This is a genomic window from Nocardioides endophyticus (assembly GCF_039543845.1).
GTDB classification, from domain to species: Bacteria; Actinomycetota; Actinomycetes; order Propionibacteriales; family Nocardioidaceae; genus Nocardioides; species Nocardioides endophyticus.
Genome location: NZ_BAABKN010000007.1, coordinates 1 through 57,671 on the forward strand (window position 1 = coordinate 1; position 57,671 = coordinate 57,671).

Consider the following 57,671-nt stretch of genomic DNA (forward strand, 5'->3'; position numbering starts at 1 on the left):
CCTTGGGACGTCCCGAGCGAGCCATACCCCCAGCCTACGACTAACGAACCGCATTTTCCATGCAGGACACTAGAGTCCTCAGTCGTGACCGCCCCGCCCGTCTCCCCCGCGACCGTCTCGCCCCGGCGACCCGTCCCGACGGCGATCCCGCGACCGGAGTACGTCGACCGCGAGGCGCCTGAGCGCTTCACCGGGAGCGAGGTCAAGGACGCCGACACGATCGAGCGGATGCGCGCTGCCTGCCGGCTCGCCGCGCAGGCTCGCGAGCTGGTCGGCAGCCACGTCGCGCCTGGCATCACGACCGACGAGCTGGACCGGATCGGCCACGAGTTCCTCTGCGACCACGGCGCCTACCCGTCGACGCTGGGCTACCGCGGCTTCCCCAAGTCCCTGTGCTCCAGCGTCAACGAGGTGGTCTGCCACGGGATCCCCGACAGCCGCCCGATCCTGGACGGCGACATCGTCAACATCGACATCACGGCGTACCTCGACGGCGTCCACGGCGACACCAACGCGACCTTCCTCGCCGGCGACGTCGACGAGGAGACCCGACTCCTGGTCGAGAGGACCCGCGAGGCGCTCGAGCGCGGGATCAAGGCGGTCAAGCCCGGGCGACGCCTCAACGTCATCGGCCGGGTGATCGAGTCGTACGCCGCACGGTTCGGGTACGGCGTCGTACGCGAGTTCACCGGTCACGGCATCGGGAGCGCGTTCCACTCAGGGCTGGTCGTGCCTCACTACGACACGCCCGACTACGACGACCTGATCGAGGTCGGCATGACGTTCACGATCGAGCCGATGCTCAACCTCGGCACGCACCAGTGGGAGATGTGGGACGACGGCTGGACGGTCGTCACGGCGGACCGTCGCCGCAGCGCGCAGTTCGAGCACACCCTCCTGGTCACCCCCACTGGCGCCGAGGTCCTGACCCTGGTCTGAGCCCCTGGTATAGGCGGAGTGGCGACGCAACGTCCCCGTAACAACGCAGTGGGTATCGTCCGCGCATGGATTCGCCCATGAGCACGCTGTTCGAGGGCTACTCGGGGACGCGCGGAGCGGCGTACGACGAGATGTTCGACGACGATGTCCTGCGTGCGCCGTACGAACGTCTGCGCACTTCGCTCAACGACCTGACGATCCCCGACCTGGCTGCCCGGGTCGAGGCGCTCCAGGCGAGCTACCTCGACCAGGGCGTGACCTTCGACATCGGAGGTGAGGAGCGCGCGTTCCCGCTCGACATCCTGCCGCGGGTGATCGAGACGGACACCTGGTCGACGATCGAGCGCGGCGTGCAGCAACGGGTCCGGGTGCTGGAGGCGTTCCTCGCCGACGTGTACGACGCCGGTCAGGTCTTCGCCGACGGCGTCATCCCGCGCCGAGTGATCGTGACCTCGTCGCACTACCACCGCCAGGCCGCGGGGGTCCGGCCGCCGAACGGCGTCCGCGTCCACGTCTCGGGCATCGACCTGGTCCGCGACGACAACGGCGAGTTCCGGGTCCTGGAGGACAACGTCCGGGTGCCGTCCGGGGTCTCCTATGTGATGACCAACCGGCGGGCGATCTCGTCCGCCCTGCCCGAGCCGTTCGCCGACCACCGGATCCGTCCGGTGGCGGGCTACCCGCAGCGCCTGCTGGCCGCGCTGCGCGCGTCGGCCCCGGCTGGTGTGCCCGACCCCACGGTCGTCGTCCTCACGCCGGGCGTCTACAACGGCGCGTACTTCGAGCACGCGCTGCTGGCCCGCACGATGGGCATCGAGCTCGTCGAGGGCCGCGACCTGGAGTGCCGCCGCGGCCGGGTGATGATGCGGACCACCAAGGGCCTCGCCCAGGTGCACGTGATCTACCGCCGCGTCGACGACGAGTTCGTCGACCCGGTGCACTTCCGGGCCGACTCGATGCTGGGGTGCCCCGGCCTGATCGACGCGGCCCGCGCCGGCAACGTGACCATCGCCAACGCGATCGGCAACGGCGTCGCCGACGACAAGCTCGTCTACACCTACATGCCCGACCTGATCCGCTACTACCTGAACGAGGAGCCCGTCCTCAAGAACGTCGACACCTGGCGGGTGGGCGACGCGGAGGCCCGCGAGGAGGTGCTCGACCGGCTGGACGAGCTCGTGCTCAAGCCCGTCGACGGCAGCGGCGGCAAGGGCATCGTGATCGGCCCGCGGGCGACCCCGGCCGAGCTCGTCGAGCTGCGCACCAAGATCCTCGCCGACCCGCGCTCGTGGATCGCGCAGCCGGTCGTGCAGCTGTCGACGGTCCCGACGTACGTCGACGGGATGTTCGGTCCGCGGCACGTCGACCTGCGCCCGTTCGCGGTCAACGACGGCCAGCGGGTGTGGGTGCTCCCGGGTGGCCTGACCCGGGTCGCGCTGGCCGAGGGCGAGCTGATCGTGAACTCGTCGCGCGGCGGTGGCTCCAAGGACACCTGGGTCCTCGCCGGCACGGGCCACGCCACGCGACCACCGGAGCCCGAGCTCGTCGTACCCGCGGCCCCGACACCGACCGCACCGCAGACGACCGGCCCGGCGCTGGCCGACCCAGGATCGGCCCAGGAGCAACAGCAGCAGCAACAGCAGGGAGTGGCCCGATGCTGAGCCGGATCGCCGAGTCGATGTTCTGGATCGGCCGCTACGTCGAGCGAGCCGAGGACACCGCACGCATCCTCGACGTGCAGACCCAGCTGATCCTCGAGGAGAGCGGGATCGACGAGCGCGAGACCTGCCGGATGCTGATGTCGATCATGGGCGCCGACCTCGAGCCCGAGGACGACGTCGACGTGACGACCGTGCTGCGCCAGCTCGCCTACAACCCCGACTCCCCCACCTCGATCGCCACCGCCCTCGGTGCCGCGCGCGAGAGCGCTCGCCGAGCCCGCGAGACGCTGTCGGTCCCGATGTGGGAGGCGCTCAACACGACGTACCGGGCGATCCCGTCGGGTCAGTTCCGGTCGATGCGGCCGCCGATGGTCTTCCAGTGGGTGCGCGAGCGCGCGGCGCTGATCAACGGCACAGCCGACGCCACGATGACCCGTGACGAGGGTTGGCACTTCCTGATGCTCGGTCGCTGCATCGAGCGCGCCGACATGACCTCTCGCCTGGTCGCCACCGCCGCCGTCTCGACCGGCTCGCCGTGGACCAGCACGCTGCGCGCGTGCGGTGCCTACGAGGCGTTCCTGCGGACCTACCGCGGTCTCGAGACCGACCGGGGCGCCGCGGAGTTCCTGCTCCTCGACCGGCTCTTCCCGCGTTCGGTGGTGTTCTCGCTCAACCGTGCCGAGCAGTGCGTCGACAACCTCGAGTCCTCCGGTCAGCGCGCCGGCTTCCAGAACGAGGCGCAGCGGCTGCTCGGCCGCACTCGGGCCGAGCTGGAGTACCGCTCGCTCTCCGACGTGCTCGCCGACCTCCCGCACGAGATGGAGCGCCTGCAGCGCACCTGCGCACTGGCGACCGACGCGATCACCCGCCGCTACTTCGCCGGTGCCGAGTCGCTGACCTGGCAGGGGGTGTTGTCGTGAGCATGCAGTTGCGGGTCGTCCACCGGACGACGTTCGAGTACGACGGCCGCGCGGTGGCGTCGTACAACCAGGCCAGGATGACGCCGCTGACCACTCCCGGCCAGATCGTGTCGCACAGCCGGGTCGAGGTCTCCCCCGCACCCTGGACGTACGACTACCGCGACTACTTCGGCACGGCCGTGACGGCGTTCGAGGTGCTCGACCCCCACGAGACGATGACGGTGACCGCGACGTCGACGGTCTACACCGACCGGGCGCCGGCGGGCATGCCGACGATCGGCTGGGACCAGCTCGCGGACCCCGACGTCGCCGACGAGTACACGGAGTACCTCGCCCTGACGTCGGCCGTGGCGCTGCACCCGGAGCTGAGCGAGCGGGTGAGGCGGATCCGCGCCGAGGCACGGCTTCCCGGTGACGCCGCCCGTGAGGTGTGCGCGCTGGTCCACCGCGAGGTCGAGTACCGCGTCGGGTCGACCGACGTGCACACCCGCGCGGCTGACGCGTGGGAGCAGCGCGCCGGGGTGTGTCAGGACATGGCGCACCTGACGATCGGCGCCCTGCGCACGCTCGGCATCCCGGCCCGCTACGTCTCCGGCTACTTCCACCCGCACGCGCGGCCGAAGGTCGGCGAGTCCGTGCCGGGCGAGTCGCACGCCTGGGTGGAGTGGTGGGACCACGGCTGGCACGCCTTCGACCCCACCAACGACTCCGAACCGGGCGACCGGTACGTCAGCGTCGCCAGCGGCCGCGACTACGGCGACGTACGCCCTCTCAGCGGCATCTTCTCCGGTGCCACGACGTCGGCGATGACGGTGGACGTGATTCTGACCCGCCTGGGATGAGATCGGATACGGTAGCGGCGCTACCGTCACTTCTCGGGGGAGAAACCGCATGTTTCGTCGTGCCGCCATCGCCGTCTGCGGCGCCGTCCTGCTCGTGGGCTCGGCCCTCAGCCTCGCCACCGCCGAGGCGAGCAACTCACACGATCGTGCACCGGCGCCGCTGCTCAAGCTCGGGAAGTTCCGTCACGACTTCTCGCCCAACAAGGACGGCTTCCACGAGAAGCTCAACATCCCGGTGACGCTCGGCCGGAGAGCGTTCCTGACCGTCCGGGTCGTCGACCTCGACACCAAGACGGTCCTCGCCCACCCCGGCCAGGTGATCTGCCTGGGCGGCAAGTGCCGGCTGGCTCGAGGCACTCACACTGTCCGGTGGTCCGACATCGTGCACGTCTTCGACCGTGGCTCGTACGCCGGCGACCCCCGCGGCAGCTACCGCCTGACCTTCCGCGCGTCGACCCCCAGCGGCGACCGGCGGGACACCGCGCGGACCGTCGTCACCTGGCGCGACCCGGTCGACCTGGACAACGACGCCGAGCACACCATCCACTTCATCTCCCCCAACGGCGACGGCCGCCAGGACCGCCTCCGCGTCGGGTACGACGTGGAGCAGGCCTCACGGGTCCGCGCGGTCATCAGCAACACCTCGCTCCAGACGCGCGAGACCACGGTCGTGGACCGACTGCGCGTCGGCCGCCAGGTGGCGGGCCACCACACCTGGACGTGGTCGCCGGAGCAGGGCTCCGCGCGGCCCGCCGACGGCTACTACTCGGTGACCCTGATCGCCGTACCGCTCGCGCAGCGGCCCGGCAAGGGACGCGCCACCGTCCCCGTCAGGGTCGACACGGTCGCGCCCGACGCGACGACGAAGTACACCCGCACCACCGTCTACCCGGCCACAACCCTCTTCACCGACGAGATCCGTCTCAAGTTCGGCAAGGACGTCGTCATACCTCTCTCGATGCATCCGTCCGTCGAGCGGATGGCACTCTCGTCCGTGCCCTGAAGCCACAGTCCATTCCCTGCGTCAACGACTGGGAGGGCGAGAACTGCGCATTGCTGCGATGGGACGGCCGCGACGCGGCCGGTGCGGTGCAACCCGCCGGCTCCTACGTGCTACGCGCCGTAGCCTCGGACGTCGCGGGCAACCAGGCCGTCGCGAGCAACCCGCTGACCGTCTCCGACCAGCCGCTCGTCGAGCACACGAAGACCACGACCCTGCCCGCGGTGCAGTGGGGCCCGGTCGCTACGCCGTGCAGCTACCCCGGGCCGCAGATCTGCATCTACCAGCCCCCGGTCGCCTCCGACCGCTTCCCCGGCGGGTTGTCCTTCCGCTCGGGGTCCGGCCCGGCAGACGGCATCTTCACGGTCCAGGCGGAGACGGGTCACGAGCAGTTCCGGGTGACGGCCACCGGGGGGCCGACGACGCCCGGGGACGCCGACACCGCCTCGCTCAACGGCACGCAGATGCAGGGCGAGGGCAGCTTCACGTCGGACTGGATCCCGATCACGCTGACGTCGAGCCGCCTGATGGCCGAGGGCACCTGGTCCACCTCTACCAGCGGTGGCAACGACTACGACGTCGCGTCGTACACCGTCGAGCAGACCTACTTCGCCCCGGCGTCCTGAGGCTCACTCGCTGCGGTTGAGCTGCTCCTCGACGCGGAGCACGGCCAAGCCGTAGTCCCAGTCACCGCTCATCGCGGCCGCGAGCCGTAGGTGCGGCAGCGCGTCGGCGTACCTGCTCTGACGCTCCAGGCAACGACCGAGCGCGTGCTGCGCCCAGTCGTCGGTGGGGTTGTCGGCCACCAGTCGCTCGAGGTCCGCCTGGGCGTGCTTGAGCTGCACGCGGATGAAGTAGGCCCAGGCCCGCAGGCTGAGCAGTCCGGTGTTGTCGGGGTCCTTCTCGAGCGCGGGCTCGAGGACCTCGAGGGCCTCCTTGGGCGCGCGGCGCGCGAGCAGGTCGTACGCCGTGCGGTAGGCCGACTCGGGTGCCGCCGTCTGACCGGGGAACACGACGGGCGGCGTGGGCAGCATGTCGTCGTTCATGCCCCCACAACGCCCGCTCAGGGGATGGGATTCCCGGGCGGGTCGTCGTGCAGGATGCGCTGGAAGAGCACGTGATCGCGCCACTCGCCGCGGAGGAAGAGGAACCGCTCGGCGATGCCGTACTGCTGGAACCCGCTGGCGCGCAGCACGGCCTGGGACGCGGTGTTGTGCAGCATTGTCCCGGCCTCGAGCCGGTGCAGCCCGATCCTCGCGGCCTGCACGACGACGTGCCCGACACCGGCCTTCGCCAGGCCCCGGCCGAGGTGCTCGTAATCGATCCAGTAGCCGACCGTCCCCGACTGCAGCACGCCCCGGACGATATTGCTGAGCATCACCCGGCCGACCACCCGGTCGTCGTACCAGACCAGGTAGAGGTACGACCGGCCGTCCGCCGTCGCCATCAGGTTGCGCGCGACCTCGGCCTCCTGGCCCTCATCGGTGTAGAAGCTCTCCGGCCGGTCTGGGTCCCACGGCTCCAGGTGCTCCCGGTTGCGCCGGAACGCCGCCGCCAGCGCCGCCCCGTCCCCACTCTGCAGGTCCTTGATCGCGTATCCCTCAGCCACCACTGCGCCAGCGTAGTTGGGCCGCCGCGCCCAGCACCGGTGGTTGAGGTGTGAGGCGCGCCAGCGCCGAGCCTCGAAACCACCCCGCGGAGTCAGATCGGGGTTGTTCATACGTTCGTCCGGACGTCGCTGCCCTATCCTTGACTCGCGGACGGGCTGGCTGGGCGACCGCGTCATCGTGTGACCGAGAGGGAGCACGATGCCGAGGAAGGTCCGGGCTCCACAGGGCGAGGTGGTGGGTAACACCCACCCGGGGCAACCTGCGGGACAGTGCCACAGAAAACAGACCGCCTCCCACCGTTTCGACGGTGGGCGGTAAGGATGAAACGGCGGTGTAAGAGACCACCAGCGGCCGGGGCGACCCGGCCGGCTAGGCAAACCCCACCTGGAGCAAGATCAAGAAGTTCGGAGCCCTCGGGCACCGGATGCGCGCACGTTCGAGGGCTGCCCGCCCGAGTGCGCGGGTAGATCGCTGGAGGCGGCCGGCAACGGTCGTCGTAGATGGATGGTCGCCACGCTTCGGCGTACAGAACCCGGCCTACAGGCCAGCCCGTCCGCAAAACCGGGTCTGACCTGCGGAAATGCGATCACGACACCGCTGTCGTCTGCACATAGTTCGCAAGAAAATTACCCTTGCGAGCGCCAGCGAGCGTCGTCGAGACCCCCGCAGCAAACCGCCGACGCCCGCCATCGCCAGTCGCTACTGTCCGGTCGTGTCCGCCGACGAGAAGCAGATAAGGCTCCGGTACACCGGGACGCGCCGTATCTGCGGAACGTCGCTCGAGGCGCGCACCGAGGCGATCTACGAACGCTCGACGAAGACCGTGCGCTGCCTCGACCACTCCCCCCGCGGACCCGGTGGTTGAGGTGCGAGCGGAGCGAGCCTCGAAACCACCGACAGACCCGATCGACGCCGGCACCCCCGGAGCCTCCGCACGTCGTGAGTACGAGCGCCGTCAGGCCAAGCGAGAGACACGCATCCGCAAGAACCACCCCAAGCTCGGCGGCCTCATCCTCGCCATGACCGACGACCCGCAGTCGACAACCGCCTGGGACACCGGCGCCATCGGCGAGGAGCGACTCGGCCAGCGGCTCAACGAGCTCTCCTCCGACACCATGCGCGTACTCCACGACCGCCGCAACCCCGGCACCCGCGCCAACATCGACCACATCGCCGTCACCCCGACCGGCATCCACGTCATCTAGGGGAGCCCGGCTTCGTACGCGGCGATCACGAGATGGACCCGGTCGCGAGCGCCCATCTTCGCGAGGATGCGGCCCACGTGAGTCTTGGCCGTCAGCGGGCTGACGACCAGCTCGTCCGCGATCTCCTGGTTGCTTCGGCCCGCGGCGATCAGCCGAAGCACCTCGCGTTCGCGTGGCGTCAGGCTGGCCAGCCGCTCAGGCGCAGGCGCGTCCGGGTGACTCAAGGCACGGGTGATGACAGCCCTGGTCGCGCCGGGCGACAACAGCGCCTCCCCCGCCGCGACGGTGCGGATGGCGTCCAGCAGCGCGTCCGGACGGGTGTCCTTGGGCAGGAACCCACACGCCCCCGCGCGAAGGCCGCGCAGTACGTTGGTGTCTGTCTCGAACGTGGTCAGGATCAGCACCTTGCTGCCGCTCGGTCCATCGGCGGCGCAGATCTGCCGAGTCGCCTCGATGCCGTTGGTGCTCGGCATCCTGATGTCCATCAAGACGACGTCGGGGCGCAGGTCCCGGGTAAGCGTCACCGCCTCGTCGCCAGTGCCGGCCTCCCCGACAACCTCCATGTCATCAGCCGAGTTGACCAGCAGCGCGAACGCGCCGCGCACCAGAGTCTGGTCGTCTGCGAGCAGGACCCGGATCACGACGGCACCCGCCAGATCTCTGGCAGCGGCAGGCTGGCCGACACCTCGAATCCTCCGGATCCCCCCGGACCGGCGGACAGTTCGCCGCCGACGGCCTGCGCTCGCCCTGTCATCCCGGCGATCCCGAACCCGGCCGATGTCACGGTTGAGTTCGGTCGCGCAGGCCCGGGATCGTCAACCGCGATCCGCAGCCGGTGGCCGTCCTGGTCGAGGCGGACGGTGGCGTGCTTGGCCGTCGAGTGTCGAATGACATTGGTGAGCGACTCCTGGATGATCCGATAGGCCACGACGGATACCGTCGACGGTAGCTCGTCCGGGAGCCCGCCTACCTCCACGTCGACCCGGACATCAGCAGCCTCTGCCATCTCCACCAGGCGCTGCAGCTCGCCGAGGTCGGGCGCTGGTTCGATTGGCTCGGCCTCGCCACCATGCAGCACGTCCAGAACGGCACGCAGCTCATGCAGTGTGGCACGGCTCGTGTCCGACAGGTCGTGCAGCGTGCTGGACAGCTCCTGTAGCGACGCATCCCCGCGGCCCGGCAGCTGGTCGATCAGGTGCGCGGCGACGGACGCCTGGACGTTCGCGACCGCGAGGCCGTGCGCCAGGACGTCGTGCAGCTCGGCAGCGATCAGGACTCGCTCCTCGGCGACCCGCCGTTCGACCTCGTCGGCACGCTCCTGCTCGAGCCGCGCGGTGACGGCGGCCTTCCAGTCCTGATGGAAGCGGACCGCCAACCCGGCAAAGAAGGCCATGAACACCCAGCCCGCTCCGAGGAGAGCATCGCCAGGTGCCCCCGACGCCTCGGCGGCACCGAGCGGCACGATCACCGCGGACGCCGCCACCAGGGCAGCGACGGCCCGCCGCGGTGCCTCGCTGTAGCGCGCCGCCGTGAACGCCGCCACAAGTGAGGCCGGCATCGTGGCCTCATGGGGATAGTCGAGGAGGTGGTACGGCGTAGAGACGGCGAGGACCGCGAGGAGGGCGAGGATCGGCCAGCGCCGGCGGGCCAGCAACGGCACCGACATCGCGCCCAGGAGGGCGATCGCCCACAGATCCACGCTTCGCTCGTGGTCCATATCGACCGACTCAAGCGTCACCGCGACGACGATGCCGAGCATGAACGACCCCGCCGCCAGCAGCCAATCGGCTACTGGCGGACGGAGCGCCGTCATCGTTCACACACGGTCATCGACACTGCCCTCACTCGCGCGCCAGAGCTTGCTGGGCCACCAGATCCGCGAACCCAGCGACATCGTCAGTGCGGGAACCACGATGGAACGCACCAGCAAGGTGTCGATGAGCACACCGACGGCGACCAGTATCCCAAGCTGGATGAGCATGACGAGCGGCAGCGTGGCGAGCACCGCGAATGTCGCCGCCAGCACGACGCCGGCAGAGGTGATCACGCCACCGGTCACCGCGAGGCCACGCTTCGTGCCCTCGACGGTGCCGTACCGGGCTGCTTCTCCGCGTACCCGGTCCATCAAGAAGATGTTGTAGTCGACACCGAGTGCGACCAGGAAGAGGAACCCGATCAGGGGCACCGACGACTCCCAGCCGGCGAACCCGAGCACATGTTCAAACAACAGGTTGCACAGTCCGAGGGATCCGAAGAACGACACCACGACGGTGGCGATCAACACGAGCGGAGCGACGACCGCCCGCAGCAGTAGCCCGAGGATGACGAGCACCACCAGCAGGATCAGCGGCATCACCCGATTGCGGTCGCTCTTGTTGGTCTCGTCCGTGTCCAGCAGTTCGGCACTCGGCCCGCCGACCAGCACGTCCTCACCGGCGACCTTGTGCAGGTGTGCCCGCAGCCGCTCGATCGTTGCCGTCTCGCCCGCGCTTTCTGGCGAGTCGACCGGGATCGCTGAGATCTCCACCCAGTCGTCGCTGGCCCGGCGAATCTCGGCGTTGGCAACCCCGGGCGTACTTTGGACGGCGGCCAGGACGTCACTGCTTTTGTCCGGCCGGCTCATCACCCTGACCGGCTGACCGCCTTGATCGGGGAAGCGCTCGTCGATCACCTTCGCCCCGGTCACCGAGTCCGGTGTCGAACGGGCGAACTGGTCCAGCTGCGGAAGCGAGCCGTTGGCCCCCACTATTCCCAGCGAAAGAGCGCCCAGGACTAGCAGCGGCACCGCCCAGCTGACGACGCGGCGGCGCGCAATCAGCTCGCCAAGCCGAGCCCACCCCGATCCAGATGAGTGTGCCTCACTCCCGAAGCGCGGCACGAACGGCCAGAAGACCCGGCGCCCGAGCACCACCAGCAAGGCCGGGAAGAACGTCAGCATGACGAGCAGCGCGGAAACGATACCCGCTGCACCCACTGGGCCGAGACCGCTGGTGCTGTTGAGATCCGCGACCAACAGGCACAACAGGCCGGCTGCTACTGTCCCCGCCGAAGCTAGGATCGCGGGGGCGGCCCCACGCAGCGCCGCCAGCATCGCGTCGATCGGCCGCTCGTGGTGGTGCAGTTCCTCGCGGTAGCGAGACACGAGAAGCAAGGCGTAGTCGGTGCCCGCGCCGAAGACCAGGACGATCAGCAGTGCCGAGCTCATGCTCGTGATGGTGAAGTTGAAGACCTGGGTGAGTGCGTACACGGCACCCATCGACATGATCGCCGCGACCCCGACTGCCGTGAGCGGGACCAGCCACAGCAGCGGACTGCGGTACGTCAGGATCAGCAGGAGCGCTACCACGAGAGCAGTAGCGAGCATCAACTTCGCGTCGACGGTATCGAAGACCTCGTCCATGTCGGCCCCTATCGCTGACGGACCGGTGACATATGCGTTCAGACCGTCCGGTCGGTCGGCGAGAAGGTCACGTGCATCGGCTACCGAGATGGCCTCGGCCTCATCGGCGACCCACTCGCGGTCGAGTGGTAGCCCGAACATCAGGGCCGTGCCGTCGTCGGAGTCGACGATCTGCGGAGGCGCATCAGTGTCGTTGCCGAATCGCTCCGCCAGTCCGGTGTAGCCGCGTACGGCCGCCTCCCGATCACCCGGTTGGAGGCCGCCGGCTCGTTCGTACACGACCACGAGCAGGCCATCCTCACCGCCGGGCAGACCGGCCGTGGCCTGGAGCACCTTGGTCGATTGCGCGCTGGCCGGCAGATAGTCGGCCTGATTATCGCGAGTCACCGAGTCGAGCTTGCCGGCCAGTGAGAAGCTGCCCACCACCATCCCGATCCACACAGCCAGCATGAGCCACGGCAGCACGGTCTTGGTCCGTGATTTCTTGGGTCTGGTCTCGGCACCGGAGTGGCCAGGCGCCCGTAGTGCAGAAGTCATGGTGATCACGCTCTCAAGCCAGCAGAGGCTGGTGCGTCTGGCCAAAGGAGACACTTCGCCGTACTCCACGCGGAGTACGGCGGGACGGCTGGGGCGGGCGGCTAGGGCGGACGACAGAAGCCGAGGCGGGCGCAAAGTGGCTGCCCGGAATCGCCCCTGGACCTGCCGCCCTCCAGGAAGGACTTCGGGCTGTTGCCTACCGCCGCGCGGCAGATCGAGACCACCCTGGATGGCGATGAGGTGTACGTCGAGGACGGGGTCTTTTCTCTGATCGGCGCGCTCGGGTTGCGGAACCGCTGACACGCGGTCATACACGCGACCGCAACGGCGCGGGTGCGTCCTAGTGCCGCCAATGCCCGTCGACCGATCGCTGACTGATCTGTTCCCGTTGGGCGATCGGCACGCGGGCGACATCGAGCATGCCGCGCTGAGGAGCGTCGAGGTCGCTGGGCTACGCGGCACAGCGGGTGAGACGTCGTGCCGAGCACGGGACAAGATGGGCGTGTGTGACGAGTGGTCGGTAGCCGAGGATGCCGCGTTGGCAGTTCGTGCTGGACGCCGTCATGGCTGCCGCCTTCGCTGTGGTTCTCGTTGGCCTCATGGCTGCCCGGAATCAGGGGTCCTGGTTGTCAGTGGTGTGCTTGCTTGCCTTGGCGCTAGCGCTACGTCGCCGCCATGTGTGGTTGATGATCGGGCTGGCGGTACTAGCCGGTTTGGTCCAGCTCCTGTTGACCGACGTGGTGTATCTGGCTGATGCGGCGCACGTGCGTACGCCGTCTTGTTCTTCACCCAGGTTCTCCAGAGCGGTGGTGGGGAGCCGATTGAGACCAGGTTGGCCGAGGGGTCCGTCTTCGCGATGGGCACGGCTGTGGTCATGCTGGACGGTTGGACGGCGGGCTACATCCAATGGCTGACCGTCGCGCCATGCAGCCGATGCGGATGCGCGGTTGGACGCGGCCGAACGGCGCCGGCTACAGGATGCGGTCGACCGGGAGCTTCGCGCTGAAGTCCTCCTCTGGCTGCCTGAGTCGGGAACGCATCAGGGTCAGCTCGGGTCAATACCCACCGAGAATCTTGGATCGCTGATCGCAGTCGACCTGCATCCTTCCGCAAGTGCGCCGGCGTCGGCGGTAGCGTCGCCACCTTCTGCGGCCCTGGAGTCTCAGGGCGAATCGCGCCCCTCCACCTCGGGCCCTGCTGAGTCCGGCGTGCCCGACGCAATCGCCTCGAAGTAGCGCAGCATCTCGACGGGGAAGGGCAGCACGAGCGTCGAGTTCTTCTCCGCCGCGACCTCGACCATCGTCTGTAGCAGTCGCAGCTGGAGCGCGGCCGGGGTCCCGGCCATGGTCCTCGCCGCATCGGCCAGCCGCTTGGACGCCTGGAGCTCACCGTCGGCTGTGATGACCCGGGACCGACGTTCGCGCTCGGCCTCGGCCTGTCGCGACATTGACCGCTTCATCGTCTCGGGCAGCGTGACGTCCTTGATCTCGACCCGGTCGATATCGATGCCCCAAGGCGCGGCGGGGCTGTCGAGCATCACCTCGAGGCCCTGGTTAAGGTGCTCCCGATTGGACAACAGCTCGTCGAGCTCACTCTTCCCGATGATCGAGCGCAGCGAGGTCTGCGCCACCTGGGCGATCGCGAACGCGTAGTCCTGGACCTCTACGACGGCGCGGATCGGGTCAACCACCCGGTAGTAGAGGACGGCGTCAACCCGGACCGTCACGTTGTCGCGGGTGATGCCGTCCTGCGCGGGGACCGGCATGGTCACCACCTGCATGTTGACCTTTCGCAGGCGGTCCACCACCGGAATGATCTTGGTGAAACCCGGCCCCCGCGCGTCTGGCTGGACCCGACCCATTCGGAACACGACGCCGCGTTCGAACTGCTGGACCACCCGCGCGCTGGCCGCGCCGAGTCCTCCTGCGAGCACGGCCATCGCAGCCAGCGAGTAGAGCAGGACGTCCATGACGCCTCCGGTCGGCGAGGAGAACCTCCCTTTCAGCGTACGTCGCCACCCCGGGTCATGGCCCGATCGCTCGAAGCCGCTTCAGGCATGAGCGGCGATCGCGTCCGGGCACCGTACGTCGCACACGTGTAGACCGCCGGGCCCGGTCTGCGGCGACCCGCACACATGCGCGATCCGCGCTCACCAGCAGTGTCTTAACGCCGCCAGTCGGCGCCTCCCGATCCGCGTCGGCAGTCGGGCCGATGTCTCCCTTTCCTGCCAGGCCCGGTTCATCGGTGACCGGTTCGTCTCGGGTCAGGCCGAGCGGTTCGTCGCGTGGGGCCGATCGGGTGAGATCCAGGTGGCACCATCGCTGCGCGGGTCCGAGCCTGCCCTGAGGGTCCCGGTTGAGGTGACGGAGCAGACCATGGCGTGTCCGACCTCCCCGTCGAGTGCCGGGATCGTCTGCACTGGCAGGTCGAAGGCCAGCAGCGCCGCCAAGGTCGTTGAACCCCACGCGGTAGTCGCCGGGCTCGACGTCGTTGACGCGGTAGTGGCCCGACCCGTCCGTCACGGCGTACCCGACCCCGGCTCCGTCCTCCCCGTAGACCGCGACGCAGACCAGGCCCAGGCCGACCTGCTGCCCGTCCACGACCTGGCCGGCGACGACACCGGTGGTGGCGATGCCGAAGTCGAGCGCGAGCTTGATGGACCCGGAGGCCCCGTCGTACCCGTCGACGGCGATCCGGTACGTCGTGCCGGCGACAACCGGGAACGAGATCCGGCCCTGTCGGCCGCCGGAGGGGGTGTCGTCCACCGAGCCGATGAGGACCAGGTCACCGACGGAATCCCCGGTGTAGACCGCCAGCAGCGTGTCGAACGAGCTGCCGGCGAGGTCGACGTCCACGCTCCCGTAGTCCGGCGCCGTCCAGGAGAACCAGACCGACTTGCCGCCGGCGTTGTCCGCGTGGCTCCGCTCCCCCGGTTCCTTGGTCGCGGCGGCGTTGCTGCCGGTGACGGTCACGGGGGCGCCGGTCAGGACCTGGGCGTCCGCGAAGTTGTCGTTCGCGGGCGCCGCGAAGGCCGGCGCCGGGACGGTGACCAGTCCGGCGATCCCGATCAGGGCTCCGAGCAGTAGGGACAGGAGCCGCCGGGGCGACCGTCCGAGCGAGGCATGGACCGGACGCGTGACGACGACATGGCGGTGACGGTAGCCACCCCCCAGCAAGGCCGTGGGCTTTCGTCAACAACGGTCCGCCCGGGTGGCGGAGGACACAGCCCACAGCGTGCGGGGCAGGACCAGTCTCGCTAGAGCCGCAGCCTCTCGACGAGGTCGTCGCGGCGGGTGACGTCGAGCTTGCGGAAGGCGTTGGCGAGGTAGTTCTCGACGGTGCGGACGGAGAGGCCGAGGCGCTCGGCGATCTCCCGGTTGCGGAGTCGCTCGGCGGCGGCGGTGACGACAGCCCACTCCTGGCGGCTGAGGCCGGAGGCCGCACGGGCGTCGGGGGTGGCGTTGCCGGCGCCGTAGCCGGAGGCGAGTGCGGCAGCCTCTGGGACGTCGTACGCCGCCGCGGTGGCAGCGGCGTCGGCGGCCAGGCCGAGGAGGCCGGCGGCGGCGAGGTCGCGCGCGACGTCGAGCAGTACGGCGCCGTCCCCTGCCGCGGCGACTGTCGCGTAGCGAGCCAGCAGTGGCACGAGCGCGGCCTCGGGAGCGAGGGCGGCCGCCTCCTCGAGCAGCGGGAGTACGGCGTCGGGCCGCCCGAACCGTACGGCGGTCGCGGCGGTGAGCGCGGCGAAGGTCGTGTGGCTGGTGTCGATGCCGCGTCGTACGGCGGCCGCGATCGCCTGCGCGGCACCATCGGTGTCCCCGTCAGCGACGAGCAGCCAGGCGTCGGCCTCGGCCGCGTGGAGGTCCGTGTGCACGTTGCACAAGCGACCGTCCGGCGGCAGTTCGGCGAGGGCGGTCCGGGCGATGTCGAGCTTGCCCGCCGCAGCGGCGGCCGTGGCGTGCAACGCGATGGACGGGCCCAGGGCGGCGACGAAGTCGCCTTCGGCAAGTCGGGTCACGGCGCGCTTCGCCGCGCGCATCGCCCCGGGCAGATCGCCGGCGAGGAAGCGCGGAAGCGCGAGGGCGTAGTCCCACATCCCGTTGAACTGGCCGCGATGTTGCGCGCGGTACGCGTTGGCATGGGCGGCCGCGTCGCCGAGTCGCGCGTCGACGACCAACAGGAGGTACCAGAGGAACTCGACGGTCTCAGCTGCCGGCCGTCCGGGGCTCGGGTGCTCGACGACGAAGGCGCGAGCCTGCTGGGCGGTGGCCCGCGCCGCGGCCAGGTCCCCGGCGTACATCCCCTGGTGAATGCTGAAGATCAGGCGGCGCATGGTGGCGACCGGGTCGTCGGACTCGGCCTCCGCCGTCGCCGGCAGCTGATCCGACCCGGCGCCGTCCGAGCCCGCCATGAACAGGATCTCGGCGAGCGACGTCTCGAGCGCCGCGCGTACGGCGGGGTCGGTCACCCCGTCGAGCACGGGACGCAAGGTCGACGCCGCGCGGTCGGGGTCGTGCCGTCGGATCGTCCAGTGCATCGCCGCGTTGTCGACCGCCGCGACGAGCGCCGGGCCGTCCGCGACCGGGAGCAGCTCGGCGTACGCGTCGTCGGCAGCGTCGAGCTCGCCGCCGAGCGACAGCGCGTCGGCAAGGGTGACGAGCGCGCCGACGGGCCTCGGCTCCCCCACCGCGGCGGCCCGGTCGAGCGCGCGACCGGCGAGCTGCGCTGCGAACGCCACGTCGCCGCCGGAGAGCGCGCGTGCTGCCGCCCACGCGAGGCCATCGACCGGTGCCTGCGCACGCGGCCGCAGTACGGCCTCGAATCGGAGTGCGTCACGTTCCTCGTCGCTGAGCAGGTCGGCGAGCTCGATCAGCAGCTGGTCGGACTCGGCGAGTCGATCGAGTGCGACCGGCAGCGGGCCGCCGGCGGCGAGCAACGCGCGCACGCCGGAGGTGCGCACCAGCTGATGGATCACCGCGGCGGAGGCGTCGTCGAGGTGCTCGGCGCCGTCGACCACGAGCACGGTCTGCACCTTCGCCGACGCAGTCGCCATGTAGAGCCGGTGGACGCGGTCGGCGAGCGGCTCGCCGGCCTCCCCTGGCGCAGCGGCGAGCACGGGGCCGAACGCGGCCAACGGCAGACCACGCAGCTCGGGCAGCGCGACGACGTCGATGACCCGGAACCCGTCCGCCGCGAGCCGATCGGCGATCCGGCCCGCAACGGCGGCGCCACCGAGCGACTCAGGCACCCGCACCGCCGTACGACGCCGCGCGCCGATCACCCCTGCCAGTCGCTCGATCATGTCCCACCTATCGGCGCCGACCCCGGCGACTGGAGTGATTCTTACTCTAGGTCGCGTGATCGCGGGCTGAAATACGCTAACCGCCTGTGAAGATCAGCAGGGGACGCTCGGGGTTCAGGGTCGTTGCACACACGGCGATCGGCGTGCTCGCCGCCGGAGCGCTGGCGTCCGTCCCGGCGGTCACCCGGACCGCTCCCGCCGCTGCCGCCGCGACGTACGACCACACGTACACGATCGGCTGCGGGGCCCAGGGCGTCACCGACCTGCTCAACGCGTTCAAGGACATCGGCGGCTACTGGTCGTACGACGAGCTGCAGAGCGGTCACCGGCTCGCGCAGAACGGCGAACGCGACCACATCGTCCTGGCGGACGACTGCACCTACGACTTCACCGGCGCCTTCGACGGGGCGAGCGCTCTGCCGTCCCTGGGAGGCGGCTACTACGCGACGACCGTCCGGGTGACGATCGATGGGAACGGGTCGACGTTCGCACGCACCGGCAGCGCCCGCTACCGGTTCCTCGCGGTGCAGAACACCTCCTCCGAGCTCACCGTCAACGACCTCACCCTCTCCGGCGGCGCGGCGCCGCACGGCGCCGGCATCCACGCCGACCCGTTCATGACCGAGCTCTGCGGACCGCTCGGTGGCATCTCCGGGTGCTCCGACGCCAACGCGGACGACGGCGGCAACGGTGGCGCGATCGCGAGCGTCGGCACGCTCCGCCTCAACGACGTGACCTTCATCGGCAACGCCGCAGGCACCGGCCACCAGGGCTACTCGAACAACCCGCGCAGCACCGGCGGTGCCGGCGGCGCTGGGGGCGCCGTCTACGGCAGCCCGGGCAGCTGGGTCATCGTCGACGGCAGCACGTTCACCGGCAACCGGGCGGGCGCAGGTGGCCAGGGCGCGGACTCCGGACGGCCGTTCGCCGCCGCGGGCAACGGCGGCAACGGCGGTGACGGCGGCGCGATCGGGGCCTTCGGTCACCTGGAGGTGACGAACTCGACGTTCCGCACGAACGTCGCCGGCGGCCCCGGCTCCAGTGGCACCAACCTGCTCGGGATGGGCAGCGTCGGCGGCATGTACGGCGACGGTGCCGCGGTGGCGATCTCCGGCGCCGCGGCGACGATCGATGCGAGCAGCTTCATCGACAACGGCAACCTCGGCGGTCGCGGCGGAGCCGTGGCGGCGCACAGCGCGGTCACGATCACGAACTCGACGTTCCAGCACAACGGCGCGAGCTACGGCGGCGCGATCTCCAACGTCGCCACCACCGTGAACGTCCGCAACTCCGTCTTCGTCGACAACTACTCCGACAACACCGGCGACGTCATCGCCGGGGCGTACGGCGGCACGATCGACCTCGCCAACTCGGTCATCAAGGTCTCGAGCGGCAGCACCCGGGCCCCGTGCAGCGCGACGACGGCCGGGTACGCCGACGACGGCGCCCACGCCAACGAGCCGCTGACCTACACGCTGCACAGCAACTTCGGCGACCTGACCGACGGCGGCGCCTGCACCGCCGCCGCAACCGGCGGCTCCGGACTGCCCTCGAGCCCGGCGCTCAACGGTGGCACCACACCGAGCTTCGCGCCCTCCGCGGACAGCCCACTGCTGGACGCCGGCGACCCGGCGTACTGCCCGACGCACGACCAGCGCGGCCTGCCGCGCGACACGAGCGACGGCGGCTGCGACATCGGCTCGGTCGACCACTTCACCTGGCCGACGACGACGCTCACCGGCCCGGTGCTCGACCCTGCGTGGGTCGCCGCGAACGGCGGCAACCCCAACGGCTACAAGGGGATCACCCAGGACTACGCGCTGAAGTACTTCTTCTCCGCTCCGGTGATCACCGACCCGGCTGCGCGCTACCGCCTCACGGTCTTCAGCAACGGCGTCCAGCACGAGTACGACGAGGACAAGAACGGCGATCCACTGCGCGACCTCTCGCTGCTCCCGGTCAGCTTCTCCGAGGCCGGCCCGGCCAGCGCCGAGCTCTGGGTGGGCGCCGTGGACCAGTGGCTCAAGGTCGCCACGGCGACGCCGTTCCGCGTCCTGCGGTCCGCCAGCACCGCGCCGACCCTGAGCGTCTCGATGGACGGCGGCGCGGCCAAGCCCCGCCTCAACGCCGTGGTCGACGAGTTCTCCACCCACCACTACGTCGTCACCGTCACCGACCCGGACGAGGACGCGAGCTGGTCGTTCGCGCAGGCGCCGAGCTGCGGCGCGCAGGCGACGCTCAGTGAGCTCACGGTCGCCGCACACTCGTTCGCCTTCGACTGCACGTTCGGCTCCGGCGGCGCGGGCGTGGGGTCGCAGCTCACCGCGACGGTCGTCGACGACCAGTTCGACAAGAGCGGGAGTCCGATCGTCGGCTTCATGACGGTCACCGACCAGCCCACGCAGTTCGGCACCCTCACCGGTCCCGGTCGGATCCCGATCGACACGATCGCGCACTACACGTTCACGATCAGGGACGGACACGACGACCTCGTCGCGCTCGCCGCCGACCCCACCTGGACCATCGTCTGCGGCCGCCATCTCACCGGGCCGACCAACACCCAGACCAGCGTGGACGGCACGACGCTGACGACGACCTTCGACTGCACCTCCGACGGCACCGGCCTGAACTCGTTCAACAGGCTCGTCCTCCAAGACGGCGTGATCGTCAGCAACGACGCGACCTCCGTCGTCTTCAACCCGGACGGCTCCGGACCCAGCAGCGTGACCCACACTCACCCCGTCGCGTTCAACGTCGTCAGCCAGGTGACTGCCGACATCAACCGGGTCTACGAGATCGGGACCGGCAACCCCAACACCGCCGGCAACGTCCGGCTCGGCCCGATCAACCACCCCACCGCCAGCGACATCGCGCACACGCGGATCGACTGGGGCGACGGCACCGTCGACACCGTCGACGGCTGGCCTGGCTCGACGGGCGACTGGGCGACCTTCACCCATCCGTACGCCACGGGCGGCAAGCACACCGTGACGGTCTCCGTCGACCTGAACGCCGACCCGGGCACCTGGATCTCCGTGGTCACCTCCGATGTCTGGGACTACGACTCGGCGACGCCGGTGCTCTCGCTGCCGGACGCGATCACGCTGAGCAACGCCGTCCCCGGCCAGTCGGACCGGGTGCACTACACGGCGAGCGTCACCGATCCGATCAACGGCAGGTACGCCGCGACCTGCAGCGTCGCCGACGGCGCGACGGTGCCGGTCGGCACGACCACCGTGCACTGCTCGGCGACGGGCAACGGCCAGACGGTCACCGGCACGTTCGAGGTGTCCGTGCGCGACCTCCAGCCGCCGGTCGTGGGCACGCCGACGATCACCCAGGACAAGCGCGGGGACGGCGTGCACGTCGGTCTCGACGTGCCGTTCACCGATGACGCGCCGGCGACCGGCAAGGCCGTGTGCGACCCGGCCGACGACTCGGTCTTCGCGCAGGGCACCACCCTCGTCGTCTGCACCGCGACCGACGCCGCGGGCAACACTGCGAAGATCTCGTTCGCCGTGGCCGTCGCAGACGGCACGGGCCCGGTTCTCAACGTCCCGTCGTCAGCCCTCGGCACCTCGCCGGACGGCTCCGGCGTGCCGGTGAGCTTCAGCGCCACGGCCACGAGCGCGACCGGTGCCGCGCTGACGCCGTCCTGCGCCCCGGCGTCCGGGAGCGTCTTCCCGCCGGGCACGTCGACCGTGTCGTGCTCGGCGACCGACGCCGCCGGCAACGTCACCGTCGCGAGCTTCCCCGTCGTCGTCAGCGGCGGCACCGTCGCCACCTGGGGCGACCTCTCCCAGCAGTTCCAGCGCGGCGGCGGCATCGTCCAGGCGCGGCGGACGGTCACCGTGAAGCTCGGCGCCGACCTCACGGCGGCGGCGGACAGCGACGGCGTCGGCGACCAGCTGCAGCTGAGGTCCGACGACGACGCGACCCTCGACCTCGCCGGCCACGACCTGAGCATCGACGCGCCGTTCGGCCTGCCCGCCATCGGCGTACCGGCCGACGCCGACCTGCGCGTGATCGACTCGATCGGTGGCGGCAGGCTGACCCTCACCGCGCACGCCGGCGCCGCGGCGATCGGCGGCGGGATCTGCCAAAGCGCGGGTGACGTCGCGATCGACGGCGTCTCCGGATCTGCGGTCTCGTACGCCGACGGCCAGATGACCGGCGCAGCAGGCATCGGCTCCGGCGCCGCGCCAGACGCGGCGACGCTGGCCAACTGGGGCGGCGCGGTCGACATCCCCGGCGACTGCGCGGCCTCGCTGGACGGCGGCACGGTGAGGTTCACCGGCGCGAGCTACAGCGGTGCGCCGACGACGGTGAGCGCGCCCGACAGCGCGGTCGGGGCCGCCATCACCTGGACCGAGCCGACCGGCGGAGCGACGCCGACCCGGCTGAGCACCATCCACGTCGACGACGAGTCGGACGGGATCGCGTTCGCTCCGAGCGGCCTGCTCACGGTCGACCTGCAGGGCGGCACGAGCACCGACACCGCGCCCGGCGGCCCGCTCACGAACCCCGACCACGTCCAGCTGACCGAGCCCACCAGGCTCGGCTACGTGTTCGGCGGATGGCGCAAGGGCTCAGCGACGGGTCCGGCGTGGAGCTACACCAGCGAGACCGCGTCGACAGACCCCGAGTCGCGGACGAGCTTCACCATCTACGCCAGCTGGATCCCGCTCGCCGCCGGCGACTGCCACTCGTTCGTCACCGGGTGTCAGCTCGTGCTGCAGTCCGACGACGACGTGGTGCTCGACCTGCGCGGCAGGTCCTGGCGGCTCGACGGCGGCAGCCACGGCGCCGGTATCGACCTGCCGGCCGGGGCGACGCTCACCGTGGTCGACTCGGTCGGCGGCGGGCAGCTCGACGCGGTCGGCGGCGACGGCGCAGCGGGCATCGGCGGTGCTGTCGGGCAGGCGGCGGGCACGCTCGTCGTACGCAGCGGCGCCGTCCTGGCCACGGGCACCGGGGGCGCCGGCATCGGCGGTGGCGCCGGGGCCGACGGCGGCACCGTCACGGTCTCCGGTGGCTTCCTGAGCACGATGAGTCACTCGTGGTCCGATGGAGCAGCCGGCGCCGGCGTCGGGGCGGGCGACGGCGGGGCGGCCGGAGGCACGCTCACCATCCACGGCACCGAGTTCGCAGACACCGAGAGCGGCTACCCCACCGACACCGCGTCCGGCGTCGATGCTCCCGGCGCCGAGATCAGTGTCGAGTCCGGCGCCCAGGAGTTCGAAGGCGCCAGCGGCCCGACGGTGGGCCTGTGCAACGACGCGTCGTGCACCGGGTTCTTCGTCGCTCTCGGCCACCCGGCGACGTTCCACCTCAACGGCGGTGACGGGGGTGACTACGTGAACGACGGCGACACGCGCCTGTACGAACCCAGCCACCGCCTGCTGTCGTACGTCGAGCCGACGCTGACCGGCTCCGAGTTCGCCGGGTGGTACCTCGACGCCGCGCTGACCGATCCGGTGCGTGCCCGGGCGTGGTTCGACGGCCCGGTCCACCTGTACGCGAAGTACGCCCCCGCAGTTCCGGAGCTCATTGCCGACACGGACCCGGCGCTCGACACCGACGCCCCCCAGTTCTACGGCACGCAGGTCGCCGTGACGCCGCCGTCCTTCGACACCGACGACGTCACGCCCCACTACGAGTGGGTCCGCTGCACCCGCATCGCGCCCATCAGCTGCGCGAGCATCGCGGGCGCCGCGGACAAGCCCACCTACACCCCGCGCCTGGCCGACCTCGACCGGCAGCTCAAGGTGAAGGTGACGGCGACCGCGGACGGCACCGCGCCGTACGCCTGGACCAGCGGCACGACGCGGGTCGTGCAGACGGGCAAGTTCGTCGCAGGTCAGGCGCAGTACACGAACTTCGGAGGGCCGACCGTCGGGCAGACCCTCTCGATCGCGTTCCCGACCTGGAACGAGAAGCCGCAGCGCATCGACTACGTCTGGAAGCGAGACGGCACCCCCATCGCCGATGCACCCGACGCGGCGAGCTACGTCGCCCGGGCGGCCGATCTCGGCGCCACGATCTCCGTCGCGGTCACCGCGCACGGGGACGGCTACGACAACTGGACCTTCACGGCGACCGCCAGCAACGCCGTCGCCAACGGAATCCTCACCGACGCGCCGCAGCCGACGATCGCGATCACCGCGCCGCCCGGCTCGAGCGACACCACGCACGCGCTGATCGGCAGCAAGCTCACCGCGGTCCGGGGAGACTGGCCCTCGGAGACCACGTTCGACTACCAGTGGTACGTCAACGACGGCAGCGGCGAGGTCGAAGTCGACGGTGCGACGAGCTCGACGTACATCGTGCCCAGTGGGTCGACGCACGACTACCTCTCCGTCCGGGTGACCGGGACTGCGCCCGGCTACCAACCGAAGACGATGATCAGCGACGCGCTACGGGTCCCGGCGCTCGACGTCGAGCTCCCCCGGCTCCAGGTCGATGCGAGCAGCGGCAGCTGCACCGGCCTGACGTCGCAGGACGCGCTCGCGCTCGGCCAGGTCGTCTGCGCCGTCGTACCGGACCTGCCGGCCGGCACCACGCTCGGCTCGTACCAGTGGTTCCGCGACGAGGACTCGGTCGTCTCGGTGCTCGGCGGCAACCGCTACTACCTCGACAGCGCCGACGTCGGCCACACGATCACCGTCACTGTGACGGCGACCGCCCCCGGCTACGACCCGGTGACGGTGACCAGCGCGCCCGGCCGCGCGCACGTCTGGCCGGTGCTCAACAAGACCGCGCCGGAGCTGTCCGGCACGGCGGTCGTCGGCAAGTTGCTCACCGTCACCAACGGCACCTGGACCTGGCTGCCGCAGCACTGGACGTACACCTGGCTGCGCGACGGGGACGTGATCGGCGGAGCCGGAGGTGCCTGCAGCGATGGCGGCAACTGCGCTGCGGTGAGCTCGTACGCGCTCCAGCCCGCGGACGCCGGCCACACCATCACGGTCGACGTCGAGTGGCGCTACGACGCGTCCGACGACAGCCCGCGCGAGCAGGCGCTCGACGGCAAGGCCTACGCGACGAGCAACGGTGTCGGCCCGATCGCCCTGGCCACCCAGACCGCAATGCCCGTCCCGACCATCTCGGGCCCGGGCAAGGTCGGCACCACCCTGACCGCCAATCCCGGCACCTGGGACGACGGCGTCACCCTCCACCACCAGTGGAAGGACGGCGACACCGCCGTCGGCACCGATACCGCGCAACTCACCCTCACCCCGACCATGAACGGCCACACCATCACCGTCACGGTCACCGGCCACAAGGACGGGTACGCCGACGCCACCAAGAAGTCGACCGGCATCACCGTCACCGACGGCGACCTCACCGCAACACCGACCCCGACCATCTCCGGCACAGGCAAGGTCGGCACCACCCTGACCGCCACCCCCGGCACCTGGGACGACGGCGTCACCCTCCACTACCAGTGGAAGGACGGCGACACCGCCGTCGGCACCGACTCCGCGCAACTCACCCTCACCCCGACCATGAACGGCCACACCATCACCGTCACGGTCACCGGCCACAAGGACGGGTACGCCGACGCCACCAAGAAGTCGACCGGCATCACCGTCACCGACGGCGACCTCACCGCAACACCGACCCCGACCATCTCGGGCCCGGGCAAGGTCGGCACCACCCTGACCGCCAATCCCGGCACCTGGGACGACGGCGTCACCCTCCACTACCAGTGGAAGGACGGCGACACCGTCCTCGGAGCCGATGGGCCTCTGGGGATCACCGCGGATCAGCTGGGTCGCACCCTCACCCTGGCGGTCAGCGGCGGCAGGCCCGGCTACACCTCGGTCACGAAGACGGCCACCGTCACCGTCGAGCCCGGCGATCTGACCCCGGCCACTCCGGTGATCAGCAAGGCGGCACCGGCGGTCGGCGACACGATCAGCGTCGAGGTCGGCGCCTGGGGTCCGGGCGCCGTACACACCACGCTGCAGTGGTACGCCGACGGCGTACCGATCGCGGACGCCACCTCCGCGACGCTCACGGTTGGCCCGGCGCAGCTCGACAAGAGCATCACGGTCCTGGTCACCGGCACCGAGACGGGCTACACGGCCCGGCTGATGGCGGCCGCGGCGACCGCCAAGGTCAAGCCCGGAAGGATCACCCACAGCGGATCGGTCGCGATCAGGGGCAAGGCCAAGGTGGGCGCGAAGCTCGTCGCCCGACCGGGCAGCTTCAAGGCCGGCGCCTCGAAGATCGCCCTGAAGTACCAGTGGCTGGCGAACGGCGCGGTGATCAAGAAGGCCACCAGGTCGACCTTCAAGATCGGCACCGCCCAGCGGGGCAAACAGCTCAGCGTCAAGATCACCGCGGCTGCGACCGGCTACGCCAGCGCCTCCTTGACCTCGGCCAAGACGAAGAGAGTCGCCAACAGGCCGGTCAACCGCTGACGTCTGCCACTCGGACAACATCTGTCACCAAATCGGCGTTTCGCGCGCGACGACTGATCCGGTCGCGCTACATTCCTGCCGTTCTTCCTGAGGCAGCCAGCCCCCTTCCGTGCCGCCAATGGGTCCACCCCCGACCCTCGGAGCAGTGCATGGACGCCGGACACCACATCTTCACGCTGGCCCCCAATCTTCCCTTCGCCCTCGTCGACCGACTTCTCACAGCGGCCGAGACCGCGCTGACCGACGGCGGCGCCGCGCGCGTGTGGGTCGACCCCAACACGCGCGACATCGCGGTGATGGCCGAACTGCCCGGCCCTCGCCCGGGCGACTAGCCCCCTCCGTTTCGGGACCTGCCACCTGGGCACCGCAGGAGGGTGAGCGCCTCCGCCTCTGCCCGGCCGCAACGCGGCGTCCCAGCCTGGCTGGCGGCCATCGCGTACGGCGCGGCCGTCATCGTCGTGGCAGCGATCGGCGGCGCGGCGGCGAGCTCCAGCGCGGAGACCTACCGGAGCCTGGACCTGCCGCCGTTCGCCCCGCCGAGCGCCGTCTTCGGTCCGGTGTGGACGGTCCTCTACGTGCTCATCGCCACCTCCGGCTGGCTGGTCTGGCGGCGCGTGGGCGTGGACGCCGCGATGGTGCCGTACGTCGTCCAGCTGGTCCTCAACGCACTGTGGACGCCGCTGTTCTTCGCCGCCGGGTGGTACGGCGTCGCGCTGATCGAGATCGTCACGCTGCTGGCGGCCGTGCTCTGGACGATCGTCGCCTTCCGGACCCGCTCACGCGTCGCGGTACTCCTGCTGCCGTACCTCGCGTGGGTGGGCTTCGCGACCGCGCTCAACGCGTCGATCTGGTGGCTGAACCGCTGACGCGTCCTCAGCGGCGCAGCGAGACCGTCTGGACGTGGTCCCCGACCCGCAGCTGGGCCCGGTGGAGGCCGGCGGCGGGAAGCACCCGCTGGCCGCGTCGGGTGGTGCGGAGCACGACCCGGTCGACGCTGCCGGCCGCGATGGAGTAGGTCGTGGTCGCGAGCACCGTGCCCTTGCGCAGCACCTTGCCGGCGACCCGCTGGGTCCGCAGGGCGACGAGCATGACCTTGCCGGTGCACGTGGTCACACCCGAGGCACACGAGACGTCCGCCGCGACCCGGCCGCGAGCGGTCACGCTCACCACACGCGAGGACGGAGCCGCGACCGATCCCTGAGGCCGTAGGGAGATCTCGGGAGCAGGGACAACCACCTGAGGTGTCACCGACGGCGCTGCCGGAGCGGTCGACGAGCTCCCGCCCACCGTCCGGGTCTCCAGGCACTGCAGCGTGAGGTCCGCGGACAGCGGGCCCGAGGTCGGGTTGAAGAGCCGGGTCGCCCGGGTCTTCGCCCGCGGCTCGGCCCCGGTGAGCACCAGACCGTCGTCGAGCGACCAGCCGCCCAGGATCCCGCGGGCGAGATCGCCACACGCCGTCTGCGCCTCGAGCACCTCGCCGGCACCCAGAGTCACGTGCGCCGCGGCCTGCCGGAGGTCGAGGCGGTGGTCGTGACCGGCCACGCGGGAGACCCGGCTCATCAGGCAGCGGGCCGAGAACGTGCCCGTCGTCGCACCGGACGGCACGACCTCGAACGTCCACGCGGACGTTCCGTCAGCCGCGCTCCGTCGTACGACGGCGTCGCCGTCGAGCTGGAACCCCGGCGCGACCGGGTACTGGCCGCCGGCACACGCCACCGTGACCGTGGTCGGACCGGTCAGGTCGCGGGTCTCGGTGGCGGCCTGGTCGAGCACCAGGGCGTGCCGGTGGCCGTCGACCTCGGCGGTCTCGCGCTGGACGCAGTCGGCGAAGATCTTGCCCTGCGCGCGGCCGGTGGCGTGGTTGACCATCGTCACGGTCCAGGTGTCGAGCGACGTCGAGCGTGACTCCCGGACGAGCACGTCGGCGAGTGTGCCGGTGCCCTGGTCGACCGCGTCGACCCGGCCCGAGCCGTCGCTGGCGAAGTAGCCGCTCGGGCAGGTGACCGAGAACGTCCGGGTCTCCCCCGCCGACAGGTCGGCCTGGGTCTCGATGCGCTGCTCGTCGACCTGGTGCTGCACTTCGGGCCCGAGCGTGTCCGCGGTGTCCGGCTGCGGGGTGACCGTGATCGGCACGCCCAGGATGGCGGTCAGGAAGTTGTCGGTGTCGTCGGGCACGAACGTGACGATCAAGTTGTGGTCGCCGACCGGGAGCACCTGGCCGCCAGCGGGATCGGTTCCGCCGTCCACCGTGTAGGTCAGCGTGCCCGGCTGGTTGGAGACGGCGTTGAGCTGGCCGCTGCCGAGCACGGTGCCCTGGAGGATGTCCGCGGGGGTTGCCCAGGTGAGATCGGGGACGGCCTTGCCGACCACGATCGTGACGGACGCAGCGGCCGACTTCCAGCCGGGGTCGACCGGGGTCCAGATCACAGTCAGCTCGTGCTGACCGGCAGGGAGCACCTCCCCGACGGCGAAGGTCCCGTCGGCGAGCGTGTACTCGACCGTGCCCTCGGGGTCACCCGCGCCATCGACGACCGCATCGAGCTGGGCGTCGCCGAGCGGCGTGCCGTAGGCGATCTCGGCCGGGGTCTCCCAGGTCAGGTCCGCGACCGCCTCGGACACGGTGAACGTCCGGCTGACCGGGGTGGCCGCCAGGTGGTTCGCGGTGCCCGCCTTCGACACGGTGACCGTGCAGTCGCCAGCGGTGACGACCGTGACCGTCGTCCCCGCGACCGTGCAGGCTCCGGTGGCGCTCGCGCTCACCGCGCCGGGTCCGCTGCCGGTGACGTCCAGGTCGAACGGCGCGGCGCCGTACGTCCGGTCGGCGATCGGCGCGACGGCGAGGGTCTGGGGCGCTTTGGCGACGCTGACGGTGCGGGTCGCGGTGGCGGTCGTGTAGCGGTCCTCGTCGGTCGGCGTGAAGGTCGCCGTCACCGTCTGGTTCGCACCGGCGGGCAGCGTGTCCGCCGCCTGCAGCGCCTGGCCGCCGACGGTGTAGGCGAACGTGCCGGGCACCCCGCCGATGCTGGAGCTGGCGGAGGCGTTCAGGACGCCGGCAAGAGTCTCGCCGTACGTCAGGGTAGTGGCGGGCGTCCAGCTGATCGTCGAGTTGCGCTTCGCGACCGTCACCGACCATTGCACGGTCGGCGCGGCGGTGTAGGAGCCGCTCGCGGCCTGGTCGGCGAGCAGCACGCAGGGTCCGGCGCCGGTGATCGTCACCACGGCGGAGGCGGTCGTCGTCCCGGTCGGCGAGCCGACGGTGCAGGCGCTGCCCGCCTGCGCCGAGATCGTGACCTTGCCGCCCCCAGTCGTACCGGTCGCGACGGCGCTGAACGGGTAGTCGCCGTACGTCTTCGTCGTCGGCATGTCCGGCCGGAATGCGACGACCTGCGACGTCTCGATGACGGTGATGCTCCGCGTGACCGAGACCGAGCTCCAGTTGGTGGCCGTGGTGCCGCTCGGAGTCCAGGTCGCGGTGACCTGGGTAGTGCCGACCGGCGCTGCCGCGTTCGCGTTGATCGCGTTGCCGTTGACGTCCTGGTAGGCCCAGGTGCCCTGGAGCCCGGCTTCGTCGACGGCCGCCGTCGTGATCTGGCCCCAGGTGGTGCCGGCGTTGTACCGGACGGACGGGTTCCAGGTCGCCGTCGAGGTGCTCTTGGCGACGTTGATGGTGATGGCCTGGGTCGTGGTCCGGCCGGCCGGATTGGTGGACGAGCAGGAGCCCGTGGTGCCGGGCGCGGAGATCAGGGTGCCGGCGGCGGGGCTGCACGTCGCCGAGTAGGTGCCGTACACGCCGTCCTGGCCGTACACGTTCCACGGCGGCACGGTGGCGCCGTTGACGCTGTCAGCCCTGAGGTTGAGCGTGTTGTCGGTCGGCAGGTTCACCAGGGTCGGCGAGACGGCCTGGACGGCGACGTTCCAGTTCATCGTCATCTGGCCGCCCGTCGACAGGTAGAAGCCGACGGTGATCGGGTACGTCGTCGACGTCGTCGTGACGATCCGGTTGGTGTACTGGCAGTTGCCGGTCGTGAAGTTGCCCTGGAACGCGTTCGTGTAGTTGTTGCCGTCCGGGAAGTTCGCGAAGCAGCCGGTGATGCGGGCGCCGAGGAACGTGTTGGCGGTGCCGCTCCACGCGAACGAGACGGGCTGGCCGAGAGTGGCCGAGGCCGGCGGTGCCGTGGTCCACGCGATCGTCTGGATCGCCGATGCGGGCGCGACCGGCACCACCGCCAGCACGGCAGCGGACAGCAGTCCGGCCAGTCCTGCCCGCGTCCACACACGGGCACGCAACTTCATCACCACGACGGATCCCCCCAGTAGCTGTCGCCGCGACGTTAGGGGTTCGATCGGGTCACGGGCCCGCCGGATCCGGCCATGGCAGGGATCGGCCAGGGAGGTCTACTCCACCGCTCACCCGCAGGGGTGACTCAGGCCGTCGGCAGCTCGAACTCCACCCGTCGGGCCTCGAGGTCTGCTACGGACAGCCGCACGCGTACGTCGGTCCCGAGCGGCAGCGGCGCGGACGAGACCACCCGGGCCTCGACGTCGGGGTCGTGCACGACGACGACCCCGCGCTTCGGGTCCTTGTCGTCGACGTCCACCACGACGCCGGCGAACATCTCCCCGACCCGGTCGGCGAGCACACCCGCCTCGACCAGGTCGAGGATCGCGCGCTCGTAGGCGCGGGCCTTGCTGGCCGACCCCCGCAGGGTCGCCGGGAGCTCGGGCAGCGCGGCGTGCACCCAGTCGGGGACGTCGGTGTCGGCACAGATGGCGATGCACACCTCAGCGGTGTAGCGGTCACCCAGCCTCCGCAGCGGTGCGGTGACGTGCGCATACTCCGAGGCGAGTGCGGAGTGCTGCGGGTTGCCCGGGGTCTCGCCGTCGAAGGCGAGGTAGCCGCTGCCGCGCAGCAGCCGGGCGGAGGCGTTGACCATCGCGGCGTGCGCGGCGATCGACGGGTCGAGGGAGCGGATGAAGTCCGGGTAGAGCTGCTCGGCCGGCCACTCGATCCCGAGCGCCCGCGCCGTGCGGTGCAGGCGCTGGACGTCGCGTGGGTCAGGCACGGGCAGGGTGCGCAGCAGGCCGATCCGCGCGTAGATCATCAGGTCGGCGGCGGCGAAGCCGGTGAGCAGCGAGATCTGGGCGTTCCAACGCTCCACCGGCAGCTGCTCCCGGAACTCCAGGTGCCACCGGTCACCCTCGACGTCGACGTCCTGCTCGGGCAGTGGCAGCGAGACCCCGCCGCGGACGGCCTCCCGCTTGATCCGGAGCTCGCCGATCTCACGCAGCAGCGTCAGCGACTCGTCGGCGGTCCCGTCGTCCAGTGAGCGCTGCACCTCCTCGTAGCTCAGCTGCGCGGTCGAGCGCACCAGCGCCCTCTCGACCTGTACGTCGACGCGCGCACCGTCCGAGTCGAGCTTGATCGTCCACAGCAGGGCCGGACGGACCTGGCCGGGCAGTAGCGACGCGGCGTCCTCGCTCAGCGCCGGCGGGTGCAGCGGCACCTTGGTGTCCGCGCCGTACAACGTCTCCCCGCGACGGTGCGCCTCGAGGTCGACCGGGTCCCCGGGTGCGACGAAGGCTGCGACGTCGGCGATCGCGTACTGCACCACGAATCCGTCGTCCGAGCGGGACAGGTGCATCGCCTGGTCGAGGTCCCGCGCACCGGGCGGGTCGATCGTCACGAAGGCGATGTCGGTGCGATCGAGCTCGGGCAATCTCGGTGCTGCGGCCGCGGCGACAGCCGCAGCTTCGACGTCGGGCGGGAACGCCGCGGTCACGCCGAGCTCCGCCTGGACGCGCTCGACGCCCGCGCGCAGCGACGCCGCAGCGACCCCGTCATCGACGGACCGGACCCGGACGACGCGACTGCTCGGCATACCGGCACCATAACTGCGTGCTGATCCTGTTGCCGCCCAGTGAGGGCAAGTCCGCGCCGCGTCGCGGCAAGCCGCTCGACCCGACCACCCTCGACTTCCCCGGCCTGACCGACGCCCGGGAGCAGATCCTGGCCGCCCTGATCGAGCTCTGCGAGGGCGACCCGGACGTCGCTGCGAAGACCCTCGGCATCGGCAGCACCCAGCTCGACCTGGTCGACCTCAACCGCTCGCTGCGCACCAGTCCCACCGCGCGGGCCGACCAGGTCTACTCCGGCGTCCTGTACGACGCCCTCGACATCGCCACCCTGTCGACCGCCGCTCGCCGCCGGGCGACCGCGCGGCTCGCGGTCACCTCCAGCCTCTTCGGGCTGGTCCGGCCGAGCGACCGGATCCCGGCGTACCGCCTCTCGGGCGACGCCACCCTGCCCGGCCTCGGCCCGGTGGCCGGCGTCTGGCGCGAGCACCTCGGCGCCGAGGCCACGGCGGCCCTCGGTCGCGGGCTGCTCGTGGACCTGCGCAGCGGGATGTACGGCGCGTTCTGGCGGCCCACCCCCGACGTCAAGGTCGCGACGGTGCGCGTGCTCCACGAGCACCAGGGGCAGCGCAAGGTCGTCAGCCACTTCAACAAGGCCACCAAGGGGCGCATCGTCCGGGCGCTGCTCGAGAGCGGCGCCAATCCGGGCACCCCGGCGAAGCTGGCGGAGGCCCTGCGCGACCTCGGCTGGACCGTCGAGGAGTGCGCACCCGGCAAGGCCGGCGTGCAGCTCGACGTGGTGGTCAGCGAGGTCTAGAAGACCGCACTGCCCGGCGGCAGCGCGTTGTACATCCGCATCGAGGCGCGGCCGTCGTCGTAGTAGCTGAGCACCGTCACCGATGCCGGGGTGAGCTCCATCCGGAAGACCGCCTCGAGCGGCGCGTCGACGGCGTTCGCGACCAGGGTCTTGATCGGCGTCACGTGGCTGACGACGACCACGGTCTTGCCCGTGTGCGTCTCCTGCAGCCGACCGAGCCCGGCCAGCACTCGCTCCTGCACGGTCGTGAATGACTCGCCGCCCTCCGGTGCGTTGTCGACCGACCCGAGCCAGGACTTCAGCTCGGCGGGGTACTTCTCCCCCACCTCACCGAAGGTCATCCCGTCCCAGACACCGAACTCCATCTCGGCGAAGCCCGGCTCCACCTCGACGGGACGACCGAGCGCCTCGGCGAGGATCTCGGCCGACTCCAGCGTGCGGCGTACGGGCGACGCGACGACGGCGTCGACCCGCTCGGCCAACGGACCCAGCCAGTCGGCGACGGCGCGGATCTGGGCCCTGCCCTCGTCGCTGAGGCCGGGGTTGGCGCTGGCCAGGCCGCCGGAGAAGCGCTTCTCGAGCGTGTGTGGCGTGACCCCGTGGCGCACCAGGACCACCGTCGTCGGCGGCCCACCCGGGCCGGACCAGCCGCGCATCTGGGACTGCATGGATGCGGGCTTCTGCGGTTCGACGGCCGGCTCGACCTCGGTCTCGATCTCCTCGATCAGCGACTCACCGGCGATGGTGACGCCGTTGCGGGTGCCGTCGAGCGCCTCGTTGGCGAGCCGGTCGGCGTGCTTGTTCTGCTCGCGCGGGACCCAGGTGTACGTCGTGCCGGCCGGGGCGAGCCTGGCCGCTTCGGCCGCCAGCGGCTTCATCGACGGGTGCTTGATCTTCCAGTTACCCGACATCTGCTCGACCACGAGCTTGGAGTCCATCCGCACCTCGACCTCCGCCCCGGGTGCGAGCTCAGCAGCGAGCCGCAGGCCGGCGATCAGGCCGGAGTACTCCGCGACGTTGTTGCTCGCGACCCCGATCGTGCTGCCGTCCTCGGCGATGACCTCACCCGTCTCGGCATCGGTGAGCACGGCGCCGTACGCCGCCGGGCCGGGGTTGCCGCGTGAGCCCCCGTCGGCCTGGATCAGGACCTTCGCAGGACGTGCGAGCGTCACAGCCCCGACTCGGGGGTGCGCACCAGGATCCGGTCGCACTCCTCGCAGCGGACGACCTCGTCCTCGGGGAGGCCCTTGATCCGGCTCAGCTCGACGGAGTCGAGGCTCAGCTGGCAGCCACTGCAGGTGCGGGCGCGCAGCGAGGCAGCGCCGACGCCACCCTTCGACTCGCGCAGCCGGAGGTAGAGCTTGACCAGGTCCTCCGGCAGGCCTTCCGCGGCCGGGCCGCGGTCGGCCTGGACCTTGGCGAGCTGCTCGTCGATCGCGGCGATCTTCTCGTCGCGCGCCGCGGCGAGCGCGCCGAGCCGCTCGTCGGTCTCGGCGACCATCCGCTCGTACTCGGAGAGCTCCCTCTGCGCCTCCTCGATCTTCTCCATCACCTCGAGCTCGTCGTCCTCGAGGCTGGTGATGCGGCGCTCCAGCGACTCGAGCTCGTGCTGCATCCGCTCGAGGTCCTTGGGGTTGGTGATCAGGCCTTGGTCCATGCGGTCGCGGTCGCGCGTCCGCCGGGTCTTGACCGCCTCGACGTCGAGGTCGACCTTCTTCTGCTCGATCGTCAGGTCTTCGACGGTGATCCGGGCGTCGCGCGCGAGGTTGTCGACATCGGTGCGCTTGGCCGTGAGCTCCGCGATCTCCCCGATCTCGGGGAGCTTGGCCCGCTGGTGGCGCAGCTGGTCGACGCGCGCGTCGAGCTCCTGCACGTCGAGAAGCTTCAGTTGGGCGGCGGGATCGGCTTTCAGCGGGGTCTCCTCAGATGCGGTGCTGCCAGGGGTCCGTGCAGGTCGTGCTCACGCGGGTGTCCACCGTATCGCCCAGCGCCGCACGGAGCCGCCTCTCCACCACCGGCAGCCAGGTCCACTCGGCCGCCCAGTGCGCCACGTCCAGCAGCGCCGGGCCGCCGCGTTCCAGGAACTCCCCCGCCGGGTGGTGCCGCAGGTCGCTCGTCACGTAGACGTCGGCGTCGGTCCGAGCGACCGCGTCGAGCAGGAAGTCGCCCGCTCCGCCGCACAGCGCGATCCGTCGTACCGGCCTCTCCGGATCACCACCGACGCGTACGCCGTGCACGGTCGGCGGCAACGCAGCCGCCACCGTGGCCGCGAACGCCCCCAACGTCGTAGGAGTGACGTTGCCGATGCGGCCGGTCCCGGTCTCGCTGAGCCCGGGGTCGCCCAGCTCCACGACGTCGTACGCCGGGGTCTCGTAGGGGTGCGCGGCCAGCATCGCCGTGACGACCGTCGACCGCAGCCGCCGGGGCAGCACGACCTCGATCCGCTCCTCGGCGACGGCCTCGGTGCGGCCGACGTCACCGATCGTGGGGTTCGCGCCGGCAAGCGGCCGGAACCGTCCGGTGCCGGGCGTCGAGAAGGACGCGTTGTCGTAGTCGCCGATCCGGCCCGCGCCCGCGTCGGCCAGCACCTCGCGCAGCTGCTCGGCCTGCTCCACGGGGACGTAGACAGCGAGCTTGTCCATCGCGAGGCCGGGCGCCGGCAGCAGAGGCGCGACGTCGGTCAGCCCGAGCGCGGTCGCCATCGCCTCCGACACCCCACCGAGCGCCTGGTCGGCGTTCGTGTGCGCGGTGAGCAGGGCGCAGCCGGCGCTGGCGAGGGTGGCCAGCGTGCGGCCCTTCGGCGTGGTGGCGGCGAAGCCGTGCACCGGCTTGAGGAAGAGCGGGTGGTGCACCACGAGCAGGTCGGCGCCCCAGACGGCGGCCTCGCGCGCGACGTCGAGCGTCGGATCGACCGCGAACAGCACCTTCGCCACCGGCTGGTCCGGGTCCCCGTGCACGAGGCCCACGGCGTCCCACGAGTCGGCGGTCTCAGGCGGGTACCACCCGTGCAGGAGGGACACGACGTCGGAGAGCGCGGGCATGGGCGACAGGCTACTGTCGGCGCCATGTCCGTCGTGAAGATCAATGCGATCTCAGTCCCTGCCGACAGCCACGAAGAGCTCGAGAAGCGCTTCGCCCACCGCGCCCATACGGTCGACGGCTCCCCCGGGTTCCTCGGGTTCCAGCTGCTCCGGCCGGTCAAGGGCGAGGACCGCTACTTCGTCGTCACCCAGTGGGAGGACGAGGAGTCCTTCGCCGCCTGGCGCGACGGCGGCGCGGCCGCCGCCCACGCCGGTCAGCGGGCCAACCCGGTCGCCACCGGTGCCGAGCTGCTCGAGTTCGAGGTCGTCCTCGACGTCAAGGGCGGCTGACTCCTCAGGCACTTCGTGAGGTTCTCGGGCGTTGCAACACCCAAGAACGTGCGGGATACCCGGTGAACCGGGTATCCCTGGCCACGGCTAGTTGACCTGGCGCTCGCGGCCTTCCCAGTACGGTGCGCGCAGCTTGAACTTCTGCAGCTTGCCGGTGGCGGTCCGGGCCAGCTCGTCGCGGAACTCGATCACGGTCGGGGCCTTGTAGCCCGCGGCCTTGTCCTTGCACCAGGCGATCAGCTCGGCCTCGGTGACCTGCTCGCCCTCGGTGAGCACGACCAGGGCCATGATCGTCTCGCCCCACTTTTCGCTGGGGATGCCGATCACGGCGACCTCGGCGACCGCCGGGTGGGAGAAGATCACGTCCTCGACCTCGATCGAGGAGACGTTCTCGCCGCCGGTGATGATGACGTCCTTCTTGCGATCCGAGATCGTCAGGTAGCCGTCGTCGCCGATCACCCCGCCGTCGCCGGTGTGAAACCAGCCGCCCGCCAGCGCCCGCTCGGACTCCTCGGGCTGCTCCCAGTAGCCCTCGAGGACCACGTTGGACCGCGCCAGCACCTCGCCTTCGTTGTCCTCGTCGTCCGAGATCTTCAGCCGTACGCCGAGGGCGGGCGCGCCGGCGCGCGTCAGCAACGACGCCCGCTCCTCGGCCTCGAGGTCGTCCCACTCGGCGCGGCTCCGGTTGAAGGTCAGCAGCGGCGAGGTCTCGGTCAGGCCGTAGATCTGGATGAACTCCCAGCCCAGCTCCTCCTCCACCCGCGCGACCGTCTTCGTCGGCGGCGGCGCGCCGGCCATGATGATCCGCACCCTGTCGCGACCGGGGATCTCGCCCTCCCACGTCTGCGCGGCCTCCAGCACCGCGGCGGCGACCGCCGGGGCCGCGCACATCACGGTCACGCCGTGGTCGCGCACCCGGCGCAGGATCTCGGCGCCGTCGATCTTGCGCAGCACGATGTGCTTCGCGCCGACGCCGGTCGCGAGGTAGGGCCAGCCCCAGCCGTTGGCGTGGAACATCGGCAGCGTGTGCAGGTAGACGTCGCGGTCGCTCGCCTGCGCGTGCAGCCCGAACGTCGTGGCGTTGACCCACACGTTGCGGTGCGTGATCTGCACGCCCTTGGGCCGGGCGGTCGTGCCCGACGTGTAGTTGATGCAGGCCGTCGCGTTCTCGTCCGGCTCCCACGGCTTCGGCTCGACGCCCGCGGCGGCGTACAGGCTGTCGTCGTCGCCGAGGATGAGCTTGAACTCCGCCTCGACGTCCTTCAGCGAGTCCTCGAGCTCCGGATCGACCAGCAGGACGCGCGCGCCGGAGTGCTCGACGATGTAGCGCACCTCGTCGGGCCGGAGCCGGAAGTTCACGGGTACGAGCACCCGCCCCCACCCACTGACCCCGAAGAAGGACGTGAGGAGCCGGGCGCTGTTGTGACTCACGACCGCAACGCGGTCGCCGACCGCCAGCCCGAGCTCGTCGAGCTTCGCTGCCTGGCGGCTGGCCAGAGCGCCGATCTCGGCGTACGTCAGCTCGCCGCCACCCAGCGGTCGCGCGGGCTGATCGGGCTCGTCGACGACGCCCACCCGGTCGCCGTACACCTGCACGGCTCGATCGATGAAGTCCGAAACGCTGAACGGGACGATCATGTCGCCACTGTAGCCACCGGCGGCCTTGATGAGAGTCCTCTCATCGCGCTCTCACGGATGCCCCACGATCGGGGAGGATGGTGACGTCATGAAGACGGTCTGGAAGGTCCTGCTCGGGCTCGCGCTCGTCGTCCCGATGGGGGCGTACGTCGCGGGCTCGCTCGCCGCGTCGGCCTCCGATGACCCGGCGCCGCGGCAGACCATCCAGATCCAGGAGCCCGACCCGACCCCGACCCCGACGTCGACGCCGTCGCCGTCGCCCTCCGGGAAGCCGACCAGGACACCCCCGCCCACGCCGACGACGACCGAGTCGAGCGACGATGACGATGTCGAGGTGATCACGCCGTACGACGACCTCGACGACGACAGCGACGACCGCAGCGATGACCGCAGCGGCCACGGGCGCGGTGGTGGCGACGACGACCACGAGCAGGACCACGGCGACGACCACGGCGACGACGACAGCGGCCGCGGTGGCGAGGACTAGCGTCTCTGTCCGCGTTCGCATCACGGCGACCGTGGCTCTGCTCGTGCTCGCCGGGCTCGTCGTGGCCGGCGCCGTCGTCTACACGATCGAGTCCCGTCGGCTCAACCAGCAGATCGCGTCCCAGACCGACCAGGAGTTCGCGGAGCTCGCCACCCTCCAGGAGGACGGCCGCAACCCGGAGACCGATCGGCCCTACGAGAGCGTCGGCGAGATGCTCAAGCTCTTCCTGCAGCGCAAGGTGCCCGACGACAACGAGCTGCTGCTCACCTGGGCCGACGGCGCGCCGACCGGCCAGTCCCCGCAGTGGAACGACATCAGTGGTTCCCAGTGGATCAAGGAGGTAGTCAACCCGCTGGTGGCGACCAACGGCAGCACCCAGGTGGAGTCCGACTTCGGGACGCTCGACGTCAACGTGCAGACCGTCGACCAAGGCGGTACGACGGGCTCGCTGGTCGTCGTCACCTTCCTGGACCGCGCCCGGGCCGGCCTGCACGAGACGATCCGCACCTACGCGATCGTCGCCGGCCTGGTCCTGCTGGTCGTGACGGGGGTGGCGTTCTGGGTCTCGGGTCGACTCCTCGCGCCTCTGCGGACCCTCCGCGAGACCGCCGACGACATCAGCGAGACCGACCTCTCCCAGCGGCTCCCCGTCACCGGCAACGACGACATCACCGCCCTCACCCGGACCTTCAACGGGATGCTGGCGCGGCTGGAGTCGGCGTTCGTCGGCCAGCGCGAGTTCCTCGACGACGCGGGCCACGAGCTGAAGACCCCGTTGACCGTGCTGCGCGGACACCTCGAGCTGCTCGACACCGACAACCCCGAGGACCTCGCCGAGACCCGGCTGCTCCTCCTCGACGAGATCGACCGGATGTCGCGGCTCGTGGGCGACCTGATCCTGCTCGCCAAGAGCGACCGGCCCGACTTCCTCCAGACCCAGCCGGTCGACCTCGACGGCCTGACCCGCGACCTCGTCGCCAAGGCGCGCGGCCTCGGCGATCGCGACTGGGTGCTGGACGGCGTCGCCGAGATCAAGGTCGTGGCGGACCAGCAGCGCCTGACCCAGGCCGTCCTGCAGCTCGCCGACAACGCGGTGAAGCACACCCGCGGCGGCGACACGGTCGCGATCGGCTCCTCGGCTACCGCGACCGAGGCCCGGCTGTGGGTCCGCGACACCGGGCCCGGCGTACCGCTCGAGGACCGCGAGCTGATCTTTGAACGTTTCGGCCGCTCCGCCGTACCCCCTGGTGACGAGGGCTTCGGCCTCGGCCTCTCCATCGTGGACGCCGTCGTGCGGGCGCACGGCGGCAGCGTCTCGGTGGAGGACGCCGATCCGCCGGGTGCATGCTTCGTCGTGACGCTGCCGAGGACCAAGACGTTGGAGGACGAGTGGCCCACATCCTGATCGTCGAGGACGAGCAGCGCATCGCGGCGTTCGTCTCGAAGGGTCTCCGGGCCGACGGCTACCTGACGACCAGCGTCGCCGACGGCCGTGACGGCCTCGATCACGCGCTGAGCGGCGCGTTCGACCTGGTGGTGCTCGACATCGGCCTGCCCGGCATCGACGGCTTCGAGGTGCTCGACCAGCTCCGCTCCCAGGGCTCTCAGGTCCCGGTCATCGTGCTCACCGCCCGCGACTCCGTGGGCGACACGGTGTCGGCGCTCGAAGGCGGCGCCGATGACTACATGCCCAAGCCGTTCCGGTTCGCCGAGCTGCTCGCCCGGGTCCGGCTGCGGCTGCGGCAGCCCGACGGCACCCGGCCGCGCGACGACCTGCTCGAGTGCGGTGGCATCCGGCTCGACGTACGCAGTCGGCGAGCCGACGTCGGTGAACGCCAGGTCGAGCTGTCCGCGCGCGAGTTCGCGCTCGCCGAGATGTTCATGGTGAACGCCGGGCAGGTGCTCTCCCGCGAGCAGCTGCTCGACCACGTCTGGGGCATGGACTTCGACCCCGGCTCCAACGTCGTGGACGTGTACGTCGGCTACCTGCGCAAGAAGTTCGGCGCCGCGACGATCGCCACCGTGCGCGGCATGGGCTACCGCTTCAACCGGTAGACCCAATTGAGCAACCGATGGTTGCGCATGCGCGAATCTCGGCGTACCGTCATGTGCAACCAAACGTTGCATTACGACGGAAGCGGGAGTCCGATGGAGTTCGCCAGCATCGAACGTGAGATCCACGTCCAGGCATCACCCGACGTGGTGTTCGCCGTGGTCAGCCAGCCGGAGCACCTCAGGGAGTGGTGGCCGGACGACGCCAGCCTCGAGTCGTCGGCGCCCGGCGCCACCGGAGAGCTGATCTGGGGCGACGAGGACAACCCGCGCGCCCACGTCGAGGCGATGACCGTGGTCGAGGCGGACCCGCCGCATCGGTTCGTCTTCCGCTGGACCCACGCCGTCGGCGAGGAGGCGGCACCCGGCAACTCCCTGTTGGTCACCTTCGAGCTGACGTCCTCGGCCAGCGGCACGCTGCTCCGGATGACCGAGACCGGCTTCCGCGAGATGGGCTGGGAGGCTGCGGTCCTGGAGGCGGCCTACAACGAGCACGTCGAGGGCTGGAACCACTTCATCCCCCGCCTGGAGACGTACGCCGACAGCCTGGTCGCGAGCTCGTGACCGTCGCGATCGACGACGACCTCTGGTCGGCGGTCGGCGACCCGACCCGTCGCCGAATGCTCGACTTGCTGCTGACCGGCGGGGCGGGCACCGCCACCAGCCTGAGCGAGCAGCTGCCCGTCACCCGCCAGGCCGTCGCCAAGCACCTCGGCGTGCTGGACCGGGTCGGCCTGGTGCACGCCACGCCGTACGGGCGGGAGAAGAGGTACCACGTGGACGACGAGCAGTTCGGACGAGCCGTCGAGCAGCTCTCGGCGGTCGGGGCGGCCTGGGACGCCCGGCTGAACCGCATCAGGCGCATCGCCGAGGCGATCCAGCGCTCCCAGGACGAGCAGACCGACAACGGAGAGAGGTAGCGAAATGGTCGACATCCTGCACCGCATCGGCGTCGAGAAGGCATCCCCCACGGAGGTCTACGAGGCGCTCACCACAGTCGATGGACTGGCCGCCTGGTGGACCGACCAGACGACCGGCGACCCGGAGGTGGGCGGCACGCTCGAGTTCCGGTTCATCCCCGGCGGCTTCGACATGGAGGTGGTCGAGCTCGAGCCGGCCAAGCGGGTCCACTGGCAGGTCTCCGACGGGCCGACCGAGTGGGTCGGCACCCACGTGACCTTCGACCTGTCGGAGGTCGACGGCTACACGATCGTGCTGTTCAAGCACGAAGGCTGGGCGGAGCCGGTCGAGTTCATGCACCACTGCAGCACGAAGTGGGCGTCGTACCTGCTGAGCCTCAAGCAGCTCGTCGAGACCGGCACCGGCGCCCCCGCCCCACGCGACCTGATGATCAGCGACTGGCACTGACCGGCCTCCCCCGGACTGCGGAATGGGGAGGCGGATGGGGCACTGCCCGATGTGGGGCGGTCGACACGCGCCGGATGCTGGTGGCACCCACCAGCACCGTGCTGGCAGCCAACCAGAAGGAAGTCCCCATGAAGAGGTTCATGATCGAGCGCGAGATCCCCGGCGCCAGCTGTCCGTGGCCAACCGTGCCGAGGCCGCGGCCCTCGCCGGCAGGCTGGGCATCAGCGAGAGCTAGCGGGTCCGCAGGGCTCCCCCCAGCCGCACCGGCGGCTGCCGGTCGAGCACCGGCTCGAGCGCCTCGGCCACCTCCCGCGGAGTCGGCCGGTCATCGGGCCGCACCTCGAGGCAGGCGGCGATCGTCTTCGCGACCTCTGCCGGCACCCGGTCCGGCAGGGCGGCCGGCTCCTCGGTGGGCAGGTCGAGGGCGCGGTAGCCCGCGACCGCCTCGAAGAGCGTGGCTCCGAGGCCCCAGACGTCCGAGGCCGGGGACGGTACGCCGTACCGGTCCGGGTCCCACTGCTCCGGGGACATGTACGCGTCGGTGCCGATCCGCCTGGTGTCGGCCGCGTCGTCGACCGGCCTGGCGACGGAGAGGTCGATCAGCCGGGCCGGGGCGCCCATGATCACGTTGCTGGGCTTGATGTCGAGGTGTGCCCAGCCGATCCGGCGCAGGAAGTGCAGGGCGCTGGCGATCTCGACCGCGAGCGGCAGGTACTGCTGCTCCTGGAGCGGACCGTAGCGGCGTACCAGCGACGACAGCCGGGGGCCGTCGAGCTGCTCGAGCACCACGTGCGGCCGCGGGCCGCCGAGCTCGTGCCGCAGGCCGCGTACGACGACCGGGTGGTTGACCGTCGCCAACGCGTCCACCTCCCGCGCGAGGCCGCGCAGGCTGTGCTCGTCGGCGACCTGGTCCGGCCTGACGACCTTCACGACCACGGGCCCGTAGGTCACCTCGTCGAACGCGAGGTAGGCCTCGTAGCCCGACCCGCCGCCGAGCCGACGGACAGCCGTCAGCTCGGCGGTGATCGCGTCACCCTCGGCGAAGCCCCAGGTGGCGAGCGAGCTCATCGCCCGCGGGTGTTGTTGCGGGTGCCGTCGTTGGTGTGGTGCCGGGAGCGGTCCACGTTGCCGCTTCCCGGTCCATCGGAAGTCAGGTCGCGAACGCTGCCGCTGCGACTGTGATCCGTGTTGCCGCCCCGGGTCCGGGTGCCGGTGTTGGTGTTGTCGTTGCCCCGGGTGCTGGTGTTCGTCCGGGTGTGCTTGTTGATCCCGGTGTCGTCGTCATCGTCGTCGTCGACGGTCGTGACCAGCACCTGGCTGTCGTCATCGCGCTTGAACGCCTTGCCCGAGTGGCTCGGCCGGTCGTCGGCGTCGTCACCGAACGCCATCGGCGCCTGCCAGGCGACCAGCCCGGTGGCCACCAGCCCGGCCAGACCCAGCGTGCTCGTCGTGATCAGCTTGTTCATCGTCGTCTCCTCGTCGTGGTTGCCAACGAGGACGACCCTTCCGGTCTCAGGTGAGGTGACCATGAGGCGCCGATGAGGGTGCTCTCACATGCCGACACCAGCCCGCCAGCGGTGACTGAGCAACCATTTCGACCCCAACCCGACTCACATTCGGTTGCAGACTCACCGCCGCCCCCGACACCAGCCCGCCAGCGGTGACTGAGCAACCATTTCGACCCCAACCCGGCCCACATTCGGTTGCAGACTCACCGCCGCCCCCGACACCAGCCCGCCAGCGGTGACTGAGCAACCATTTCGACTCCAACCCGGCCCACATTCGGTTGCAGACTCACCGCCGCCCCCGACGCCAGCCCGCCAGCGGTGACTGAGCAACCATTTCGACTCCAACCCGGCCCACATTCGGTTGCTGACTCACCGCCGCCTCTGCGGCCGGCTCAGCGACGCCAGGCAGCCAGACGCTTCGTGGGCGCGTCGGCGACCGGGGACTCGGTCTGCTCCCAGACCCGGCGCCACTGCGCGACCGGCGGCCCCGACGGATCGGGTACGGCGCCGGCGGCGACCCGCTGCCGGGCCTCCCACCAGGTCGTCCGGTCCTCGTCCAGGAGCGCGGCGACGGCGTCCTTGATCCGCGGCGCGAAGTCGCGCACCGACTCGTCGGCGCCCGCCACCAGCGGCTCGCCGAAGCGGATGGTGAGCTGACGGCGTCCGCGCGACGGCCAGTCCTGGCCGCGCGGCATCGCGGCGTACGTCCCGCGGTGCGCGACAGGGACCACGGGCACGCCGTGCTCCTTGGCCAGGAAGGCCGCGCCCATCCGGAACTTGCCCATCCAGCCGTCGGTCGAGCGGGTGCCTTCGGGGAAGATCACCAGGCTCCAGCCGTCGGCCAGCACCTCCCCCGGCGTCGCGGCCATGGTGCCGCCGCGGCGGTCGAGGGGGAACGTGTTGAAGAAGAGCGACGATCCGACCGCGCGCCACCACGTGTCGAAGAAGTAGTCGGCCGCGGCCGCCACCGCCGTACGCCGGCGCCACTCGTCGGGCAGCGAGAGCAGGATCAGCGGGGTGTCGAGGTGGGAGGCGTGGTTGGCAACGAAGATGACCGGGCCCTCGATGCGCTCCAGGACGTCGAGGCCGTCGACCTGGGTGCGTACCTGGGACCGGAAGAGCGGCTGCAGCGCAGCCTTCTGCGCCACCTCGCGGGCCGCCATCGCCGGTCGACGGCGGGACCAGTCGCTCGGGAAGACGGTCGACTTCGCGGGCGGCACGAACTCCTCCGCCGAGCGCGGCACCTGCGAGCGCCGCCCCCAGCGCCACCCGCGCGCGACCTGGCGTACGTCGTCGATGCCGCCCCTGACGAGCCCCTTCGACGGAGTGCTCATCGCACGTGCGCCAACAGCTGCGGTGGGTTGTGCAGGTAGGTGATCGACGGACTGGTGCCGACCGTGCCGGACGCCATCTCCAGCGCGTCCGCGAGCGTCGTCGCCGCACGGAACCCGAGCCGGGACGCGACCTTGCGGTCAGCACCGACCCAGATGACCTCGTCGACGTGGTCCATCGCGTGCGCCGCCCAGTACCACATGTAGAACGGGTGGACGCCGTGGTAGGCGTGCGAGGTCCGGTAGAGGTGGCGGTACCAGGGGTCCTCGGCGAACTGCTGCTCGTACTTCTCCCCGACCACCGCCGGGTCGGTCGACTCCGCGAGGATCTCCTCGTAGAAGTCGACGTACGACGGGTGGTGCAGCTGGTTGAAGCCCTCGTTGAGCGGGTGGTAAAGGATCACCGCGCCGCCCTTCCGGACGACGGGCTGGCCGATGTAGGAGTTGAAGTAGTAGCCGAGGCCCATGCAGGTGGCCAGGATCGGGTTGAGCGACGAGTTCACGTTGTAGGGCCCGACGTACGGGATCCCCATCACGAGCACGTCGGACTGGCCCTGCACCTCGACCAGGTGCTGCTGGTGCACCTTCTCCAGCGTCTTGGTGTGCACTGCCTCGACCTCGCCGGCGTTGACGCCGGTCAGGCCGTAGACCGAGCGCACGTCGTGGAACATCTTGTGCTTGAGCTTCGGCGGCGCGACCGACAGCCCGCGGCGCATGGCGAGCATCGTGCCCTGGTCCTTGAGCGACCACTCCCACTCGCGCTTCTGCAGGAAGTCGTAGGGCTTCGGGAAGATGTCGTTGTTGAGCGTCGTCTCGATCTGGAAGACCTTGACCGTGTCCTTGATGACCCGCCCGATCCGCCAGGCGGAGTGGTGCATCGCGGAGTGCTTGTGGTCCATGAACGACCGCGACTGCACCATCGTCTTGGCGTTGTGGTGGTGCCGCAGCGACTTGTACGACGCCAGCCCGATGCCCACCGACTTGTGACCGCCGTCCATGGCCACGAGGTTGACGTTGACGTAGACCAGCAGGTCGGACTCGGCGGCCCTCTTGCTGATCTCGATGTCCTCGCCCTTCTCGGTGGTGCCGAGGTGGGAGAGGTTGTCGCGGTCCTCCGCGTCGAAGTTGTAGAGCTTGCCCTGCGGGTAGAACGAGCGGAAGACGCGCTCCCCCACGATGTGCTTGAGCTCGGCCGCGGTCATCCGCCGGTGCAGCGCGTTGGCCGCGATCAGCTCGACGTCGTCGACCCCGGCATCAGCCGCCATCGTCAGGACGTGCTCGATGATCCGGCCGCGGATGTCCGGCGGCCGCATCGTCGGCAGCGGCAACGAGATGTCGTCGAAGGCGATCGTCAGCTTCATCCCCGCGAAGAGCAGCTCCGGGAGGGGATCCATGTCCTGCGGGTGCAGCAGCGCTTCCACGATCGCCTGGTCGACGTCCGGCACGGCCGGCAGCGATTCCGGCGGGTAGACGACGCGGGTGCCGAGCGGGAAGTTCTCCAGCCGGAAGCCGAGCCCCTCGTGGACGATCAGCGGTGGTGTGCGGTCGTCCACGTCGAGGACGAAGCCGGGGCGACTCATCTTGTGCTCCTGGGGTCGAAGGCCACCTTGACCGTGCCGAGACGGCCGGCCGAATGGGCATGGTCGAGCGCTTCCCGCCAGCGGTGCAGCGGGTAGGTCGCGACGTTCTTGGCGAGCTGTTGGACGGCGTCGGTGGCCGCGAGCTCGGTGGCGATCCGGAAGGACTCCTCGGACTGGGCCGAGGCGTAGGTGCCGATGACCTCGAGCTCGCGGAACCAGGCGGCTGAGAGGTCGGCGGCGGCAGGCATCCCCGAGAGGACGACCCGACCACCGGCGCGGGTGGCGTGCAGCGACGTCTCGAGCGACTGCTTGCTGCCGACGGCGTCGATGGCGACGTCCACGCCGCCCAAGAGGTACGGCGAGGAGAACTCGGGCTTGAGCTGGAAGGCACCCGTGGAGCGGCGTACCCGCCGCAGCACCTCGCCCGGCGCCACCACCTCGGTCGCGCCGAACTCGCGAGCGAGCTCCTTCTGGTGGCCGTGCTTGGCGACCACGATGACCTCGCCGGCGTCGGTGAGGTGTCGTAGCGCCAGAGTGGCGAAGAGGCCCACCGACCCCGCGCCACTGACGAGCACCCGGTCGTTCGTCGCGATCCCGGCCCGCAGTGCCGTGTGCACCGCGCACGCGAGCGGCTCGATCAGGATCGCCTGCTCGTCGGAGAATCCTTCGGGCACCGGGTGCAGCTGGCTGCGGTGCGCCGTCAGCTGCTGGCCCCAGCCGCCGCCCGTGTCCTTGCAGAAGCCGGTCTGCAGGCCCGGAGCCAGGTGACCGACGGTGATCCGTGAGCACCGGTTGGTCGCGCCGGTCGCGCAGGACTCGCACGGCTCGACGCCGCGCGCAGCGCAGGTCAGCACCGGGTCGACGACGACCCGGGTGCCGGCCGGCAGGTCCTCGCAGTCGTCGAGCAGCTCGGCGACGACCTCGTGGCCGGGCACGAAGGGCAGCGAGACGACGGCCGAGAAGTACAGGCTGGTCTTGCCGGACAGCATGCCCAGGTCGGACCCGCAGATCCCGGACAGCCGGGTCTTGAGCCGCGCCCAGCCGGGCCGGTCGACCTTCGGCTCGCTGATCGTCATCAGCCGCAGCGGCGCGGCGAAGCCGGACAGGATGCCGGGCATCCGGCCGCCGACAGCACGGCCGGCCACGGTGCGCGGCACCGAGCGGAACATCTCCAGCGCCAGCATCATGAGCGACCACCTGCGGGGTTGAGGGTGCGGGTGTTGGAGGTCGAGCTCTGCCAGTCGACGATCGTCCACCGGGCCTTCCGCGCGTGCCTGAAGAGCGGCACGTCAGGGCGTACGGCGACCGGGCGCCCCACCGCCTCGAGCAGCGGCAGGTCGGAGTGCGAGTCGGCGTAGCCGTACGACGACGCGAGGTCGATGCCGTTGTCTGCGGCGTACTGACGCATCCAGGCGGCCCGCGACTCCCCCACCAGCGGCGACGAGGCGAGGTAGCCGGTGCACACGCCGCGGTCATCGACGGCCAGCTCGGCCGCCTCGATGTGGTCGAAGAGGGGGAGCAGCGGGCGGGTCAGCGGCCTGATGGCACCGGTGATCAGCACCGTCCGGTGCCCTGCTGCCCGGTGCTCGCGGATCTTGCGTACGGCGGCCGGGGACAGCCGGGTGAGGATGTGGTCGGTGAGGTGCTCGTCCGCGATGGCGTCCAGGTCGGACAGCCGCGCGCCGTCGTACTCCCGGTAGACCGAGCGCAGGAAGGCACTCCGCTCGCGGCGCTCGGCCTGGACCAGGCTCGGCACCTTGGCGACGATCCGGCTCAGCTCCGCGAACCGCTCGGTGCCCGAGAGCTCCTGCAGCCGTAGCCAGAGATAGGTCTCGATCACGTTCGACGACAGGAGCGTGCCGTCCATGTCGAAGAACGCGGCGACGCCGGGCTTCTCGACGAGCGCCTTCGGCCCCGCCGCGGCCGGCCGCTTGCGCGCCGCCCGCTTCTCGTCGAGGCGCCGGATCGGCGCCGTGACGGCCGGGCAGTGGATCTCCTGGAGGTAGACCTTCCAGTCGACCACCGCCGTGTCGAAGGCGAACGTCTCCTGGTCCTCCTCGGACAGGGACCGGTAGAGAGCCAGGGTGTTGATGTCGGAGAACTGCAGCTCCGCCTGGGCGTACTCCTGGTAGAGCCCGAGATAGCGGCGCAGGAACTCCAGCCGCCGGCCCTGCTGGTCGAGCTTGCGGGCCAGGTCGCGCGTGCGGTCGCTGCGCGGCGCGTGGCCGATGACGTAGTCCGCGACCTTGAAGGCACGCTCGCTGGTGCTGAGCAACCGCTCGACGGACTGCGACCCGGGGAAGCGCCACTCGGGCAGCCGGGTCGCGCCCCGGTCGCCGGAGATGAACGGGTGGGCGTCGAAGTAGGCGCGCACGTTCTGGTAGAGCGTCCGGAAGGTCAGCGGGTTGCGGTCGCCCGACGAGACGTGGAAGTACGCCGGGGTGCCGACCTCCGGCGGATGCGCCAGGACGGCGACGATCGCTGCGACGACGTGGTCGACGGGCACGACGTCGACGGTCGTGTCTGCGGCGCCGGGCATCTCCGGGAGCTCACCGCGGCCGTAGGCCAGGATCAGCGGCTCCATCATCTTGAAGCCCTCGATCCAGCCCGGGTAGGGGCTCACCAGGGAGGACTCGATGATGCTCGGCCGCACGATGGAGACCCGGTTGGTGCGGGCGTGCTCCTCGACGACGCGCTCGCCCAGCGCCTTGGTGAACGTGTAGCAGTCGGTCCAGCCGAGGCTGCGTGCACGCTCCGCGCCGACCCGGACCAGCTCGTCCTTGACCCACTGCTTGCGGGCCTCCTCGGTCGCATTCGCGGCGGTCAGCAGGCCGGCCCGGCTGTGCTCCTTCTCGGCCTTCTTGCGCTCGGCGGTGAGCACCTCGGTGCCACGCGAGCGGTGCTCGATCTCCTGGCGCTGGCCCAGACCCCAGGCCAGCTCGGCCTCCAGGTCGACGACCTGCGGCACCGGCCCCTCGGGGATGCTGCCGCGGCGGCGCCCGGCGACGTACGCCGTCGAGATGTGCACATAGTGGATGTCCGAACCGGCCTCCCGGACCCGCGTCAGCAGCTCGCGGGCTCCCTGCACGTTGGTGCGGAAGCCCTCGTCCACGGGCGGGTCGAACGAGACGTCGCCGGCGCAGTGCACGATCGCGTCGAGGCCCGAGGGCAGCGCCGGCGCGTCGTACAGGTCACCCTCCAGGACGCCGACCCGCGCCGCCATCAGCTCCTCGATGCCGCCTGCGGCTTCGACGACGTTCTGGAAGATCGGCTTCTTCAGCAGCGACGCGGTCCGGGCGGTGCCGGACGTCGAGCCCTTGGGGCGCACCAGCACCGTCACGCGTACGCCGGGCACCTCGGCGAGCATCAGGTGCAGCAGCGCCTCGCCGACGAACCCGGTGACCCCGGTGAGGAGCACATGCTGCCCGTCGAGCCGCTCTGAGATCGAGCTCTGAGATCCGGGCATCAGCCGCGCTTCTCCGCGACCTTCTTCTTCACGAAGATCAACGGGAGGATCAGGGTCCCGAGCAGCGAGACGATCCAGACGATGACCGTGGCCTCGATCCAGGTGAGGCCACCGGAGATCGACAGCCCGTCGGAGACCAGCGACGTGATGATCAGCCCGATCAGGGTCGCGACCAGTGCGGTGGCACCGCGCAGCGCCGTGGCCTTGCTCAGGGCGAGCTGCGTCAGGAACGGCTGCGCGATCGCGTAGACGATCGTGAAGATCAGGACGGCCACGAGGAACGCGGCACCCGACACCTCCACGTCGTCAAGCACCTGGTCGGCGACGAGCAGGCCCAACGCGTTCGCCGCCAACTGGATGACGAAGCTGACCAGTAACCGGATCATGGCGAAAACCTACTACCTCCGGAGATCACAGATGCTTCAGCGCCTCACGACGTGAGAGCCCGGCCATCCGGTCGCCGTGCCGGGAGACCTCGGCTCGCACCCAGTCGGGGTCCGTGCGCGCGTAGTCACGCAGCGCCCAGCCGACCGCCTTGCGCAGCCAGAACGTCGGGTCGTCGACGTTCACGTCGATCGCGTGACGGAGCAGGTCGGTGTCGGTCTTCGTCCTGAGTCCGAGCTGGCAGATCACCGCTGTCCGTCGTACCCACAGGTCCTCGTCGCTCGCCCACGCCCGCAGCACCGGCGTGAGCGCCGCCCGGTGCGCGACCAGGGCCGGGCGCACCAGGTGCTGCGCGGTCTCGTCGACCAGGTCCCACCACGCCCCCGTGACGACCAGGTGCCGGAAGAGCGGCAGCGACTCGGGCGCCAGCCACCCCCGTGCCCTGCGGTGCCGGGCGACCGCGAGCGCGGCGTACCGCTCCTCACGGTGGGTCGCGCCGTCCCACAGCGCCCCGACCGCGCTCTCCCACGCCATCCGGTCTACGGGCTCGTACGACGCGAGGAGCGGGCGCAGCAGCGCCTTCAGCTCGGGCGCGGTGTAGCCACGGTAGGGCAGCGTCGACTTCATGTACCGCTGCTGCTGGGCGGCCTTCTCCGGATCGCCGCCGGCCGCGAGCGCGGCCCGGACGGCGGTCACGAGGTCCTCAGTCACGGTCCCATCATGCGACGCGGCTGTTCGGTGGGCGCAGAGGGGATCGAACCCCCGACCACCTCCTTGTAAGGGAGGTGCTCTACCGCTGAGCTATACGCCCGGAGCGCGGCAAAGACTACGCACGAAGTGCCCCAGAAATGAAGTTGAACCGCAGGCGTCTCGGGTCACCTGCGGTTCAACGAGCATGAGACTAGGGCCCGGCGGCGATGTTGTCTGCCGTTCGGCGATAGTTGTGGAGAACCTGTGAGCGCTGTCTAGACAGCAGCCGCGAGCTGGCGCAGGTGCTCGTCGAGGTCGCGGCCCTCGGGCATCGCGTTGTGGACCGCCCAGCGCACCAGACCCTGCTTGTCGACGACGTACGACGAGCGCCGCGGGCAGCCCTTGGCCTCGTCGAAGACCTCGAACGCGCGGGCGACCTCGCCGTGCGGCCAGAAGTCGGAGAGCAGCGGGAAGTTCAGCCCGTCCTGGTCCGCGAACGCACGCAGCGAGTAGACGGGGTCGCACGAGATCGCCAGCACCTCGGTCTCGAACGTCAGGAACTCGTCGAGGCGGTTGCGCACCCCGGCCATCTCTCCGGTGCAGACACCGGAGAACGCGTAGGGGTAGAAGAGGATCGCGACCGCCTTCTTGTCGCGGTACGACGACAGCGAGACGTCCTGGCCGAACTGGTCGCGCAGCATGAAGTCGGGCGCTGGGCCACCGAGCTCGAGTCCGGTCATGACCCCAATCCTGTCACTGGGCAAGGACAGCCCCTCAATCGGCAGGGCTCAGTCGGAGGCGAGCTCGCGCTTGAGCACCTTGCCGGTCGCGTTGCGGGGCAGCTCGTCGATGAAGACGATCTCACGTGGCACCTTGAAGCGGGCCAGGTTGTCCTTCACGTGGGCCTTGAGCTCGTCCTCGCTGACCGGGCCCCGCACCACGACGTACGCGCGCAGCCGCTTGCCGAACTCGCGGTCGTCGACACCGACGGCAGCAACCTCGACCACGGCGGCGTGCCGCATCAGGGCGTCCTCGACCTCCTTGGGGAAGACGTTCTCCCCGCCGGACACGATCATCTCGTCGTCACGACCGACCACGTGCAGCCGTCCGTCCTGGTCGAAGTGCCCGACGTCGCCGGTCGACATCAGGCCGTCGACGACCTCCTTGCCGCCCCCGCCCGTGTAGCCCTCGAAGAGCAGCCCGTTGCCGACGAAGATCCGCCCCGTCTCCCCCAGCGGCAGCGGTCGGCCGTCCGGGTCGAGGATCTTCACGGTGGTCGCGTACGGCGGCTTGCCGGCCGCCGACGGCGCGGCCCGCAGGTCCTCCGGGGTGGCGATCGAGGCGTAGGCCACCTCGGTCGAGCCGTACATGTTGTAGAGGTTGTCGCCGAACCGGTCCATCCACTCGAGCGCGAGGTCGCCCGGCAGCGCAGAGCCGGAGGAGGCGACCACCCGGACCCTCGACAGGTCGTAGCGCGCGAGCGTCTCCTCGGGCAGCCCCATCACCCGCTGGAGCATCACCGGGATCACCACGATCGAGTCGCAGCGCTCGGCCTCGGCGACGTCCAGGAACGCCTCGGGATCGAACGTGCGGCGCAGCACCATCGTCGAGCCGAGCAACATGGCGAGGGCGAGGTGGGCGAAGCCCCAGGTGTGGAAGAGCGGGGCGGCGATGTGGGTGCGCCAGCCGTAGTGCAGCGGCATCCGCGACAGCAGCGAGACGGCGGCCTCGACCCCGGCCTCGCTGCGTGGCGCGCCCTTCGGCGTCCCGGTGGTGCCGGACGTCAGGATCACGATCCGCCCGTTGCGACCGGCGGGCGGGACGTCGTCGTCGCGGCTGGCCTCGATGAGCGACTCGAGTGTCGGCGCGTCGGTCGGACCATCGGTCCAGGCCAGCACCCGCTCGGCGACGTCGGCGCCCGCGAGCAGCTCGCTGAACTCCTCGTCGTGCACGACCACCCGGGGCCGCTCCCGCTCGATGACGTCGGCCAGCTGCGGGCCGGCGAAGGCGGTGTTGAGGTAGAGGATGTCGGCGCCGAGCTTGGCGGTCGCGATGCTCGCGTCGACGAAGCCGCGGTGGTTGCGGCACATCACGGCCACCCCGTCGCCGGCCGAGACGCCGAGATCGGCGAGGGACCGGGCCAGCGCGTTGGAGCGGCGGTGCACCTCGTCGTACGTCAGGGACCCGAGCTCGTCGATGATCGCGGTCCGGTGCGGGTCGAGCAGCGCGGCGGCGGTGAAGCCGCCCGCGGGGCCGAGTCCCCAGTCCTTGAGCGCCTTGCCTGCCTTCGCCAGCGCGAGCGGGCTGTGCGGCCGCAAGACTCCGGCTCGACCGAGGACCTTCACCGTCGTACCGCCTGCTGCCAGGCCTGCGCGAACTTGCGGGAGTGCGGGCACGTCAACCCTTCCAGCCGGGGATCGGGACTCGGTCCCAACGAGCTGGAACCGGATACGTCCCGGCGACGTGACCGACGCTACGCCGGGGTCTTGGGAGCGACCAGCCGGGTCGCGGACCAGTCCTTGCTCACGGCCGCGGTGGTCGTCTGCGCCAGGCCCGCGATCGGGGCCGCCTCCGCGATGTCGGCGGGGTCAACGGCGCTGGGACGGCCGACCTTCGGGGTGAGGAGCCAGATGGCGCCGCCACCGACGAGGTCGGTCAGTGCGTCGACGAGGCCGTCCACGAGGTCGCCGTCCTCGGCGCGCCACCACAGCAGCACGGCGTCCACGACGTTGCCGTAGTCGGCGTCGACCAGGTCGGCGTCGATGCGGTCCTCGATGGAGACGCGGAGCTCGTCATCGGTGTCGGTGTCCCAACCCAGCTCCTGGACAACCAGGCCCGGCTTGAAGCCGAGCCGGTCGGCCGGAGTGGACTCAGGGTCGGTCTGGGTGGACCGACCACCCGGGGTCGAGCTCAACGGACGCCTCCAGTCAGTTTCTGCGCGGCAGGGTGCCGCAACGCTTCGAAGTGGGGAGTAGTCCACCGGAGTTCGACCGGGACCGCAACCCGTGTCCACAACCATGACCGGATACGGGACGTACTGGTGGGTAGATTTTGCCCTGTGGGAGCGAGTGCAAGGATGAGCACGTGACCGAAGAAATCACCCCCACTTCTGGCACGGACACCAAGCGGAGCGGCACGATCCCGACCGTCATCCACGAAGGTTTGCCCACCCAGCTGCCAGACATCGACCCGGACGAGACCAGTGACTGGATCGACTCCTTCGACTCGCTCGTCGACGAACGGGGCCGCGAACGCGCCCGTTACGTCATGCTCCGCCTACTGGAGCGAGCGCGCGAGATGCAGGTCGGCGTGCCCGCCCTGCGGAGCACCGACTACATCAACACGATCCCGCCCGAGCGGGAGCCGTGGTTCCCCGGTGACGAGGAGGCGGAACGCCGGATCCGGGCGTTCATCCGGTGGAACGCCGCCGTCATGGTCTCCAGCGCCAACCGCAAGGGGCTCGAGGTCGGCGGCCACATCGCGACGTACCAGTCGTCGGCGAGCCTCTACGAGGTCGGCTTCAACCACTTCTTCCGCGGCAAGGACCACCCCGGCGGCGGCGATCAGATCTACATCCAGGGCCACGCCTCCCCCGGCATCTACTCCCGCGCGTTCCTGGAGGGCCGCCTGACCGAGGAGCAGCTCTACCGCTTCCGCCAGGAGGTCCAGCACGGGCCGCACGCCGGGCTGTCGTCGTACCCCCACCCGCGCCTGATGCCGGAGTTCTGGGAGTTCCCGACCGTCTCGATGGGCCTCACCGGCATCAACTCGATCTACCAGGCGCGCTTCAACCGCTACCTGGCCAACCGTGGCGTCAAGGACACCAGCGACCAGCACGTATGGGCCTTCCTCGGCGACGGAGAGATGGCCGAGCCCGAGTCGCTCGGTGCCATCCGGATCGCTGCCCGCGAGGAGCTCGACAACCTCACCTGGGTCATCAACTGCAACCTGCAGCAGCTCGACGGACCGGTCACCGGCAACGGCAAGATCATCCAGGAGCTCGAGGCCAACTTCCGCGGCGCCGGCTGGAACGTCATCAAGGTCGTCTGGGGCCAGGGCTGGGACCCGCTGCTCGCCCGCGACGTCGACGGTGTGCTCGTCAACAAGATGAACACCACCCCCGACGGCGCCTTCCAGACCTACTCCACCGAGGACGGCGCCTACGTGCGCGAGAGCTTCTTCGGCGGTGACCCGCGGCTGCGCAAGATGGTCGAGCACATGAGCGACCAGCAGATCGAGAAGCTGCCGCGCGGTGGCCACGACTACCGCAAGGTGTACGCCGCCTTCGACGCCGCCACCAAGCACGTCGGCCAGCCGACCGTGATCCTGGCGAAGACGATCAAGGGCTGGACGATCGACGCGCTGGAGGGCAGGAACGCCACCCACCAGATGAAGAAGCTGACCCAGGACGACCTCAAGAAGTTCCGGGACCGCCTCTACCTGCCGATCTCCGACCGCGACCTCGAGCGTTCCTACGAGGAGACCGGCGGCGCGCCGTTCTTCCACCCGGGCGCCAACGCACCCGAGATCGAGTACATGCTCGACCGCCGCAAGCAGCTCGGCGGGTCGCTGCCCAAGCGGGTGCTGCGGGCCAAGCCGCTCCAGCTGCCGGGCGACGGCATGTACAAGGAGCTCAAGCAGGGCTCCGGCAAGAACTCGGTCGCCACGACCATGGCCGTCGTCCGTCTGCTCAAGGACTGGATGAAGGATCCCGAGATCGGCAAGCGCATCGTGCCGATCGCCCCGGACGAGTACCGCACGTTCGGCATGGACGCGATGTTCCCGAGCGCGAAGGTCTACAACCCGGCCGGGCAGCAGTACGAGTCGGTCGACCGCAATATGTTGCTCTCCTACAAGGAGTCGGCCCAGGGCCAGATGCTCCACGAGGGCATCTCCGAGGCCGGCGCCATGGCCTCGGCGACCGCCGCCGGCTCGGCGTACTCCACCCACGGCGAGCACATGATCCCGTTCTACATCTTCTACTCGATGTTCGGGTTCCAGCGCACCGGCGACTCGATCTGGGCGATGGCCGACCAGCTCGCGCGCGGCTTCCTGATCGGCGCCACCGCCGGCCGCACCACGCTCACGGGTGAGGGACTGCAGCACGCCGACGGGCACTCCCCGCTGCTCGCGGCGACCAACCCCGCGGTCGTGCACTACGACCCGGCGTTCGCCTACGAGGTCAGCCACATCATGCAGAACGGCCTCCAGCGGATGTACGGCGAGGACGCGGAGGACGTGATCTTCTACGTCACCGTCTACAACGAGCCGGTCGCTCAGCCGGCCGAGCCCGACAACGTCGACGCGGAGGGCATCCTCAAGGGTCTCCACCACGTGTCGTCGGCCGAGGGTGAGGGGCCCCGGGCCCAGCTGCTCGCCTCCGGCGTCGGCTTCCCGTGGATCAAGGAGGCGCAGCGGCTCCTCGCCGAGGAGTGGGGCGTCCAGGCGGACACCTGGTCGGTCACCTCGTGGAACGAGCTGGCCCGCGACGCCGTCGCGGCCGAGGAGTGGAACCTGCTGCACCCGGGCGAGAGCCCGCGGACGGCGTACGTCAGCGACAAGCTGTCGGGCGCCCAGGGTCCGGTCATCGCGGTGTCCGACTACATGCGCGCCGTACCTCTCCAGATCGCCCGGTGGGTGCCCGCGGACTACCGCGTGCTCGGTGCCGACGGATTCGGCTTCGCCGACACCCGTCCCGCCGCGCGTCGCTACTTCCACATCGACGCGCAGTCGGTGGTCGTGCAGACCCTCCAGGCACTGGCGGACGCCGGCCAGATCGAGCGGCACAAGGTCGAGGAGGCCTTCGCCCGCTACCGGATCGACGACCCGACGGCCGTCGCCGACGTGAAGCAAGAAGGCGGGGCGGCATAGTCGCTGGTTGAGGTGCGAGGGCCGCCAGGCCCGAGCCTCGAAACCCCGGAAACGTGCATAGTGCGGTGACCACCACGGTCACCGCCCTACGCACGCCGCGGGGGTCTCGACAAGCTCGAGCACCGGCTCAGTCAGGCGTCTGCCACGACCCGCAGCGTCGCCGGCGCAGCGGCCTCGGTGCCGTTCTTCAGCAACGCGCGGAAACGAGCCCGGGAGTACTTCGCCGGCTCGGTCGAGCGGATGAAGTCGTGCACGATGCGGCTGAAGCGGTGGGGGTGGTCCTTGTGTGGGAAGTGCCCGGCGTCGGGGATCACCTCGACGCGTGCGCTCGGCGCGAAGCGGGCGGCCAGCGAGGCGTGCCGCACCGGGATCACCCGGTCGTCACGCCCCCAGACGACCCACAGCGCCATCTCCTCGGTGAGGTAGGCCCGGTCGGACATCGTCACGATCTGGCCGTGCCAGTCGACCACGGCGCGTACGACGTGCCGGATCGCGTGCCGTGCGGCCGGGTCCTTGAAGGTGTCGAAGACCGCCGCCACCTCGTCGAGGTCGCGGGTCGACTTCCAGCCGAGGGTGGAGAGCGCGCGCATGCCAGCGATGCCGACGTGGCGCACGCCGGGCAGGGTCAGCACGCCCATCACCTCGTGAAACCCGGGCGTCGTGATCGCTCGGATCGCCGGGGACACCTCCGGCCCGAGACCACCGGACGACACCAGCATCAGTCGTTCGGTGCGCTCGGGGAACTGGTAGGCGAACTGCATCGCCACGCCACCGCCGAAGCTGTGCCCGATCACGGTGACCTTGTCGATCCCCAGGACCGTCAGCAGGTCGCGCATGCCGTTGGCATAGCCGCCGACGCTGTAGTCGGCGCGAGGCTTGTCCGACTCGCCGTGGCCGAGGAGGTCGGGCGCGATGACCGTGTAGCGCCGGCTCAGGGACTCGATGACCGGGTCCCACGTGGTGTGGTCGCAGCCGAGGCCGTGGAGCAGGAGTACGACGGGGCCGGTGCCGGCACGCACGTACGCCCGGCGGTGTCCGTGGATGGTCACGAACTGCAGGTCGTCACGGTCGGACACGGCGCCTCCGATGCTGAGCGTCCCGGAAGAGGGGGTAAGTGGCGATTCAACCAGACCCTTCGGAGCTTTCGGCGCCCGATCCCCTTGATTTACCGGGGTTTAACGTCGCCATCACGATTCGGCGCCGGGTGCAATAGCCTCTCGGGGTGGCTACCCCCTCCGCCTCGTCGTCGCACGAGCGTGCCGCTGAGGCGCTGCAGCGGGCGACCGGCGCGCTCGCCACGGCGGCGACGGCCCGGATGGACCAGGACATGGCATGGTTCCGCGCCCTCAGCGCCGAGGACCGCTCCTGGGTGTCGAGCATCGTGCAGGCCGGCATCCGGGGCTTCGTGGACTG

At 70.5% G+C, this 57,671-nt stretch carries 48 protein-coding genes, 1 tRNA gene and 1 other RNA gene (1 of these 50 running past the window's edge); 23 read left to right on the top strand and 27 right to left on the bottom strand.

Translation table 11 applies throughout. From position 1 onward, the window contains the following. Positions 1 to 84: 84 nt before the first annotated feature. The 6 genes from map (at position 85) to ABEA33_RS05450 (ending at position 5,988) form a co-directional block, all read left to right on the top strand. Positions 85 to 939 (top strand): type I methionyl aminopeptidase, encoded by an 855-nt coding sequence (gene map / locus ABEA33_RS05425; protein WP_345525638.1) that lies wholly within the window; start codon positions 85 to 87, stop codon positions 937 to 939. Between the two features lie 77 nt (positions 940 to 1,016). Then, positions 1,017 to 2,600: a circularly permuted type 2 ATP-grasp protein gene (locus ABEA33_RS05430; RefSeq protein WP_345525640.1), complete on the top strand. Its 1,584-nt coding sequence runs from the start codon at positions 1,017 to 1,019 to the stop codon at positions 2,598 to 2,600. After that, positions 2,594 to 3,520 (top strand): alpha-E domain-containing protein, encoded by a 927-nt coding sequence (locus ABEA33_RS05435; protein WP_345525642.1) that lies wholly within the window; start codon positions 2,594 to 2,596, stop codon positions 3,518 to 3,520. The genes ABEA33_RS05430 and ABEA33_RS05435 overlap by 7 nt, the downstream gene beginning before the upstream one ends. Before the next feature lie 2 nt (positions 3,521 to 3,522). Continuing rightward, positions 3,523 to 4,362 carry a transglutaminase family protein gene (locus ABEA33_RS05440; protein WP_345525705.1) on the top strand — a complete coding sequence of 280 codons (840 nt, stop codon included), beginning with the start codon at positions 3,523 to 3,525 and terminating at the stop codon, positions 4,360 to 4,362. A 49-nt stretch (positions 4,363 to 4,411) separates the two neighbouring features. Then, positions 4,412 to 5,365, top strand: coding sequence for a hypothetical protein (locus ABEA33_RS05445; RefSeq protein WP_345525644.1), 954 nt, complete (start codon positions 4,412 to 4,414; stop codon positions 5,363 to 5,365). Between the two features lie 50 nt (positions 5,366 to 5,415). After that, positions 5,416 to 5,988, top strand: coding sequence for a hypothetical protein (locus tag ABEA33_RS05450; RefSeq protein ID WP_345525645.1), 573 nt, complete (start codon positions 5,416 to 5,418; stop codon positions 5,986 to 5,988). 3 nt (positions 5,989 to 5,991) lie between these two features. Here the strand turns inward: ABEA33_RS05450 and ABEA33_RS05455 are convergent, their stop codons facing one another. Both ABEA33_RS05455 and ABEA33_RS05460 read right to left on the bottom strand, forming a co-directional pair. After that, positions 5,992 to 6,408, bottom strand: coding sequence for a tetratricopeptide repeat protein (locus ABEA33_RS05455; protein WP_345525646.1), 417 nt, complete (start codon positions 6,406 to 6,408; stop codon positions 5,992 to 5,994). 17 nt (positions 6,409 to 6,425) lie between these two features. Next, positions 6,426 to 6,971, bottom strand: coding sequence for a GNAT family N-acetyltransferase (locus ABEA33_RS05460; RefSeq protein ID WP_345525647.1), 546 nt, complete (start codon positions 6,969 to 6,971; stop codon positions 6,426 to 6,428). 152 nt (positions 6,972 to 7,123) lie between these two features. On the opposite strand from ABEA33_RS05460, the gene rnpB reads away from it, so the two are divergent. From rnpB to ABEA33_RS05475, 3 genes are all read left to right on the top strand, one after another. Next, positions 7,124 to 7,528, top strand: an RNA gene (gene rnpB / locus ABEA33_RS05465) — RNase P RNA component class A. Positions 7,529 to 7,684: 156 nt separating this feature from the next. Further along, positions 7,685 to 7,837 (top strand): hypothetical protein, encoded by a 153-nt coding sequence (locus tag ABEA33_RS05470; protein WP_345525648.1) that lies wholly within the window; start codon positions 7,685 to 7,687, stop codon positions 7,835 to 7,837. 1 nt (position 7,838) lies between these two features. Continuing rightward, on the top strand, positions 7,839 to 8,177 hold the full coding sequence (locus tag ABEA33_RS05475; RefSeq protein WP_345525649.1) for a nuclease-related domain-containing protein: 339 nt from the start codon (positions 7,839 to 7,841) through the stop codon (positions 8,175 to 8,177). Here ABEA33_RS05475 and ABEA33_RS05480 read toward each other — a convergent pair. Genes ABEA33_RS05480 through ABEA33_RS05490 form a run of 3 tightly spaced genes read right to left on the bottom strand, consistent with a single transcriptional unit; the run spans position 8,174 to position 12,528 of the window. After that, positions 8,174 to 8,818 carry a response regulator gene (locus ABEA33_RS05480; RefSeq protein ID WP_345525650.1) on the bottom strand — a complete coding sequence of 215 codons (645 nt, stop codon included), beginning with the start codon at positions 8,816 to 8,818 and terminating at the stop codon, positions 8,174 to 8,176. The two genes, ABEA33_RS05475 and ABEA33_RS05480, sit on opposite strands and share 4 nt — an antisense overlap. Then, complete coding sequence (locus tag ABEA33_RS05485; protein WP_345525651.1) at positions 8,815 to 9,990, bottom strand: sensor histidine kinase; 1,176 nt, start codon at positions 9,988 to 9,990, stop codon at positions 8,815 to 8,817. The genes ABEA33_RS05480 and ABEA33_RS05485 overlap by 4 nt, the downstream gene beginning before the upstream one ends. Positions 9,991 to 9,993: 3 nt before the next feature. Further along, entirely contained in the window at positions 9,994 to 12,528 is a 2,535-nt protein-coding gene (locus ABEA33_RS05490; protein WP_345525652.1) for an MMPL family transporter, read from the bottom strand. 116 nt (positions 12,529 to 12,644) lie between these two features. Between ABEA33_RS05490 and ABEA33_RS27395 the strand changes: the two genes are divergently transcribed. Continuing rightward, on the top strand, positions 12,645 to 13,028 hold the full coding sequence (locus ABEA33_RS27395) for a DUF7134 domain-containing protein (RefSeq protein WP_425577336.1): 384 nt from the start codon (positions 12,645 to 12,647) through the stop codon (positions 13,026 to 13,028). 248 nt (positions 13,029 to 13,276) lie between these two features. Here the strand turns inward: ABEA33_RS27395 and ABEA33_RS05495 are convergent, their stop codons facing one another. From ABEA33_RS05495 to ABEA33_RS05505, 3 genes are all read right to left on the bottom strand, one after another. Beyond that, positions 13,277 to 14,083 carry a slipin family protein gene (locus tag ABEA33_RS05495; protein ID WP_345525653.1) on the bottom strand — a complete coding sequence of 269 codons (807 nt, stop codon included), beginning with the start codon at positions 14,081 to 14,083 and terminating at the stop codon, positions 13,277 to 13,279. 55 nt (positions 14,084 to 14,138) lie between these two features. Beyond that, on the bottom strand, positions 14,139 to 15,290 hold the full coding sequence (locus ABEA33_RS05500) for a pre-peptidase C-terminal domain-containing protein (protein WP_345525654.1): 1,152 nt from the start codon (positions 15,288 to 15,290) through the stop codon (positions 14,139 to 14,141). A gap of 80 nt (positions 15,291 to 15,370) precedes the next feature. Next, positions 15,371 to 17,413: a LuxR C-terminal-related transcriptional regulator gene (locus tag ABEA33_RS05505; RefSeq protein WP_345525655.1), complete on the bottom strand. Its 2,043-nt coding sequence runs from the start codon at positions 17,411 to 17,413 to the stop codon at positions 15,371 to 15,373. Positions 17,414 to 17,499: 86 nt separating this feature from the next. On the opposite strand from ABEA33_RS05505, the gene ABEA33_RS05510 reads away from it, so the two are divergent. From ABEA33_RS05510 to ABEA33_RS05520, 3 genes are all read left to right on the top strand, one after another. Then, positions 17,500 to 25,842 carry a choice-of-anchor Q domain-containing protein gene (locus ABEA33_RS05510; RefSeq protein WP_345525656.1) on the top strand — a complete coding sequence of 2,781 codons (8,343 nt, stop codon included), beginning with the start codon at positions 17,500 to 17,502 and terminating at the stop codon, positions 25,840 to 25,842. Between the two features lie 149 nt (positions 25,843 to 25,991). Then, on the top strand, positions 25,992 to 26,174 hold the full coding sequence (locus ABEA33_RS05515) for a hypothetical protein (RefSeq protein WP_345525657.1): 183 nt from the start codon (positions 25,992 to 25,994) through the stop codon (positions 26,172 to 26,174). A 42-nt stretch (positions 26,175 to 26,216) separates the two neighbouring features. Further along, positions 26,217 to 26,708 (top strand): TspO/MBR family protein, encoded by a 492-nt coding sequence (locus ABEA33_RS05520; protein ID WP_345525658.1) that lies wholly within the window; start codon positions 26,217 to 26,219, stop codon positions 26,706 to 26,708. A 7-nt stretch (positions 26,709 to 26,715) separates the two neighbouring features. Here the strand turns inward: ABEA33_RS05520 and ABEA33_RS05525 are convergent, their stop codons facing one another. Both ABEA33_RS05525 and ABEA33_RS05530 read right to left on the bottom strand, forming a co-directional pair. Further along, entirely contained in the window at positions 26,716 to 30,135 is a 3,420-nt protein-coding gene (locus ABEA33_RS05525) for a hypothetical protein (protein WP_345525659.1), read from the bottom strand. A 131-nt stretch (positions 30,136 to 30,266) separates the two neighbouring features. After that, positions 30,267 to 31,721: an RNB domain-containing ribonuclease gene (locus tag ABEA33_RS05530; protein WP_345525660.1), complete on the bottom strand. Its 1,455-nt coding sequence runs from the start codon at positions 31,719 to 31,721 to the stop codon at positions 30,267 to 30,269. 17 nt (positions 31,722 to 31,738) lie between these two features. Between ABEA33_RS05530 and yaaA the strand changes: the two genes are divergently transcribed. After that, the gene (gene yaaA, locus ABEA33_RS05535) at positions 31,739 to 32,512 is read left to right on the top strand and encodes a peroxide stress protein YaaA (RefSeq protein ID WP_345525661.1); all 774 of its coding nucleotides are present in this window, start codon (positions 31,739 to 31,741) and stop codon (positions 32,510 to 32,512) included. Here yaaA and ABEA33_RS05540 read toward each other — a convergent pair. The 3 genes from ABEA33_RS05540 to ABEA33_RS05550 are packed head-to-tail and all read right to left on the bottom strand — an operon-like array spanning position 32,509 to position 35,553. Beyond that, the gene (locus ABEA33_RS05540) at positions 32,509 to 33,684 is read right to left on the bottom strand and encodes a bifunctional RNase H/acid phosphatase (RefSeq protein ID WP_345525662.1); all 1,176 of its coding nucleotides are present in this window, start codon (positions 33,682 to 33,684) and stop codon (positions 32,509 to 32,511) included. The genes yaaA and ABEA33_RS05540 overlap by 4 nt on opposite strands. Then, positions 33,681 to 34,385, bottom strand: a complete 705-nt coding sequence (locus ABEA33_RS05545) for a zinc ribbon domain-containing protein (protein WP_345525663.1) — start codon at positions 34,383 to 34,385, stop codon at positions 33,681 to 33,683. Before ABEA33_RS05545 ends, ABEA33_RS05540 begins: the two co-directional genes overlap by 4 nt. Positions 34,386 to 34,434: 49 nt before the next feature. Further along, positions 34,435 to 35,553 (bottom strand): Nif3-like dinuclear metal center hexameric protein, encoded by a 1,119-nt coding sequence (locus ABEA33_RS05550; protein ID WP_345525664.1) that lies wholly within the window; start codon positions 35,551 to 35,553, stop codon positions 34,435 to 34,437. A gap of 24 nt (positions 35,554 to 35,577) precedes the next feature. Here ABEA33_RS05550 and ABEA33_RS05555 point away from each other — a divergent pair, with 24 nt between their 5' ends. Beyond that, on the top strand, positions 35,578 to 35,883 hold the full coding sequence (locus ABEA33_RS05555; RefSeq protein ID WP_345525666.1) for an antibiotic biosynthesis monooxygenase family protein: 306 nt from the start codon (positions 35,578 to 35,580) through the stop codon (positions 35,881 to 35,883). Between the two features lie 87 nt (positions 35,884 to 35,970). Here the strand turns inward: ABEA33_RS05555 and ABEA33_RS05560 are convergent, their stop codons facing one another. Then, a complete protein-coding gene (locus ABEA33_RS05560; RefSeq protein WP_345525667.1) occupies positions 35,971 to 37,521 on the bottom strand; it encodes an AMP-binding protein in 1,551 nt (516 codons plus the stop codon). 88 nt (positions 37,522 to 37,609) lie between these two features. On the opposite strand from ABEA33_RS05560, the gene ABEA33_RS05565 reads away from it, so the two are divergent. The 6 genes from ABEA33_RS05565 to ABEA33_RS05590 all read left to right on the top strand — a co-directional run bounded on the left by ABEA33_RS05565 (position 37,610) and on the right by ABEA33_RS05590 (position 41,428). Further along, on the top strand, positions 37,610 to 38,008 hold the full coding sequence (locus ABEA33_RS05565; RefSeq protein WP_345525668.1) for a hypothetical protein: 399 nt from the start codon (positions 37,610 to 37,612) through the stop codon (positions 38,006 to 38,008). Between the two features lie 31 nt (positions 38,009 to 38,039). Then, positions 38,040 to 39,413, top strand: coding sequence for a sensor histidine kinase (locus ABEA33_RS05570; RefSeq protein WP_345525669.1), 1,374 nt, complete (start codon positions 38,040 to 38,042; stop codon positions 39,411 to 39,413). Continuing rightward, entirely contained in the window at positions 39,398 to 40,063 is a 666-nt protein-coding gene (locus ABEA33_RS05575; protein WP_345525670.1) for a response regulator transcription factor, read from the top strand. Before ABEA33_RS05570 ends, ABEA33_RS05575 begins: the two co-directional genes overlap by 16 nt. A 93-nt stretch (positions 40,064 to 40,156) precedes the next feature. Beyond that, positions 40,157 to 40,624 carry an SRPBCC family protein gene (locus ABEA33_RS05580; RefSeq protein WP_345525672.1) on the top strand — a complete coding sequence of 156 codons (468 nt, stop codon included), beginning with the start codon at positions 40,157 to 40,159 and terminating at the stop codon, positions 40,622 to 40,624. Continuing rightward, positions 40,621 to 40,980 carry an ArsR/SmtB family transcription factor gene (locus ABEA33_RS05585; RefSeq protein ID WP_345525674.1) on the top strand — a complete coding sequence of 120 codons (360 nt, stop codon included), beginning with the start codon at positions 40,621 to 40,623 and terminating at the stop codon, positions 40,978 to 40,980. The genes ABEA33_RS05580 and ABEA33_RS05585 overlap by 4 nt, the downstream gene beginning before the upstream one ends. Positions 40,981 to 40,984: 4 nt before the next feature. Beyond that, entirely contained in the window at positions 40,985 to 41,428 is a 444-nt protein-coding gene (locus ABEA33_RS05590) for an SRPBCC family protein (RefSeq protein WP_345525676.1), read from the top strand. A gap of 231 nt (positions 41,429 to 41,659) precedes the next feature. On the opposite strand, the gene ABEA33_RS05595 is transcribed toward ABEA33_RS05590, so the two are convergent. From ABEA33_RS05595 to ABEA33_RS05650, 12 genes are all read right to left on the bottom strand, one after another. Next, a complete protein-coding gene (locus ABEA33_RS05595) occupies positions 41,660 to 42,496 on the bottom strand; it encodes a serine/threonine-protein kinase (RefSeq protein WP_345525678.1) in 837 nt (278 codons plus the stop codon). Continuing rightward, positions 42,493 to 42,894, bottom strand: coding sequence for a hypothetical protein (locus ABEA33_RS05600; RefSeq protein WP_345525679.1), 402 nt, complete (start codon positions 42,892 to 42,894; stop codon positions 42,493 to 42,495). Before ABEA33_RS05600 ends, ABEA33_RS05595 begins: the two co-directional genes overlap by 4 nt. Before the next feature lie 434 nt (positions 42,895 to 43,328). Beyond that, positions 43,329 to 44,270, bottom strand: a complete 942-nt coding sequence (locus ABEA33_RS05605) for a lysophospholipid acyltransferase family protein (protein WP_345525680.1) — start codon at positions 44,268 to 44,270, stop codon at positions 43,329 to 43,331. Continuing rightward, positions 44,267 to 45,847 carry an NPN-dependent hydroxyacid isomerase, LarAH14/15/16 family gene (gene larAH, locus ABEA33_RS05610; RefSeq protein WP_345525681.1) on the bottom strand — a complete coding sequence of 527 codons (1,581 nt, stop codon included), beginning with the start codon at positions 45,845 to 45,847 and terminating at the stop codon, positions 44,267 to 44,269. The genes ABEA33_RS05605 and larAH overlap by 4 nt, the downstream gene beginning before the upstream one ends. Continuing rightward, the gene (locus ABEA33_RS05615) at positions 45,844 to 47,034 is read right to left on the bottom strand and encodes a zinc-dependent alcohol dehydrogenase (RefSeq protein ID WP_345525682.1); all 1,191 of its coding nucleotides are present in this window, start codon (positions 47,032 to 47,034) and stop codon (positions 45,844 to 45,846) included. Before ABEA33_RS05615 ends, larAH begins: the two co-directional genes overlap by 4 nt. Continuing rightward, positions 47,031 to 49,313 (bottom strand): HAD-IB family hydrolase, encoded by a 2,283-nt coding sequence (locus ABEA33_RS05620; protein ID WP_345525684.1) that lies wholly within the window; start codon positions 49,311 to 49,313, stop codon positions 47,031 to 47,033. Before ABEA33_RS05620 ends, ABEA33_RS05615 begins: the two co-directional genes overlap by 4 nt. Further along, positions 49,313 to 49,699 (bottom strand): phage holin family protein, encoded by a 387-nt coding sequence (locus tag ABEA33_RS05625; protein ID WP_345525685.1) that lies wholly within the window; start codon positions 49,697 to 49,699, stop codon positions 49,313 to 49,315. The genes ABEA33_RS05620 and ABEA33_RS05625 overlap by 1 nt, the downstream gene beginning before the upstream one ends. A 25-nt stretch (positions 49,700 to 49,724) precedes the next feature. Then, on the bottom strand, positions 49,725 to 50,408 hold the full coding sequence (locus ABEA33_RS05630) for a DNA alkylation repair protein (protein WP_345525686.1): 684 nt from the start codon (positions 50,406 to 50,408) through the stop codon (positions 49,725 to 49,727). A gap of 28 nt (positions 50,409 to 50,436) precedes the next feature. Then, positions 50,437 to 50,508, bottom strand: a tRNA-Val gene (locus ABEA33_RS05635). 154 nt (positions 50,509 to 50,662) lie between these two features. Beyond that, complete coding sequence (locus ABEA33_RS05640; protein ID WP_345525687.1) at positions 50,663 to 51,127, bottom strand: peroxiredoxin; 465 nt, start codon at positions 51,125 to 51,127, stop codon at positions 50,663 to 50,665. A 48-nt stretch (positions 51,128 to 51,175) separates the two neighbouring features. Next, a complete protein-coding gene (locus tag ABEA33_RS05645; protein WP_345525688.1) occupies positions 51,176 to 52,783 on the bottom strand; it encodes an AMP-binding protein in 1,608 nt (535 codons plus the stop codon). Positions 52,784 to 52,860: 77 nt separating this feature from the next. Beyond that, on the bottom strand, positions 52,861 to 53,301 hold the full coding sequence (locus ABEA33_RS05650) for a DUF3052 domain-containing protein (protein WP_345525690.1): 441 nt from the start codon (positions 53,299 to 53,301) through the stop codon (positions 52,861 to 52,863). A gap of 170 nt (positions 53,302 to 53,471) precedes the next feature. On the opposite strand from ABEA33_RS05650, the gene aceE reads away from it, so the two are divergent. Beyond that, the gene (gene aceE / locus ABEA33_RS05655; protein WP_425577340.1) at positions 53,472 to 56,258 is read left to right on the top strand and encodes a pyruvate dehydrogenase (acetyl-transferring), homodimeric type; all 2,787 of its coding nucleotides are present in this window, start codon (positions 53,472 to 53,474) and stop codon (positions 56,256 to 56,258) included. 131 nt (positions 56,259 to 56,389) lie between these two features. Here aceE and ABEA33_RS05660 read toward each other — a convergent pair whose 3' ends face one another. After that, positions 56,390 to 57,334 (bottom strand): alpha/beta fold hydrolase, encoded by a 945-nt coding sequence (locus ABEA33_RS05660; protein WP_345525692.1) that lies wholly within the window; start codon positions 57,332 to 57,334, stop codon positions 56,390 to 56,392. A gap of 146 nt (positions 57,335 to 57,480) precedes the next feature. Between ABEA33_RS05660 and ABEA33_RS05665 the strand changes: the two genes are divergently transcribed. Then, positions 57,481 to 57,671: the start of a PucR family transcriptional regulator gene (locus ABEA33_RS05665; protein WP_345525694.1), read on the top strand. Its footprint extends 1,000 nt past the window's final position; only the first 191 of its 1,191 coding nucleotides appear in the window; it begins with the start codon at positions 57,481 to 57,483; its stop codon lies beyond the right edge, outside the window.

Bases quoted from the DNA above. Each gene is read 5' to 3' on its own strand.
- ABEA33_RS05615 (WP_345525682.1), bottom strand. From the start codon at position 47,034: ATGATGCTGGCGCTGGAGATGTTCCGCTCGGTGCCGCGCACCGTGGCC.
- ABEA33_RS05550 (WP_345525664.1), bottom strand. From the start codon at position 35,553: ATGCCCGCGCTCTCCGACGTCGTGTCCCTCCTGCACGGGTGGTACCCG.
- ABEA33_RS05440 (WP_345525705.1), top strand. From the start codon at position 3,523: ATGCAGTTGCGGGTCGTCCACCGGACGACGTTCGAGTACGACGGCCGC.
- ABEA33_RS05555 (WP_345525666.1), top strand. From the start codon at position 35,578: ATGTCCGTCGTGAAGATCAATGCGATCTCAGTCCCTGCCGACAGCCAC.
- ABEA33_RS05565 (WP_345525668.1), top strand. From the start codon at position 37,610: ATGAAGACGGTCTGGAAGGTCCTGCTCGGGCTCGCGCTCGTCGTCCCG.
- ABEA33_RS05620 (WP_345525684.1), bottom strand. From the start codon at position 49,313: ATGCCCGGATCTCAGAGCTCGATCTCAGAGCGGCTCGACGGGCAGCAT.
- ABEA33_RS05430 (WP_345525640.1), top strand. From the start codon at position 1,017: ATGAGCACGCTGTTCGAGGGCTACTCGGGGACGCGCGGAGCGGCGTAC.
- ABEA33_RS05495 (WP_345525653.1), bottom strand. From the start codon at position 14,083: ATGGACGTCCTGCTCTACTCGCTGGCTGCGATGGCCGTGCTCGCAGGA.
- ABEA33_RS05515 (WP_345525657.1), top strand. From the start codon at position 25,992: ATGGACGCCGGACACCACATCTTCACGCTGGCCCCCAATCTTCCCTTC.
- ABEA33_RS05600 (WP_345525679.1), bottom strand. From the start codon at position 42,894: ATGAACAAGCTGATCACGACGAGCACGCTGGGTCTGGCCGGGCTGGTG.
- ABEA33_RS05435 (WP_345525642.1), top strand. From the start codon at position 2,594: ATGCTGAGCCGGATCGCCGAGTCGATGTTCTGGATCGGCCGCTACGTC.
- ABEA33_RS05530 (WP_345525660.1), bottom strand. From the start codon at position 31,721: ATGCCGAGCAGTCGCGTCGTCCGGGTCCGGTCCGTCGATGACGGGGTC.
- ABEA33_RS05455 (WP_345525646.1), bottom strand. From the start codon at position 6,408: ATGAACGACGACATGCTGCCCACGCCGCCCGTCGTGTTCCCCGGTCAG.
- ABEA33_RS05580 (WP_345525672.1), top strand. From the start codon at position 40,157: ATGGAGTTCGCCAGCATCGAACGTGAGATCCACGTCCAGGCATCACCC.
- ABEA33_RS05640 (WP_345525687.1), bottom strand. From the start codon at position 51,127: ATGACCGGACTCGAGCTCGGTGGCCCAGCGCCCGACTTCATGCTGCGC.
- ABEA33_RS05505 (WP_345525655.1), bottom strand. From the start codon at position 17,413: ATGATCGAGCGACTGGCAGGGGTGATCGGCGCGCGGCGTCGTACGGCG.
- ABEA33_RS05445 (WP_345525644.1), top strand. From the start codon at position 4,412: ATGTTTCGTCGTGCCGCCATCGCCGTCTGCGGCGCCGTCCTGCTCGTG.
- ABEA33_RS05605 (WP_345525680.1), bottom strand. From the start codon at position 44,270: ATGAGCACTCCGTCGAAGGGGCTCGTCAGGGGCGGCATCGACGACGTA.
- larAH (WP_345525681.1), bottom strand. From the start codon at position 45,847: ATGAGTCGCCCCGGCTTCGTCCTCGACGTGGACGACCGCACACCACCG.
- ABEA33_RS05485 (WP_345525651.1), bottom strand. From the start codon at position 9,990: ATGACGGCGCTCCGTCCGCCAGTAGCCGATTGGCTGCTGGCGGCGGGG.
- ABEA33_RS05490 (WP_345525652.1), bottom strand. From the start codon at position 12,528: ATGTCGCCCGCGTGCCGATCGCCCAACGGGAACAGATCAGTCAGCGAT.
- ABEA33_RS05625 (WP_345525685.1), bottom strand. From the start codon at position 49,699: ATGATCCGGTTACTGGTCAGCTTCGTCATCCAGTTGGCGGCGAACGCG.
- ABEA33_RS05590 (WP_345525676.1), top strand. From the start codon at position 40,985: ATGGTCGACATCCTGCACCGCATCGGCGTCGAGAAGGCATCCCCCACG.
- ABEA33_RS27395 (WP_425577336.1), top strand. From the start codon at position 12,645: ATGCCGCGTTGGCAGTTCGTGCTGGACGCCGTCATGGCTGCCGCCTTC.
- ABEA33_RS05525 (WP_345525659.1), bottom strand. From the start codon at position 30,135: ATGAAGTTGCGTGCCCGTGTGTGGACGCGGGCAGGACTGGCCGGACTG.
- ABEA33_RS05560 (WP_345525667.1), bottom strand. From the start codon at position 37,521: ATGATCGTCCCGTTCAGCGTTTCGGACTTCATCGATCGAGCCGTGCAG.
- ABEA33_RS05595 (WP_345525678.1), bottom strand. From the start codon at position 42,496: ATGAGCTCGCTCGCCACCTGGGGCTTCGCCGAGGGTGACGCGATCACC.